Below are 57,671 nucleotides of genomic sequence, written 5' to 3'. Positions count from 1 at the left end.
GGCGGCCGACCGGTTCCGGTCGCATGTGACCTACGGCACCGAGGTCACCGGTCTCCGGCCGGTCACCGAGGACGGCGTGGTCACCTGCGTCGACGTGCTGGCCCGCCCGGCGGCCGGCGGCCCGGAGACCGTCGTCCGTCGTGCACGGAACGTCGTCATCGGCCTGGGGCTGACGCCACGGCTCCCGGAGGGTGTCACGGAGTCCGCACGCGTCTGGCACAGCTCCGGGTTGCTGCACCGGGCCGCCGCCGTCGGCCGCGCCCCGCGCGACATCGTCGTCGTCGGTTCCGGCCAGAGCGCCGCCGAGGCGGCCGACTTCCTGCACCGCACCTTCACCGACGCCACCGTGCACACCGTGCTCTCGCGTTACGGCTACAGCGTCGCCGACGACAGCCCGTTCGCCAACGGGATCTTCGACCCGGAGGCCGTCGACCGGTTCTTCGACGCCCCGGACGACGCCAAACAGCGCCTCCTCGACTACCACGGCAACACCAACTACTCGGTGGTCGACCTGGACCTGTCCCAGGAGCTGTACCGCAGGAGCTACCAGGAGAAGGTCCTCGGCCGGCAGCGGCTGCGGATGCTCAACACCTCGCGCGTCGCCTCCGTCGCCGAACACGCCGACGGCGTACGGGTGGAGGTCGAGTCGACGGTGTCCGGTGAGGTGCGGGTCCTGGAGGCCGACGTGGTCGTCTACGCCACCGGCTACCGGCCCGCGGACCCGGCGCCGCTGCTCGGCGACCTGCTGCCCGAGTGCAAGCGGGACGAGCGGGGGCGGCTCGACGTGGCACGTGACTTCCGCGTGACCACCTCGGACGCGGTGCGCTGCGGGATCTACGTGCACGGCGCGAGCACCGAGCACTCCCACGGCCTCTCGGCCGGCCTCCTGTCCACCACCGCGGTCCGGTCCGGCGAGATCGCCCAGTCCCTTCTCACGAGGTAAACCATGTACGTTCCACCGATCTACGAGGCGGACGACCGGTCGTGGCTCCGCCAGGTCATGGCGCGGTACCCGCTGGCCACCCTGGTCACCAACGGGCCGGAGGAGCCGTACGCCACCCACCTACCGGTGATCTTCAGCCCCGACGCGGCCCCGGAACCGGACGGCCGGACGCCCGGTGGCCCGGAGGGCGCCACCCTGCTCGGCCACATGAACCGGGCCAACCCCCACTGGGACGCGCTGGCCGACGGCACCCGGGCCCGACTGGTCTTCACCGGTCCGAACGGTTACGTCACCCCCGCCGTCTACGGGGTCACACCGGCGGCCCCGACCTGGAATTTCGTCTCGGTGCACCTCCGGGGAACAGTGCGGCCGATCCCGGATTTCGAGGAGACGCTGGAAGTCGTCCGGCTGACGGTGCAGGCGTACGAGAAGGACTTCGGCGACGGATGGGAGCCGGACGGCTCGCTGGACTACTTCCGTCATATCGGCCCCGCCGTGGGGGCCTTCCACTTCGACGTGGAATCGGCGGACGGCATGTTCAAGCTCAGCCAGGAGAAGGACCCGGACATCCGGGAAAAGGTCGCCGCCCGCTTCGCCGCCGGTGACACCGGACGCGGCGGGGATCTCGCCGCGTTCATGCGGGAGTTCCACCACGCGCACCGCGTCGACGTCTGAACCGGCGGAAGCCGAACGGGTGCCGGATTCACGGCACCGCAACCCCCCATGCAGAGGAGCACGCCCGTGCCTGCCACCGATGTGACCCCTGACGCCGGACGGAACGCCCGGCGCCGGACGGCGACCCCGCGCCGTCTCCTGATGTGCCGCCCCAGCCATTACGGCGTCGTCTACTCCATCAATCCGTGGATGGACCCGGAAAAGCCGTGCGACGCCGATCTGGCGCTCGCCCAGTGGGAAAGGCTGCACGACCTCTACCTGTCGCTCGGCCACACCGTGGATGTGATCGACCCGGTACCCGGGCTGCCCGACATGGTGTTCGCCGCCAACGGCGCGACGGTGGTGGACGGAAAGGTGCTCGGGGCGCGGTTCCGGCACGCCGAGCGGACGGCCGAGGGGCCCGCCTACCTTTCCTGGTTCCGGGAGCGGGGTTTCGACGACGCCCTGTGGCCGGAATTCATCAACGAGGGCGAGGGCGATTACCTGCTCGTCGGCCGGCGCCTGCTGGCGGGCACCGGTTTCCGCACCGACCGGCGTTCGCACGCCGAGGCGCAGGAGTTCTTCGGGCTCCCGGTCACCGGTCTCACCCTGGTCGACCCGCGCCATTACCACCTGGACACCGCCCTGGCGGTGCTGTCGGACGACGAGATCATGTACTACCCGGAGGCCTTCTCGCCGGGAAGCCGGTCGGTGCTCCGGGAGATGTTCCCCGACGCGATCCTGGCCTCCCCCGAGGACGCCGCGGTCTTCGGACTCAACGCGTTCAGCGACGGTCTCAACGTGGTTCTCCCCGAGGCGGCCACCGGTCTCGCGGCCCGGTTGGAGGAGCGCGGATTCCGCCCGGTCGGGGTGGACCTCTCCGAACTCCTCAAGGCCGGGGGCAGCGCGAAATGCTGCACCTTGGAACTGCGGACGGACCGGCGGGCGTCCGCCTGACGCTTTCTCAGGGCAGCCGGCGCCTTTTCCGGGCGGTCTGGCGCCTTTCGGGAGCAGTCTGGCGCCTTTCCGGGCGGCCGGTGCTCATCCGGCGGGCCGGTGAACAGCAAGAGCCGCGTGGTGTCCGCGGCCGACAAGGGGGAACGTGTGATGAGTCATTACGACGTCGTGGTGGTGGGCGCGCGCTGTGCGGGCGCGTCGACCGCCCTGCTGCTGGCCCGGCAGGGACGGCGCGTCCTGCTGGTCGACAAGGCGTCCTTCCCGTCGGACACCATGTCCACGCTGTACATCCACCAGCCGGGGGTCGTCCGGCTGGCGCGCTGGGGGGTGCTCGACGACGTCGTCGCCTCCGGCTGCCCGCCCCTGGACACCGTCAGTCACGACATCGACGGCCTCCGACTGTCCGCCCCGGCGCCGGCGATGGACGGGGTGACCGCCACGTATGCCCCGCGGCGTCACGTCCTCGACGGCCTGCTCGTGCGGGCGGCGGTCGCGGCCGGCGCCGAGTTCGCGGACGGCACGCGGCTGGAGGACCTGGTGCGGCGCGACGGCCGGGTCGCCGGGGTCCGGCTGCGTACCGGCGACGCGGTGACGACCGTGTCGGCGGACCTGGTCATCGGGGCGGACGGCATGCGCTCGAAGGTCGCGGAACTGGTCGACGCGCCCGCCGTCCGGTCGGCTCCCCTGGCGACCTGCGTCTACTACACCTTCTGGCACGGCGTGCGCACCGGGTTCGGTTTCCACGAGCGGGCGGGCCGCTGGATCGCCCGCATCCCCACCCACGACGACCTGACGATCGTCGCCGCCTACCTGCCCCAGGGCGAGTTCGCGGCCGCCCGCCGTGACCCCGCGGCGGCGTACCTGTCGGCGGTGGAGTCGACCGCGCCGGAGCTGTACGAGCGGATGATGTCCGGCGAGCGGGCGGACCGGTGGCGGGGAACCGGGGACCAGCGGAACTACTTCCGCGCGGCGCACGGCCCGGGCTGGGCGCTGGTCGGGGACGCGGCGCACCACCTCGACTCGATCAGCGCGCGCGGCATCACCAACGCGCTGATCCAGGCCGATCTGATCGCCGGGGCCCTCGCCGGAGCGGACCTCGCGGACCCGGTGGCCGTCGACGAGGCCACGGCGCGCTTCGCGAAGGACATGGCCGCCGCCCTGGACGAGCCGTACACGAGCACCCTCGAACTCGCCCGCCTGAACCCGACGAAGGCGCGGCTGCGCATGCTGCACGCCATCGCCGGCTCCGCCGAACTGACGGAGCGTTACTTCGCCCTGGTCGGCGGGGTGATCAGGATGCGCCAGTTCATGTCGGCCGACGTGGTGGACCTGTTGTAGGCCCTCGTGGCCCTGTCGTAGACCTCGCGGAACCGCCGGGCGCGCACGCCCGTGCCGGTGGTTCACCCCCCGTACCCCGTGGCCGGTGGCCCGGCCGGGCGCCTCCTCGCCCGCGCCGCGCGGCCCCGCCGCGTCCCGTAGTGCGCCGGCAGCTCTCCGCTGCCCGCCGGAAGTTAGGTTGAGCATTGATCCCGTTGTCCTTCGCGCAGCGCCGGCTGTGGTTCGTCCAGCAGATGGAGGGACGGTCGGCGACGTACAACATCCCCCTGGTGATGCGGCTCACCGGTGAGCTCGACGCCCGGGCGCTGGGTATGGCGGTCGCCGACGTCGTGGACCGGCACGAGAGCCTGCGGACGGTGTTCCCGGCCGTGGACGGCGTCCCCGGGCAGCGTGTCCTCGACGCGGCGGAGGCGGACTTCGGCTGGGAGGTCGTCGACGCGGCCGGCCGGCCGGCGGAGGCCCTGGACGACGCCGTGGGGAAGGTCGCGTGGTACGCGTTCGACCTCGCCGCCGAGGTCCCGTTCCGGGCCCGGCTCTTCCGGCGGGCGGCCGACGAGCACCTGCTCGTGTTCGTGATGCACCACATCGCGTCGGACGGTCTGTCGCTCGCGCCGTTCCTGCGGGACGTCGCGCTGGCGTACGAGGCGCGGCGCGCCGGCCGGGCCCCCGGCTGGGCGCCGCTGCCGCTCCGCTACACCGAGCACGCGCTGCGGCAGCACGAGGCGCTGGGCAGCGCGTCGGACCCGGACAGTGCGCTCGCCCGTCACCTGCGGTTCTGGGAGCGGACGCTCGGCGGCTACGAGGGCCGGCTGGAGCTGCCCACGGACCGGCCCTACCCGGCGGTGGCGGACCACCGGGGCGCCCGGATCACCGTCGAGTGGCCGGCGTCGCTGCAGGATCAGGTGCGGCGGGTGGCCCGGGAGCACCGGGCGACCGGCTTCATGGTGGTCTCGGCGGCGCTTTCGCTCCTGCTGTCGAAGCTCACCGGCAGTGCCGACGTCGCCTTCGGTGTGCCGACCACGGGCCGGCGCGAGGCCGATCTCGCCGATCTGGTGGGGTTCTTCGCCAACACGCTGGTGCTCCGCGCGGACGTCTCGGGGCAGGTGACCTGCGGCGAGCTGCTGCGGCAGGTGCGGGACCGGGTCCTGGACGCGTCGGCGCACCAGGACGCGCCGTTCGACGCGCTGGTCGACCTGGTCAACCCCGCCCGCTCGCAGGCACACCACCCGCTGGTCCAGGTGATGCTCGGGTGGCAGAACCACATCGACGCCGAGCTGGAGCTGCCGGGCGTCCGGGCCGAGCGCGTGCCCCTGGCGTCCCACGCGGCGCGGATGGACCTGACGTTCGCTCTGGGCGAGCGGTACACCGCCGAGGGCGAGCCGGCGGGCATCGGCGGTGTGGTCGAGTACCGCACGGACGTGTACGACGCGGCGACCGTCGAGGCGCTGGTGGTCCGACTGCGGCGGATCGTCGCCGCGATGGTCGCCGACATGGACCGGCCGGCCGTCTCGGTCGACGTGCTGGACGACGACGAGCGCGCCCGGCTCGACGGCCTGGGCCGGCGGGCGGTGCTCGCGGAGCCGACCGGCGGCGCGTCCGTCCCGGAGCTCTTCGCGGCCCGGGCGGCGCGGCGGCCGGACGCGGTGGCCCTGGTCTTCGAGGGGCGTTCGTGGACGTACCGCGAGCTGGACGAGGCGTCCACGCGCCTGGCGCGGCTGCTGGCGGGCCGGGGGGTGGGGGCGGGTGACGCCGTCGCCCTGCTGCTGCCGCGCTCCGCCGAGACGGTGGTGGCGGTCCTGGCGGTGCTGAAGCTGGGCGCGATGTACGTGCCGATCGACGTCAAGCACCCCGATGACCGGGTGGCGTTCGTCCTGGGCGACGCGGCTCCGGCGGCCGTGGTGACCACGGCCCGGTCGGCCGGCCGGCTCGACGGCTTCGACGTGCCGGTGGTGGACGTCCACGACCCCGGCCTGGCCGGTCAGCCGGTCACGGCCCTGCCCTTCCCCGACGCCCGCCGGATCGCCTACATCATCTACACCTCCGGTACCACCGGCGTCCCCAAGGGCGTCGCGATCTCCCAGGCGAGCGTCACCCGCCTCTTCACCTCGACGGCTCCGGGATTCGTGCCGTCGCCGGACCAGGTGTGGTCGCTGTTCCACTCGTACGCGTTCGACGTGTCGGTGTGGGAGATGTGGGGCGCACTGCTGCACGGCGGCCGGCTGGTCGTCGTCCCGGAGGACGTCGTCCAGTCCGCCACCGACCTCCAGGCGCTGCTCGTCGCCGAGAAGGTCTCGGTGCTGAGCCAGACGCCGTCGGCGTTCTACGCCCTGCAGGCGGCCGACCTGCGACGGGAGGACGGCGACCGGCTGGACGCGCTGGAAGCCGTGGTCTTCGCGGGCGAGGCGCTGGAGCCGGCGAAGCTGCGGACGTGGCTGGAGCGGCGCGAGAACCGGCCGCACATGATCAACATGTACGGCACGACGGAGACGACCGTCCACGCGTCGTTCCGCACCATCGTGGCCGCGGACCTGGAGGGCCACGTCAGTCCCGTGGGCGTGCCCCTCGCCGATCTGGCCTTCTTCGTGCTGGACGCGGGGCTGCGCCGGGTGCCGACGGGTGTGGTCGGCGAGCTGTACGTGGCCGGTCCCGGCGTCGGTCTCGGGTACCTGGGCCGTCCCGGGCTGACGGCGTCGCGGTTCGTGGCGTGCCCGTTCGGCCCGGCGGGTTCCCGGATGTACCGCACCGGCGACCTGGTGCGGTGGAACGCCGCGGGCGAGCTGGAGTACGTGGGGCGCTCGGACCAGCAGGTCAAGATCCGCGGCTTCCGGGTGGAGTTGGGCGAGGTCGAGGCCGCGCTGACGGCCGTCACCGGGGTGGAACGAACCGCGGTGCTGGCACGGGAGACCGACACCGGCAAGCAACTGGTGGCCTATGTGGTGCCCGCCGACCCGGCCGCGGGAGTGGACGGCACGGCGGTGCGTGGCGAGATGGCCGCGCACGTGCCGGAGTACATGGTGCCGGCGGTGGTGATGGTCGTCCCGGATCTGCCGCTGACGGTGAACGGGAAGCTGGACAAGCGGGCGCTGCCGGAGCCGGAGTTCACCGGCGGGGTGTACCGCGCGCCGTCCTCGCCGACCGAGGAAATCCTGGCCGGGGTCTTCGCCCGGGTGCTGGACCTGCCGCGCGTCGGGGTGGACGACTCGTTCTTCGACCTCGGCGGCAACTCCCTCTCCGCGATGCGGGTCGTGGCGGCCGTGCGCGAGTCCCTGGACCGCGAGGTCGGGGTGCGGGCGCTGTGGGAGGCGCCGACGGTGGCGGGGCTGGCCCGACTGCTGAACGGGTCCCCGGGGGCGGGCGCCGCCTGGGTCCCGGTGGTGCGTCCGGAGCGGCTGCCGTTGTCGTTCGCGCAGCGCCGGCTGTGGTTCCTCCACCAGGTGGAGGGTGCGTCCGCGACGTACAACATCCCGCTGGTGCTGCGGCTGACCGGTGCGCTGGACGTGCCGGCGCTGGGCGCCGCCTTCGCCGACGTCGTGGGCCGTCACGAGAGCCTGCGCACGGTGTTCCCCGCCGTGGACGGCGTGCCCGAGCAGCGGATCCTCGACGCGGCGGAGGCCGGCTTCGGCTGGGACGTCGTCGACGCCACCGCGTGGTCCGAGGACCGGCTGGCGGAAGCCGTCGCGGCCCGGGGCGGGCACCGCTTCGACCTGGCCGCGGATCTTCCGCTGTGCGCGACGCTCTTCGCCGTGTCGGCCGAGGAGCACCACCTGGTGCTGGTGGTGCACCACATCGCCGCCGACGGCTGGTCGCTGACCCCGCTGCTGCGCGATCTGTGGACCGCCTACGCGGCGCGCGCCGCCGGTACCGCCCCCGGCCTGCCGCCGCTGCCCGTCCAGTACGCCGACTACACCCTGTGGCAGCACGCGCTCCTGGGCGACGAGGCGGACCCGGGCAGTGTGCTCCGCCGGCAGGCGGCCTACTGGGAACGGGAGCTCGCGGAGCTGCCCGGCCGGCTGGAGCTTCCCACGGACCGGCCGTACCCGGCGGAGGCCGACCCGCGCGGCGGCCGGATCACCGTCGATCTGCCGGCCGCGTTCCACGAGCTGGTGCTGCGGGTCGCGCGGGAGCGCGGGGCGACGCCGTTCATGGTGATGTCGGCGGCGCTGTCCGTCCTGCTGTCCCGGCTGAGCGGCAGCACGGACGTCGCCTTCGGCGTCCCCACCGCGGGACGCGGACGCACCGAGTTCGACGACACGGTCGGCTTCTTCGTCAACACCCTCGTCCTGCGCACCCACATCGACGACAACGCCACCTTCACCGACCTCCTCACCCAGGTACGCGAACGCAGCCTCGACGCCTTCGCCCACCAGGACGTCCCCTTCGACGCCCTCGTCGACCGCCTCAACCCCGTCCGCACCCAAGCCCACCACCCACTGGTGCAGGTGTTGTTCGGCTGGCGGAGCGACACGGCGCCGGCCGTGCCGGTGCCGGGGCTGCGTGTGGAGACGGCGTCGGTGGACATCGGGGCCGCCCGGATGGACCTGGCGTTCAGCCTGGGCGAGCGGTTCACGGACGGCGGCCGGCCCGCGGGGATCGGCGGGGTCGTCGAGTACCGGGCCGACCTCTTCGACGCCGGGACCGTCGAGCGGATGGTGGCCCGCTGGCAGCGGCTGCTGACCGCGGTCGCGGCCGCACCGGACCGGCCGCTGGCCGGGTTCGAGGTGCTGGACGAGGACGAGCGCGAGCGGCTCGACGCCTTCGGCCGGCGGCCGGTGCTGTGGGAGCCGGCGTCCGCCGCGTCCGTGCCGGAGCTGTTCGCCGCGCAGGTCTCGCGGGCGCCGGACGCGGTGGCGGTGGTGTTCGAAGGCCGGTCGTGGACGTACCGGGAGGTGGACGAGGCGTCGTCCCGACTGGCGCGGCTGCTGGCCGGCCGCGGGGTGCGCGCCGGCGACGTGGTGGCGCTGCGGCTGCCCCGTTCCGAGCACACGGTGACGGCCGCGCTCGCGGTCCTCAAGCTCGGCGCGGCCTACCTGCCCGTCGATGTCAACACCCCGGACGAACGCGTGGCGTTCGTGCTGGAGGACGCCGCCCCGGCGGCCGTGGTCACCACCGCGGACTTCGCCGGCCGGCTCGACGGCGGCCTGCCGGCGGTCGTGGACGTCGAGGACCCGGAGCTCGCCCGGCGGTCCGCCGCGCCCCTCCCCCACCCCGACCCGGACCGGGTCGCCTACGTCATCTACACCTCGGGGACGACCGGTACGCCCAAGGGCGTCGCGGTCACACACCGCGGTGTCGCCGACCTGATCGCCACGCACCTCCGGCGGCTCGCCGAGGCCGGCGTACCCGAGGCCGCGGCGCGGCCGCACGAGCAGGTGTGGACCCTGTTCCACTCCTACGCGTTCGACTTCGCGGTGTGGGAGATGTGCGGTGCGCTCCTGCATGGCGGACGCCTGGTCGTCGTCCCCGAGGAGACCGTCCACGCGCCCTCCGACTTCCGTGACCTGATCGTCGCCGAGGGCGTCACGGTCCTCACCCAGACGCCGTCCGCGCTGGCCCGGCTGTCCCCGGAGGGGCTGTCGTCGGTCGCGGTCCTGCTGGTCGGCGGCGAGGCGTGCCCGCCCGCGCTGGTGGAGCGCTGGGCCCCCGGCCGGGCCATGATCAACGCCTACGGCCCGACCGAGTGCACGGTTTACGCGTCGATGAGCGCACCGCTGGTCCCCGGCGGGCCGGTGCCGATCGGCGGTGCCGGTTCGGGCACCGCGCTGTTCGTGCTCGACGGCGCGCTGCGCCGGGTGCCGGCCGGCGTCGTCGGCGAGCTGTACGTCGCCGGGCGTGGCCTGGCCCGCGGCTACCTGGGACGTCCCGGCCTGACGGCGTCGCGCTTCGTGGCCTGCCCGTTCGGCCCGGCGGGTACCCGTATGTACCGCACCGGCGACCTCGTCCGCTGGAACCACGACGGCGAACTGGAGTACCTCGGCCGCGCCGACGACCAGGTGAAGATCCGCGGGTACCGGGTCGAACTCGGCGAGATCGAGTCGGTGCTGCGCGCGGCTCCCGGCGTCGCGCAGGCCGTGGTCGTGGTCCGCGAGGACCCGCCCGGGCCCCGGCGGCTGGTCGGCTACGTCGTCCCCGACGGCGAGGGCGGGGACCGGCCTGACGGTGCCGGCCTGCGGCGCCTGGCGGCCGGGCGGCTGCCCGAATACATGGTGCCGGCGGCGGTCGTGGTGCTCGACGCGCTGCCCGTGACCGGCAACGGCAAGCTGGACAAGCGGGCCCTGCCGGCCCCCGTCTACGGGGACGCGGAGGGGTACCGGGCACCGGCCACGCCGGTCGAGGAGACCCTGGCCGGGATCTACGCACGCGTGCTGGGCGTGGCACGGGTCAGCGTCGACACCTCGTTCTTCGACCTGGGCGGCGACAGCATCTCGTCCATGCGGGTGGTGTCCCAGGCCCGGGAGGCCGGCCTGCGCCTCAAGCCCCGCGACATCCTGGTCGAGCGGACCGTGGAGCGCGTGGCCCGCGCCGTCCGGCTCTCCGCCCCGGACGCGCGGCACACCGGACCGGACGACGACCACGGCCCCCTCCCGGCGACGCCGATCATCCGCTGGCTGGGCTCCCTGCGGGCGCCGGCCGACGAGTTCAACCAGACCATGCTGTTCCAGGCGCCGCCGGAGACGGACCACGCGCACGTGGTCGCGCTGCTGCGGGCCCTGCTCGACCGGCACGCGGCGCTCCGGCTGCGCGCGGGTGACAGCGCCCACGGCGCGCTGGACGACCTGGTGATCCCGCCCCCGGGATCGGTGGACGCCGCGGACCTCGTCACCGTCGTCGAAGAACTCACCGACGCCTCGTTCGCCGACGCCCTGCGCCGACTGGACCCGCGTCGCGGTGTCATGGTGCGGGCCGTGTGGGAGGCGCCCGCCCGCAGGCTGCTGCTGGTCGTCCACCACCTCGCGGTCGACGCCGTCTCGTGGGGGATCATCCAGCGGGACCTCGCGACAAGCTGGCGTCACCTCGCCGAGGGGCGGGAGATCACGCCGGCCGCCGGCGGCACCTCGTTCCGGCGCTGGGCCATGACGCTGGCGGAGCACTCCGCTTCCCCCGAGGTCGCCGGACGGCTGCCGGCCTGGCAGCGCATCGAGTCGGCCGCCGCCCTGCTGCCCACGCCGCGTCCCGGGACCGACACCTGGCCGAGCGTGGAGCAGGCGTCCGTCTCGGTCGACGCCGCGCTGACGGACGTGCTGGTGACCCAGGCGACCGCGGCCCTGCGGGTCAACGTCGAGGAGCTGCTGCTCATCGCGCTCGGCACGGCCCTGGCCCAGCAGCACCGGCACTTCGGCGCGCCTTTCCGCATCGACGTGGAGGGCCACGGCCGCCATGAGGAGATCGGCGCCGGCACCGACCTGACCGACACCGTCGGGTGGTTCACCGTGAAGCACCCGGTCGCGCTGACCGCGCCGCCCCTGGACCGGGACACCGTCCTGGCGGGCGGCCCGGCCCTGGGCGCATGGCTCAAGGAGGCCAAGGAACAGCTCCGCGCCGTCCCCGACGGCATCACCTACGGTCTGCTGAAGTACCTCGGCGACGGCGCCGGCCTGCCCGGCGAGGACCCCGCGGTCGGCTTCAACTACCTCGGCCGCCGCAGCGCGCCGCCCAGCGGCGAAGGCGCCGGCGACTGGCGGATCCTGGGACCGCTCGAGTCCCCCGACGCCCGGCGCTTCGGCTCCCGGACGATGCTGCTGCCGCACACCGTGGACGTCAACGCGGTCGTGCTCGACGACGGCACGCGGCCCGAACTCCACGCGACGTGGAGCTGGGCCGGCACGCGGGTCGACCGCGCCTACGTCACCGAGCTGCAAGCGCGCTGGCGGGACGTCCTCACCGGGATCGCCGCGTACGTGACCGGCGGCGGCGGTGGTCTCACGCCGTCCGACGTGCTGCCGGCCGTGGTCACCCAGCGGCACATCGACCGGCTCGCCCGGATCGTGGAGCCCGCCGACATCCTCCCGCTGACCCCGCTGCAGACCGGGCTGCTCTTCCACCGCCGCAGCGACGGTACGGAGCCCGCCGAGCTGTACACCGTGCAGTTGGGCATCGCGATCGACGGCGCGCTGGACGTGCCGCGGCTGCGCGCGGCCGTGGACGCCGTGGTGGCCCGGCACCCCAACCTGGTGGCCCGCTTCGTCCCCGACGCGCTCGCCGACCCGGTACAGATCATTCCGCGGCGGCCCACCGTCCCGTGGACGCACGTCGGCCCCGACGACCGGGACGAGCGGGCGCTGCTCGACGCGGAACTGGCCGCCTGCGGCAGCCTGGAGGACGAGCCGCCGCTGCGCGTCCTGCTCCGCGAGCGGGGACCGGACCGGCACGAACTGGTACTGTCCGCGCACCACATCGTGGTGGACGGCTGGTCGATCCAGATCCTGCTCCGGGAGATCTTCGCGGTCTACCGCGGGGAGTCCCTGGCCCCCGCACCCGCCTTCCGCTCCTACGCCGAATGGCTGGCCGCCCAGGACACGGACGCGGCGCTGCGGCACTGGCGGCGGACGCTGGCCGGCCTGGAGGCGCCGACCCTGGTGGACCCGGCCGACCGGCCCGCCACCGGCGCCCGCGCGCTGCTGCGCGCCGACCTGCCGGCCGACGTGACCCGTGCCGTGGAGCGGCTGGCCCGGGAGCGGAACACGACCGTCAACATCGTGCTGCAAGCCGCCTGGGCCCGTCTGCTGGGCGTGCTGACCGGTGGCCGGGACGTGGTGTTCGGCACCACCGTCGCGGGCCGCCCCGCGGACCTGCCCGGCAGCGAGTCGGCCGTGGGCATGTTCGTCAACACCGTCCCCGTGCGGGCCCGGACCACCGCCGCGACGACCACGGACGAGCTGGTCGACACCCTGCGGGACGCCCACCACGACGGCCTGGACCACCAGTTCCCGGCGCTGGCCGACATCCAGCGCGCCGCCGGCCACCAGCGGCTGTTCGACACCGTCTTCGTGTACGAGAACTATCCGCTGGAGGCGTCCGGCGGCCGGCTCGGCACCGACGGGCTCGACGTCCGGATCGCCTCGAGCCGTGAGTTCACGCACTATCCGCTCGCCGTGCAGGCCTGGCCGGGCCACCGACTGAGGCTTCGCCTCGAGTACCGCACCGACGTCTTCGACGAGCGGTCCGCCCGGCGGATCCTGGCCTGGCTGGAGACGCTGGTGACCGCCATGGCGGCCGACCCCGGCCGGCCGCTCGCGTCGATCGACGTGCCGGACGGGGACGAGACGGCCCGGCTCGACGCGCTGGGCAACCGGCCCGTCCTGGCGGAGCCGGCCACCCCGGTGTCGATACCCGCGCTCTTCGCCGAGCAGGTGCGTCTGCGGCCGGACGCGGTGGCGGTGGTGTTCGAGGGCCGGTCGTGGACATACCGCGAAGTGGACGAGGCCTCGACGGCGCTGGCGCGGCTGCTGGCCGGCCGCGGGGTGCGCGCGGGAGACGTGGTGGCGCTGCTGCTGCCACGCTCGGAGCACACCGTGACGGCCGTGCTCGCGGTGCTGAAACTCGGCGCGGCCTACCTGCCCGTCGATGTCGACACCCCGGACGGACGCGTGGCGTTCGTGCTGGAGGACGCCGCCCCGGCGGCCGTGGTGACGACCTCCGCCCTGGCCGGCCGGCTGCGCGGGCACGACGCGGCCGTGGTGTGCGTCACCGACCCGGCGCCGGCCGGGCGGCCCGCCGACGACCTGCCGGCACCCGACCCGGACCGGATCGCCTACGTCCTCTACACCTCCGGCACCACCGGTACGCCCAAGGGCGTCGCCGTCACCCACGCCAACGTGACGCAGTTGTTCACCACGTCCACGCGGACGGCGGACCTGGCGCCCGGGCAGGTGTGGTCCCTCTTCCACTCCTACGTGTTCGACGTCTCCGTCTGGGAGATGTGGGGCGCGCTGCTGCACGGCGGACGCCTGGTCGTGGCCTCCGAGGACACCGTCCGCTCCGGCGACGACTTCCACGCCCTGCTGGCCGGGGAGGGCGTCACGGTCCTGACCCAGACGCCGTCCGCCCTGGGCCGGATGTCGCCCGAGGGACTGGACGCCGTGCGGACGATCTTCGTGGGCGGCGAGGCGTGCCCGCCCGACCTGGTGCGGCGCTGGGCCGCGGGCCGGGAGATGGTCAACGCCTACGGCCCGACCGAGTGCACGGTCTACGCCTCGATGAGCGCGCCCATGCGGCCCGGCCACGGTGCCCCCATCGGTTCCCCGGTGCCGGGTGACGCGCTGTTCGTGCTGGACGGCGCGCTGCGCCGGGTGCCGGTGGGCGTCGTCGGCGAGCTGTACGTCGCCGGGCGCGGAGTGGCGCGCGGCTACGTCGACCGTCCCGGGCTGACGGCGTCGCGGTTCGTGGCCTGCCCGTTCGGCCCGGCGGGGTCGCGGATGTACCGCACCGGCGACCTCGTCCGCTGGAACCACGACGGCGAACTGGAGTACCTCGGCCGCGCCGACGACCAGGTGAAGATCCGCGGCTTCCGCGTGGAGCCCGGCGAGGTCGAGGCCGCCCTGGCCGCCGTCCCCGGCGTCGGGCGCGCGGTGGTCACCGTCCGCCCCACCGACAGCGGCAAGCAGCTCGTGGGCTATGTGGTGCCCGCGGACGCGACCGCCGGCGTGGACGGCGCGGCGGTGCGCGCGGAGGTGGCCGTACGGCTGCCGGAGTACATGGTCCCGGCCGCGGTCGTGGTCCTGGACGAGCTGCCGCTGACCGTCAACGGCAAGCTGGACAAACGAGCCCTGCCGGAGCCGGAGTTCTCGGGCGGCGAGTACCGCGCGCCCTCCTCCCCCACCGAGGAGATCCTCGCGGCCGTCTTCGCCCGCGTGCTGGACGTCCCCCGGGTCGGCGTCGACGACTCCTTCTTCGACCTCGGCGGCAACTCCCTCTCCGCCATGCGGGTCACCGCGGCCGTCCGGGAGACCTTCGGCACCGAGATCGGCGTCCGCGCCCTGATGGACGCGCCGACGGTGGCGGGCCTGGCCCCTCTGGTGGGCCACCCGGCGGGCGACGGCCAGGCCTGGGTCCCGGTGGTGCGTCCGGAGCGGCTGCCGTTGTCGTTCGCGCAGCGCCGGCTGTGGTTCATCCACCAGTTGGAAGGCGCGTCGGCGACCTACAACATCCCGCTGGTGCTGCGCTTGGCCGGCCGGCTCGACGCCGGTGCGCTGGGCGCCGCCCTCGCCGACGTCGTGGGCCGTCACGAGAGCCTGCGCACGGTGTTCCCCGCCGTGGACGGCGTGCCCGAGCAGCGGATCCTCGACGCGGCGGAGGCCGACTTCGGCTGGGACGTCGTCGACGCCACCGCGTGGTCCGAGGACCGACTGGACGACGCGGTCGGCGCGGTCACCCGGCACGCCTTCGACCTGGCGGCCGAGATCCCGTTCCGTGCCCGGCTGTTCCGGGTGTCGGCCACCGAGCACCGGCTCGCCCTGGTGGTGCACCACATCGCGGCCGACGGCTCGTCGCTGGCACCACTGGTCCGCGACCTGTTCACGGCCTACCGGGCCCGCGAGGCCGGGGCGGAGCCCGCCTGGTCGCCGCTGCCGGTGCAGTACGCCGACTTCACGCTGTGGCAGCACGAGCTCCTCGGCGACGAGGCCGATCCGGACGGCCGGCTCGGCCTCCAGGCCGCCTACTGGGAGCGGGAACTCGACGGCTTCGAAGGGCTGCTGGAGCTGCCGACCGACCGTCCCTACCCGGCCGTCGCGGACCACCGGGGCGGCCAGGTCCTCGTGGAGTGGCCCGCGGACCTCCAGGAACTGGTGCGGCGCACGGCGCGGGAGTACGGCGCGACGCCGTTCATGGTGATGTCGGCGGCGCTGTCCGTCCTGCTGTCCCGGCTGAGCGGCAGCACGGACGTCGCCTTCGGCGTCCCCACCGCGGGACGCGGACGCACCGAGTTCGACGACACGGTCGGCTTCTTCGTCAACACCCTCGTCCTGCGCACCCACATCGACGACAACGCCACCTTCACCGACCTCCTCACCCAGGTACGCGAACGCAGCCTCGACGCCTTCGCCCACCAGGACGTCCCCTTCGACGCCCTCGTCGACCGCCTCAACCCCGTCCGCACCCAAGCCCACCACCCACTGATCCAGACGCTGTTCGCCTGGCAGAACGTCACCCTGCCCGACCTGTCCCTGCCCGGTCTGGAGATCTCCCCGCTGCGCGCGGACACCCTGACCGCCCGGATGGACCTGACCTTCAGCCTCCGCGAGCGGGTGGACGAGGCGGGGCACGCGGCGGGCATCGGCGGCGTGGTCGAGTACCGCACCGACGTCTACGACGCCGGGACCGTCGAACGCCTGGTGGCGCGCTGGCGGCGGCTGCTCGTGACCCTGATCGCGGAGCCGGGGCGGCCGGTGCTCTCCGTCGACCTGCTGGACGGGCGGGAGCGCGAGCGGCTGGACGTCCTGGGCCGCCGCTCGGTGCTGTTCGAGCCGGCGGACGACCCGTCGATTCCGGAGCTGTTCGCCGCGCAGGTGCGGTGCCGCCCCGACGACGCCGCCCTGACGTTCGAGGGCCGGACGTGGTCCTACCGTGAGCTGGACGAGGTCTCCGACGGGCTGGCCCACCTGCTGGCCGGCCGGGGCGTGCGGGCGGGCGTCCTCGTCGCGCTGCTCCTGCCGCGTTCCGCACACACGGTGATCGCGATCCTGGCGCTCCTGAAGCTGGGCGCCGCGTACCTGCCGATCGACGTACAACACCCGGACGAGCGAGTGAAGTTCGTGCTCGGGGACGCCGAGCCCGCCCTGGTCGTGACCACGGCCGGCCTCGCCCACCGCGTCGAGGCGTCCGGGCTGCCGGTGGTGGACGTCGAGGACCCGGAGGCGGCCGTCCGGCCCACCACCGCGCTGCCGCTGCCGGACGCCGGTCTGCTCGCCTACGTCACCTACACCTCCGGGACGACGGGCGTTCCCAAGGGCGTCGGCATCACGCACGCCAACGTGACCCAGATGTACGCCCCCGCGGAACGGTCCTTCGTACCCTCCCCCGACCAGGTGTGGTCGCTGTTCCACTCCTATGTGTTCGACGTGTCGGTGTGGGAGATGTGGGGTGCGCTGCTGCACGGCGGACGCCTGGTCGTCGTCCCCGAGCACGCCGTCCACTCCGCCGACGACTTCCACCGGCTGCTCGTCGCCGAGGGGGTCACCACGGTCAACCAGACGCCGTCGGCGCTGGAGATGCTCTCGCCGGAGGGGCTGGAGCGGGTGCGCACCGTCTTCGTGGGCGGCGAGGCGTGCTCCGCCGCGCTGGTCGAGCGGTGGGCCCCCGGCCGGTCGATGATCAACGGGTACGGGGAGACGGAGACCTTCTACGCCTCGATGAGCGGCCCCATGCGCCCCGGCGCGGGTGCCCCCATCGGTACGCCGGTGCCGGGTGACGCGCTGTTCGTGCTGGACACGGGCTTGCGCCGGGTGCCGGTGGGTGTCGTCGGCGAGCTGTACGTGGCCGGCCGCAGCGTCGGCCGGGGGTACGTCGACCGTCCCGGGCTGACGGCGTCGCGGTTCGTGGCCTGCCCGTTCGGCCCGGCGGGGTCGCGGATGTACCGCACCGGCGACCTCGTGCGCTGGAACCACGACGGTGAGCTCGAATACGTCGGCCGTTCGGACGATCAGGTGAAGATCCGCGGCTTCCGCGTGGAGCCCGGCGAGGTCGAGGCCGCCCTGGCCGCCGTCCCCGGCGTCGAGCGCGCGGTGGTCACCGTCCGCCCCACCGAGGCCGGCAAGCAGCTCGTGGGGTACGTGGTGCCCGAGGGGCCGGCGGCGCTCGACGGCGGCGCGGTCCGCGGCGAGGTGGCCGTCCGGTTGCCCGAGTACATGGTCCCGGCCGCGGTCGTGGTCCTGGACGAGCTGCCGCTGACCGTCAACGGCAAGCTGGACAAACGGGCCTTGCCGGAGCCGGAGTTCTCGGGCGGCGAGTACCGCGCGCCCTCCTCTCCCACCGAGGAGATCCTCGCGGCGATCTTCGCCCGCGTGCTGGACGTCCCCCGGGTCGGCGTCGACGACTCCTTCTTCGACCTCGGCGGCAACTCCCTCTCCGCCATGCGGGTGGTCGCGGCCGTCCGGGAGTCGTTCGACACCGAGATCGGCGTCCGCGCCCTGATGGAGGCGCCGACCGTCCGGGGACTCGGCCGGCAGCTCGCCGTCTGGTCCGCCGCGGACGAGATGCCGCAGGTCGTCACCCTGTGCCAGGGCACCGGGGACCCGCTCTTCTGCATCCATCCCGGCGGCGGCGTGGGCTGGGCCTACCGTGCCCTCGGCGGCATCGTGAAGCGCCCGGTCATCGCCATCCAGCAGACACCCGACGACAGCGAACGCCCGCGCACCGTACGGGAGATGGCGGAACACTACGCCGACCTCGTACGGTCGGTCCGCCCGACGGGCCCCTACGACCTGCTCGGCTGGTCCTTCGGCGGTGTCGTCGCCCACCAGGTGGCCACCGTGCTGGAAGGCAGGGGGGAGCGGGTGCGGCGGCTGGTGCTGCTGGACGCCGCCCTGGTGGAACCCGGCACGACGCGCGCACCGGACGAGGAATTCGACGAGACCGACGTCCTGCGGTACTTCTTCGCCAAGAACGCCGATCTGCCCACTCCGCCCGAGTCGCTCTCCCACGAGCGGCTGGCGGAATGGATCGAAGGCCAGTCGGCTCTAGGCGCCGCCGTTCCGCCGGCCTGGCTGATCGGCCACGTCGTCCGCAACCTCCGGTACAACTCGGAGCTCTGGCACGCCCACACACCGGACGTGTTCGGCGGAACCGCCGTCGTATTCCAGGCCGTCGGGAAGGAACTCGAACCCGGCTATTCGCGCGACTGGACGCGTCACGTCACCGGACCGGTCACCGAATACACGGTCCCCTGTGAGCACAACGACATTCTGAGCACGGACGCGCTGGCCGTCTACGGCGACCGGCTGCACGCGGAACTGGAAGGTGGCGACGGTGAGTAAGCCCGGCGAATTTCCCTATGAGGCCGGAATTCATCCGAAGGGATACACGTCCCGGCCGTGGACGATCAGGCAGTTGGCGGGGCTCGGCGACGGCCTGGACACCAACAAGCGCTTCCGCTACCTCCTCGACCGCGGCGAGACCGGGCTGTCCCTGGCCTTCGACCTGCCCACCCAGCTCGGTCTCGACCCGGACGACCCGACGGCCGTGGGTGAGGTCGGCCGCGCCGGCGTCTCCGTCGCGACCGCCGACGACCTGGCCGCCGTCTTCGACGGGATCCCGCTGGACCAGGTGTCGGTCTCGTTCACCATCAACGCGACCGCGCCCATGATCCTGGCCCTCTGGATCGTGGTCGCCGAGGAGTCGGGCGTCGATCCGGTGCTCCTGCGGGGCACGCTGCAGAACGAGATGCTCAAGGAGCACGCGGCCCGCAAGGCGTTCGTGTTCGACCTGGACGACAGCTTCCGCTTCTCCCTGGACGTCATCGAGTACTGCGTACGCCACCTGCCCAAGGTCAACCCGGTGTCGATCTCGGGCGGACACGCCCGTGAGGCGGGCGCGAACCGGGCCATGGAGGTGGCCCTCGGCATCGCCGACGCGGAGACGTACCTCCAGGGCATGCTGGACCGCGGTTTCACCACCGACGAGGTCGCGCCCCGGCTGAGCTTCATTTTCGGCACGCACATGGAGGTCCTCGCCGAGGCGGCGAAGTTCCGGGTGCTGCGCAGGATGTACGCCACGCGCATGGTGAGGCTGTTCGGCGCCACCGAGGAGAAGTCGACCCGGATGCGCATCCAGGTCAACACCTTCGGCTCCGCGCTGGCCGCCAGCGAGCCGCTCAACAACATCGCGCGTACCACCGTCCAGGCCATGGCGGCCGTTCTCGGCGGAGTGCAGTCGCTGCACGTCTGCGGTTTCGACGAGGCCGCGCAGACGCCGGGACAGTTGTCGGCCCGGGTGGCGCTGCGGGTCCAGCAGATCCTCCTGAAGGAGACCGACCTCGCCCGGCACGTCGACCCGCTCGGCGGCTCCGACGCGATCGCCCGCATCGCCGACGGGATCGAGGCGGAGGCGGCCGGCTGGCTGGACGACATCGCGGCCCGCGGCGGACTGCTGAACTGCCTGCGCAGCGGCTGGCTGGAGGAGCGGATCGACGACATGGCGTACGCCGGCGGCGGTCCGACGGTCGGCGTCGAGGACGCCGAGGAGTCCGAGGAGGAGGACTGGCTCACCGAGCGGCAACTGCGCTCCGGCGTCGTGCCGGGACGCCGCCGCCCCTTCCGGCGGGGCGACTGCGAGGCCGAGCTGCGCGCCCTGACCGAGGACGTCGCGGCGGGCCGCAACGTCATGGAGTCGATGATCGCGGCCGCGCGGGCCCGGGCCAGCATCGGCCAGATGCAGCGCGCCGTGGCGGCCGGACTCGGCGTCCGCTCACCCCAGGCCTGACGGCCGCCCATCCCGGTTTTCCCGAAAACCCGAGTCGATAGCGAAGAGACATGAACAAGCAGCAGTTGACCGACACCATCATCGCGTTCTGGGAGCGGGCCATCGGCGAGGACGGCCTCACTCCGGAGGACAACTTCTTCGACCTGGGTGCCGACTCCCTGGTAGCGGCGAAGATCCTCGCCCTGATCGAGCGCGAATTCGGACTGGAAGCGGAACTGCACCTGATATTCGACAACCCCACCATCGAGGAGTTCGTGGACGCCGTCGACGAGGCCCTGGCCGCGGCGGCACGACCGGGGGCCGGCGCATGACCGCGCCGGAGATGCTGTCGCTGTGGGGCGGCCCGGTGACGCCGGACTGTTTCCTCACGACGTTCGCCCGCCGCGTCGCCGACGACCCGCGACGCGAGGCGGTGGTCGACGCCGGCCGCTCGTACGACTACGCCGGGCTGGCCGCCTGGGCGCAGGCGGTGTCGGACGACCTGGCGGCCGCCGGGGTGCGCACCGGCGACCGGGTCGCCGTCGCGCTGCCGCGCGGCGCGGGTGCCGTCGCCGCACTGCTGGGGGTGATGCTGAGCGGCGCCGCGTATGTGCCGCTGGACCCCGAATACCCCGTCGAGCGGCTCCAGTTCATGATCGACGACTGTGCGCCGCGTGCCGTCATCGCCCCCGAGGACACCCCGGTCCGCTACGACGGACCGCTGGTGCGCCTCCGCCCCGCACCGGACGTCCACGAGCCGCCGGCCCCGCGCGCCGTCGCCTGCGAGCCCGGACTGCCGGTCTACGTGATCTACACCTCCGGATCGACCGGCTGGCCCAAGGGCGTGGCCCTCGGCCACCGGTGCGTCGACGCCATGGCCGACTGGCAGGCGTCCCACTCGCCCCGCCCCGACCTGCGCACCGCCCAGTTCGCCCCGCTGAACTTCGACGTGTCGTTCCAGGAGATCCTCGGCACGCTCTGCGGCGGCGGCACGGTGGTGATCATGCCGGAGGAGCTGCGGCGGGAACCGGCCCGACTGCTGCGCTGGCTGGCCGAACAGCGGGTCGAGCGGCTGTTCGTGCCGTTCGTCGCCCTGCAGATGCTGGCGGTGACGGCACGGCCGGAGGCCCTGGCGGCGCTGCGCCTGGTCGAGGTGAACACCGCGGGCGAGCAGGTCGTCTGCTCGGAGGACATCCGCGCGATGTTCGCCGCCCTGCCCGGCTGCCGGCTGGTGAACCACTACGGCCAGAGCGAGTCCGCCATGGTCACCTCGCACATCCTGGGTCCGGACCCCGCGACGTGGCCGCACCTGCCGCCCATCGGCGTACCCCTGCCCGGGTGCGAGCTGCTCGTCGACCCGGAGGACCCGGAGACGCCGCACATCGGCGAACTCCTGGTGACCGGTCACCCGTTGTCCGAGGGGTACCTGGGGCGGCCGGAGCTGACGGCCGAGCGCTACGTCACCATCCCGCGCTCACCGGCCGGCCACACCCGGGCCTTCCGCACCGGTGACCTCGTGGAGCTCACCGACGAGGGGGTGCGCTTCCTGTCGCGCCTGGACAGCCAGACGAAGATCCGCGGCATCCGGGTGGACCTGCTGGAGGTCGACGCGCGGCTGCTGGCCGACCCCGACATCGCCGCCGCCGCGACGGCCCTGGTGACGACCCGGGCCGGCCACACCAGCCTGCGCGCCGCGGTCGTCCTCCGGGAGGGCTGCGCCGGACCGGTCGAGGCGGCGGCGCTGGCGCGGCTGCGCGCGGTGCTGCCGGAGGTCGCGGTGCCCGTCTCGGTGACGGAACTGCCCGAACTGCCGCGCACGCCCAGCGGGAAGATCGACCGGGAGGCCGTCGTCAAGCTGATCACGGAGGACCTCGGCAGGCGCCGGCGCGAGCGGGGCGGGCGCGCATGACGACCGTCCTGCACGACCGGCTCGCCGACGCGGGCCAGTACGCCCTGTGGGCGGAAGCCACGATCGACCCGTCCATCAGCGGCGGCGGCTATTTCGCGGTGACCTTCCACGGCCCGGTCGACGAGCGCCACCTGCGTGCCGCCGCGCTGGCGGTGCTGCGCCGGCACGAGCCGCTGCGGTCCGTGCTGCGCCTGATGGACGGGCGGCTGCGCCAGTGCGTCCTGCGGGCCGAGGACGCCCGCTCCTTCGCGCGTGCCGACCTGCCCTGTGCGGAGGGCGCCGAGCGGGCGGCCGTCCGGGCCTGGCGCGAGGCACCCGAACGGCACGGTCACTGGGACCTGGCAACCGAGGCGCCCCTCCGCTTCCGGCTCCTCACGCACGCCCCCGACCGCTGCTCGCTCGTCTTCGAGGCCCATCACGCCGGGTTCGACGGGCGCAGCAAGTTCCTGGTGGCCCGCGACTTCTCGCGGTACCTGGCGGACGCCAGGGCGGGCCGGCCGGTGGACCCCGCGCCGCTGGCCGCTCCCGAGACGCCCGTGGCGCCCGCCGAGGTGACCGAGGAGGCGATCGCGTTCTGGCGTACGGCCGTCGACCGGGCCGAGCCGGTGGCGCTGCCCGAAGGCGGCCGCCTGGGGCAGCGGACGATCACCTCCTCGCCGGCCGTCGAACTGGACCCGGGCGCGGTCACCACCCTGCGCACGATGGCCCAGGCGCTGAAGGTGAGCACGTTCACCGTGCTCCTGGCGGCGCTGACGCGACAGTTGGCGGTCTACGGGAACAGCACCCCGCTGCTGGCCCTGGCCTCCGACGTCAGCGACGAGCACACCCGCGGGGTCGCCGGCCTACAGATCAACGTCGTCCCCGTGGCGCCGGAGATCGCCCGGGGGGCGTCGGCCGAGGAGTCCGTGGCCACCGCGCGCCGGGCCCTCGCGCACCTGGCGCGCTACCGTCGCGTGCCGTTCGTCGACCTGGTCGCCGGCGTGCCCGGCAAGCCGCTGGCCCGGCTCGGCACCGAGCTCGGGCTGTCCTTCCCCCGGCCGCCGGCCGGGCTGGACCTGGAGGTTCCGGGGCTGCGGACGGCGTGGGACTTCTTCACGCCGAACACCAACGCCACGCTGGCCAGGACGCTGCAGATCCGGGCGGACTGGCCGCGCTGCCGGGTCCGTCTCGACTACCGCCGGGACCTCATGGGAGCGGCGGAGGCGGAACAGCTCCTGACCGACTTCCGCACCGCCGTCTCGGACCTCGCCGCGGGGCGCACGGCGTCCTCGGTCCGCCCGGCGCGCGCCGACCGGCCGGCACCGGCCGCCGACGGTACGCCGTACCGCTGCGCCGGCGTCCGCGTCGGCACCGTACGCGACGACGACGCCCCCCATCCGCCGCGGCTGGCACCCACGGCGGGCGTCTCGTTCACCGCGCACGCTCCGACGGGCGAACCGCTGCCGCGTTCGGTCACGGGCACGCTCCGCGTCCGGCTGCCCGACGGCCGCGAACTGCCCACCGGCGACTGCGGATACGTGACCGCCGACGGCGAGGTGCGGCTCCTGGGCCCGCGCGACGGCCGGTGGATCCGCACCCGCGGCCTGGTCGACGCCTTCACCGTCGCCCGCGTCGCCCGCACCCACCCCTGGGTCCGGGAGGCGGACGTACGGCTGGAGAAGGGCAGGACCGAGACCGCGGTGCTCACCGTGACCGGCACCGGCCCGGACGCCCCGACCACCCGCGAGTTCCGCGCCCACCTGCGCACCCTGCTGCACGGCGGCGAGCTGCCCGGGCGCATCAGAATCCGTCCCTCCGACACCCCCACCGAAGAAGGATGACCATGGACGAGCTTTCCTCAGCAGTGATCGCGGGCGCCGCCCCCGAGGTACTGGAGCGCCTTCCCGTGCCGAGCGAGTACAACGCGGCGTACCTGCGCGCCGAGGACGTCGGCATGTTCGCCGGCGTGGCCGACAAGGACGTCCGCAAGTCGATCCACCTCGGCCGGGTCCCGATGCCGGAACTGGCCCCCGACGAGGTGCTGATCGCCGTCATGGCCGCGGCGATGAACTACAACACCATCTGGTCCGCGACGTTCGAGCCGCTCCCCACCTTCAGCTTCCTGCGCCACTACGCCAAGCAGGGCGGCTGGGCGGCCCGGCACGACCGGCCTTACCACGTGCTGGGCTCGGACGCCGCGGGAGTGATCGTGCGCGTCGGCGACGGCGTGCGCAACTGGAAGGTCGGCGACCACGTCGCCGTCGGCACGGCCCACGTCGACGACCAGGAGCCACTCACCCACCACGACGGCATGATGGGCGAGGAGCAGCGGGCCTGGGGCTTCGAGACCAACTTCGGCGGGCTCGCCGACTACGCGGTCGTCCGGGCCAGCCAGTTGCTGCCCAAGGCGGCCCACCTGACGTGGGAGGAGGCGGCCAGCAACCCGCTGTGCGCCGGTACGGCCTACCGCATGCTCGTCAGCGAGCGCGGCGCCAACATGCGCCAGGGCGACGTGGTGCTCATCTGGGGCGCGGCGGGCGGCCTGGGCGGGTACGCCGTGCAGTTCGTCCGCAACGGCGGCGGCATCCCGGTCGGCATCGTCAGCTCGGACGAGAAGGCGGCGATCGCCCGCAAGCTCGGCTGCGAACTGGTCATCGACCGGCGGGAGATCGGGGAGATCTCCGACGATCCGGACGCCACCGTGGCGACCGGCAAACGCCTCGGGAAGATCATCAGGCGGGAGGTCGGCGAGGACCCGAACATCGTCTTCGAGCACGTGGGCCGCAAGACCTTCGGCATCTCGGTCTTCGTCGCCCGGCGCGGCGGCACCATCGTGACCTGCGGGTCCAGCACGGGGTACCGGCACACCTTCGACAACCGCTACCTGTGGATGCGGATGAAGAAGATCGTCGGCAGCCACGGGGCGAACCTGTACGAGCAGTGGCAGGCCAACCGCCTCATCCAGCGCGGCCGGGTGTTGCCGATGCTGTCCGAGGTGCATCCCTTCTCCGAGACGGGCGAGGCCGCACGCGTGATCCAGTTGAACGAGCACCTCGGCAAGGTCGGCGTGCTCTGCCTGGCGCCGTCGCCCGGCCTCGGGGTCACCGACGCCACGCTGCGCTCGCGGATCGGCGAGGACCGGGTCGCCCCGCTGATGGCGGCATGACGGCCCCGGGCGCGCACCCGGGCGCGGGAAAGCCGGGAGAACACGTGCGGCGCGTCCGCGTGGTGGTCGCCAAGCCGGGGCTGGACGGCCACGACCGGGGCGCCAAGGTGGTGGCGCGGGCCCTGCGCGACGCCGGCATGGAGGTCGTCTACACCGGACTGCGCCAGACGCCCGAGCAGATCGTGCGCACCGCTCTGGAGGAGGGTGTCGACGCCGTCGGTCTCTCCCTGCTGTCCGGTGCCCACATGGAGCTGGTGCCGCGCGTGCTGAAGCTGCTCGCCGAGCACGACGCGGCGGAGATACCGGTCTTCTGCGGCGGCGTCATCCCGCCGGAGGACGCCCGCCTGCTCGTCGGGATGGGCGTGCTGCGGGTCTTCACCTCGCGGGACACCCTCCCGGAGATCATCGAATGGGCGCACTCCGCCCTGCGCCCCCTCGAGGTGGTGGCATGACCGGGAACGGAACGCCACTGCGCGAGACCCTGGCCTCCGCGCGGGGTGGTGACATCCGGGCACTGGCCCGGCTGTTGGCCCTCGCGGAGAACCACGGCGTCACGGAGGACGACCTCGCCGCGCTCGGAACACCCGAGCGCACGGGCGCGGCGGGCACGGCCGCCGCGGTCATCGGCCTGACCGGCCCGCCGGGCGTCGGCAAGTCGACCCTCGTCTCCTGTCTGACCGCCGAGTACCGGCGGCAGGGGAAGCGGGTGGCGGTGCTCTGCTTCGACCCGTCGTCGCCGCTGACCGGGGGCGCCCTCCTCGGCGACCGCATCCGGATGCAGGAACACGTCGGCGATCCCGGGGTGTTCATCCGCTCGGTGTCCAGCCGGGGCCACCTCGGGGGGCTCTCGGCCACCGCGCGGCCGATGATCGCGGCCCTGGCCGCGGCCGGGTTCGACGTCGTCCTGATCGAGACGGTCGGGGCCGGGCAGTCGGAGGTCGAGATCGCGTCGGTCGCGGACCGGACGATCGTCGTGCTCGCGCCCGGAGCGGGCGACGGCATCCAGATGGCCAAGGCAGGTGTACTGGAGATCGCCGACCTCTACGTGGTGAACAAGGCGGACCAGGACGGGGTCCACACGATGGTCCGCGAACTCCGGTCGATGGTGGCCCTGGGCACCCGCGAGATCCCCGTGGTGACGACGGTCGCGGGCCGGGGCGAAGGGGCCGCGGAGGTCGTCGCGGCCCTGTCCGCCGGAGGCCCGGCGACGGCCACGCCGGAGTGTACGTCGGGTTGACGAACCGTCATCAACCGCTTTGCAAAGAGTGATACTTTGGAAAGCGTTCGGTCAGGCGAGCGGCAGCCGGCCGGGACGACGCTCCCGGCCGGTTCACGCCCATGTGAAAGGCACGGAAACCCATGGCTGTTCGGTCCGGTGACACGTCGCAGGACGTCCGCGTACGCGTACAGGGAGAACCGGTGGACTCCTTCCCGGAGTTCGCTCCCGAGGTCGAGCGGGGCGCGGTGCACCGCATAACCGTCGTCGGAGAGGACGTGCTGCACCGTCGGTGCCGACCGGTCACCGAGTTCGGTACGCCCGAGCTCTCGCGGCTGATCGACGACATGTTCGCCACGAACCAGGTGGCGGAGGGCGCGGGGCTCGCCGCCAACCAGATCGGCGTGGACCTCCAGTTGTTCGTGTGGGACATCATGGACGAGTGGGGGGTGCGCCACGTCGGGCACATCGCCAACCCGGTGCTGGACGAGCTGCCGGCCGAGGAGCGGGTCCTCATCGAGGAGTCCGAGGGGTGCCTGTCCGTTCCCGGCCCCTACCGGGTGGTGCCGCGTCCCGACCGTGCCGTGGTGCGGGGCCTGGACAAGGACGGCAACCCCCTGGTCATCGAGGGCCGGGGCTACTTCGCCCGGTGCCTCCAGCACGAGACGGACCACCTGCACGGCCACCTCTACCTGGACCGGCTGTCCAAGCGGGAGCGGAAGTCGGCCCTCCGTGAGATGGAGGAGTCCAAGGAGAAGATGTTCGCCCGGCGGGCCAGGATGGCGGAGAAGCTGGGGAAGTAGCCCGCGCGACGGCGCCGGCCGCGAGAACGGGCCGCCGTGCCCGCGCCCGTACGCGGGTGCGGGCACGGCGGCCCGCCGTGTGCGCCGGGCCGGTCCGGCGCACCGGCCCCGAGTGCCGGTGTGATCGCGGGCACGTTGCGGGCCGGCGGGGCGTGCGCTGCACTGAGGGCATGCTGACGCGAATCGATCACATCGGGATCGCCTGTTCCGACCTCGAGGAAAGCGTGGAGTTCTACCGCGCCACCTACGGCTTCGAGGTGTTCCACACCGAGGTCAACGAGGAACAGGGCATCCGCGAGGCGATGCTCCGGATCAACGGGACCTCCGACGGCGGCGCGTCCTTCCTCCAGTTGCTGGAGCCGACCCGGGAGGACTCGGTGATCGGCAAGTGGCTGGCGAAGAACGGCGAGGGGGTGCACCACATCGCGTTCGGCACGGCGGACGTGGACGCGGCCGCCGGGGCCGCCCGGGACAAGGGGGTGCGGGTGCTCTTCGACGAGCCGCGACAGGGGTCGATGGGGTCCCGGGTCACCTTCCTGCACCCGAAGGACTGCCACGGCGTGCTGACCGAATTCGTCACCGCCGCCCCGCCGGACGCGGCCGCCCACTGACCTCCCACCCCCTCCGTACGGCGCCCCCCCCGGTCACCGCCCGGGCGCCCCGGAGCCGGCCCGCCCGGTGAGCTCTCGGCCGGTCGCGCACAGGGCGTCGACCGTGGCCCGGACGGACGGCCGCGCGCCCGCGTCGGTGCGCCAGACGGCGAAGACGTGCCGGCACATCGCGTTCCGCACCGGGAGCAGACGCACCCCGTCGGGGACCGGCCCGCGGCCGAGGCGCGGGGAGACGACGACACCGAGGCCGGCGGCGACGAGGACGAGCTGGGTGTGGTGTTCGTCGGCCATGTGCGAGACCCGGGGTTCGACCCCCTGGGCCCGCAGGGTGCCCAGCAGCCAGTCGTGGCAGAACTCGCCCTCGGGCCAGGAGACCCACTCGTCGTCGGCGAAGTCCTCCAGCACGACGTCCCGGCGGTCCGCGAGCGGGTGTCCTGCGGGCACCGCGACGTCCACGGGGTCGTCCAGGAGCATGGCCCTCGACAGCCCGGCGGGCAGGGTGACCGGCCGGTTGGTCCAGTCGAGGAGGACGGCGACGTCGAGTTCGCCCCGGTCGACCCGCCGGACGGCCTCTTCCGGCCGCATCTCCTCGATGCCGACGATCAGTTGCGGGTGGTCGGCGCGGAGCCGGGCGAGGGTGGCGGGCAGCACTCCGCGGACGGCGGTCGGGAAGGCGCCGAGCAGCAGCCGGCCGACGGCCCGGCCCCGCTGCGCCTCCAGGTCCGACCGGGCCAGAGCGACCTGCGCCAGGATCCGCTCGGCATGGGAGGCGAGCAGCCGGCCGGCGTCGGTGAGGCGGATGCCGCGGCCCTGCCGGGTCAGCAGCCGCTCGCCGGTCTCCCGTTCCAGCTTGGCCAACTGCTGGGAGACGGCGGAGGTCGTCACGTGCAGCTCCGCGGCGGCGGCGCTGACGGACCCGCTGCGGGCGACGGCGTCGAGCGTCCGCAGACGCTCCAGGTTCAACATTGCAGCGATGCTACGCGAACTCGCGTACGAGAATTTGCTTGTCCTAAGAGGTCCGGTCGGACATCTTGAGCCGCATGAGCACCGTCACCCCTCGTCCCCCCACGGCTCCGGCCGCCACTGCCCCTGCCGCCGCCCCCGCCACCCCCTCTGCTCCCTCCGTCTCCGCCGTCTCCGCCGCCTCCGCCGCCTCCGCCGCCTCCGCCGTCTCCTCCGTCTCCTCCGTGGACTGGCGCGTCCGGTTCGGCGCGCTGGCCCTCGTCTGGGGCTTCAGCTTCCTCTTCATCCGGCTGGGGACCGACGGCTACGCCCCGCTCTTCGTCTCCCTGGGCCGCATGCTGTTCGGTACGGCGGTGCTCGCCACGGCCCTGCTCGTCAAGCGCCAGCGACTGCCCCGCTCGGTACGCACCTGGGCGCACCTGACGGTGGCGGCGTTCCTGCTCAACGCCCTGCCGTTCTCCCTCTTCGCCTACTCCGAGCTGCGCATCCCGTCTTCCCTGGCCGGCATCTGCAACGCCACCACGCCTCTGTGGGGCATGGCGTTCTCCCTGGTGGCGCTGGCCGAGGACCGCCCGACCCGGCGCCGGTTCGCGGGTCTCGTCCTCGGCTTCGCGGGGGTGCTGGTCGTGCTCGGCGCCTGGAGCGGGTTCTCCGGACAGGACCGGTGGGGTACCGCCATGGCGCTGACGGCGTCGGCCGCTTACGCGATCGGCTGGATCTACGTGCGGCGCACGCTGTCCGGCACGGGCGACTCGCACCTGTCCCTGTCCACCGGCCAGTTGCTGGTCGGCACCGCGCAGCTCGCCGTCGTCGCCCCGCTGGCCGCGCCGCTGCCGTCGGCCGTCCACCCGGTGTCGCTGCTGGCGATCGCCGCGCTGGGGGCGCTGGGCACCGGGATCGCCATGCTCGTCCAGTACGGGCTGGTGGCCGAGGTCGGCCCCACGACGGCGGCGCTGAGCACCTACTTCATCCCCGTGGTGGCCACGGCGGCCGGGGCCACGCTGCTCGGCGAGGATCTGACCTGGAACACACCGGTCGGCGCGCTGATCGTCCTGGCCGGCGCGGCGCTGACCCAGTCCCGGGGCTCCCGGGGCGGCCGGACCGGGCGAGGCGCTCAGGGCGCGCAGGGAACTCGGCAGCTTGCTCAGGACGCTCGGCGAACTCAAGAGCCCCCGGGCGCCGGGGATGCCACGCCGGATGACGCGCACCGAACGCGGACCGGTGTCCGGCGGACGACCACGCGCCGCCCATGACTCCCCGCACCCGCGCCGCCGCCGGTACCGACGGCACCCCCGCTCAGGCGTACCGCCCTGCCGGAGCCGGCCCGGTCGCGGACGCCCACGCGTCCGCGACCGGCTCCATGTCGTCCGGGCCCAGGGCGGACACCGTGATCCGCACGGCCGGCGGTGAGGCGAGCCGGAAGCGGGCACCGGGCGCCACCGCGTAGCCGGCGCGCAGCAGGTGGGCCACGGCCCCCGTCTCGTCCGGCACCGGGAGCCAGACGTTCATCCCACTGCGCCCGCGTGCCGCCAGCCCCCGCTGCCGCAGGGCGCGGACGAGCGCGTCCCGCCGGCGCCCGTACGCGGCGGCCGTCGCCACCGGGTCGACGGCGCCGGTGCGCCACAGGTGCAGCACCGCGTCCTGGAGGACGTGACTGACCCAGCCGGGCCCGAGGCGCTGGCGGCCGCGCACCCGGTCCACGGTCACGCTGTCACCGGTGAGGACGGCGAGCCGCAGGTCGGGGCCGTAGGCCTTGGCGACGGAGCGGACGAACGCCCAGTGCCCGGTGGCCCCGCCGAGCGGCCGCGGGGGCGCGTCGACGATGCCGTGGCCGTGGTCGTCCTCGACGACCAGCACTCCGGGGTGTCCGGCGAGGACGGCCCGCAGCTCGCGGGCGCGGTCCGCGCCGACGAGGGCGCCGGTGGGGTTCTGCGCGCGACTGGTGACGATCAGTGCCCGGGCACCGCCCTCCAGGGCACCGGCGACCGCCGCCGGCTCCGGGCCGTCGTCGTCCACCGCGACCGGGACGGGCCGCAGGCCGAGCGCGGGCACGAGGTCGAGGAGACTGCCCCAGCCCGGATCCTCGACCGCGACGGCGTCGCCCGGACGCAGATGGGCCGTCAGCACCCGTTCCAGCCCGTCGAGCGCGCCGGAGACCACCGCCACCGGCCCGTCGGGCACGCCGTCCGCGTCGAAGGCGGCCCGCGCCATCCGCTCCAGCTCGGTGTCGACCGGGGCGTCGCCGTACAGCACGGGAGCCCGGGCCGCGCGCTCGGCCGCCGCCGCGAGCGCGGCGCCGAGCGGGGGCAGCAGGGCGGCGTCGGGGTTGCCCGTCGCCGCGTCGCACACCCCCTCCGGCACGTCCACGGCGATCAGCTCCCGGGGCGCGCTGGCCGGGCGGGGCCGCACCCGGGTGCCGCGCCGGCCGGCCGTCTCGACGACCCCGCGGTCGCGCAGGATCCGGTAGGCGGCCGCCACCGTGTTGTGGTTGACCCCGAGATCGACGGCCAACTCCCGCAGCGGCGGCAGCAGTTCGCCCGGAGGGAGGCGGCCGTCCCCGACGGCGCGCTCCACGCTCTCCGAGATGTCCGCTGCGCGGCGACCCGTGATCCGATACTCTCCTAGCACAAAGCCGATTATGCACTAGTGCAATGGAGTCCGCAATGTCTTCCCCGGCCCCGACCCCAGCCCCGACCCCGACCCCGGCCCCGTCCTCCCGCCCCGGCGGAACGTACGAGCGCACCCCCCGCACCACCCCCACCCGCTACCGCGACCGCGCCTCCTACGACCGCGAGCTGGTGCACGCCATCCTCGACGACGGCTGCCTGTGCCACCTCGGCTTCGTCCGCGACGGCGCCCCGGTCGTCCTGCCCACGCTGTACGGGCGCGTCGGCGAGCGGCTGTACGTGCACGGCTCCACCGGCTCCGCCCCGCTGCGCGCCGCCGGGGAGGCCGAGGACGGCATACCCGTCTGCGTCACCGTCACCCACCTCGACGGCCTGGTGCTGGCCCGCAGCGCCTTCAACCACTCCGTCAACTACCGCAGCGTCGTGGTGCACGGCACCGCCCGCCGGGTGACCGACCCGGAGGAACTGACCACCGCGCTGGACGCGCTGGTCGACCAGGCGGTGCCCGGACGGGCGGCGGACTCCCGGCCGGCCTCGCCGAAGGAGCTGGCCGCCACGGCGGTGCTGCGCGTCGACCTCGCGGAGGTCTCCGCCAAGGTCCGCGCCGGCGGCCCCGGCGACGATCCGGAGGACCTCGCCCTGCCGTACTGGACGGGCGTCGTCCCCATGACCACCGTGCGCGGGACGCCGGTCCCGGCGGACGACCTCGCCCCCGGCATCCCGCTGCCCGGCTACCTCACGCCCCGCTGACCGGCCGCCCGGCGGCCGCGGCGGCCTCCGGCCCGCCGGCGGCGGTCTCCGCTCCATCGGCAGCGGCGACCGCCACCGGCCGGCCGGGCCGGGCCGCGCCGCGCGTCTCCACCAAGGCCAGCCCCGCCACGGCGGCCATCAGCACCACCGTGCCCAGCACGGTCGCGGCCGTCAGCCGCTCCCCCAGCACCGTCACCGCGATGACCGCGGCGGTGACCGGCTCCAGCAGGGTGATCACGGTGGCCGTGGTGGCGCGCACCACCTGCAGCCCGGTGAAGAACAGCGCGTAGGCCAGCGCCGTCGGCACGGTCACCAGGTACGCCATCAGCGGCAGCGTGCGTCCGAGGCCGTGGGAGCTCGGCAGCGCCCCGCCCGCCACCGCGAACGGCAGCAGGAGCACGGTGCAGACGCCGAACGAGGTCAGGGTCGTGGTGAAGCCGTCCGTCGCCCGGCCGGCCCGGCCGAGATGGCGGGCGTGGACGGCGAACAGGGCGTACCCCGCCGCCGACAGCAGCGCCAGCGCCACCCCGGCGGGCCGGACGGTGGCCGAGCCGCCGCCGAGCACCAGTACGGACAGCCCGGCGAGGGCCCCGATGACGGCGAACCGGCCGCCCGCGCCGAGCCGTTCACCCACCAGCAGCCGGCCGCCGAGCGCCGCCAGCACGGGCGCGGCGCCCAGGGTGACGACGGTGCCGACCGCCGTGCCCGTCGCGTCCACCGCCGCGAAGAAGGCCGCGTTGAACACGGTGAGCCCGGCCCCGTTGACCAGGGCGGCCGTCGCCCGCCGCCGCCACGGCCCGGCCGGCCGCGAACGCCCGGCCGCGCGCCGCGAGGGCACCAGGAACCGCACGGCCAGCAGCAGCGCGAAGCCGCCGACGCAGCGCCAGAAGGTGAGCACGACCGGGTCGAGGCCGCTGCTGTCGATCGCCAGGGTCGCGGTGGCCCCGGTGGTGCCCCAGGTGAGGGCGGTGAAGGTGACGTAGAGCAGACCGCGCCCGGCGGACGGGACACGGACGGCGCCGGAGCGCGCAGAGGAAGGGGACGACACGGAGGTGTCGGACATGGCTGTTCTCCCGCGGAAGACGTGAAAGGTCGCGTGGTCTTCGTGGCGGGCAGCCATCGGCGCCCGGCCGCGCCGCAGGGCGCACCGGGCCGGCGTCCCGGGGGAACGTCCGCGGAAAGAGGCCGCGTCGGACGTCCGGGAGCCCCCGAAGGTGATCGGGTGAGGAAGAAGCCGCCCGCGTCAGGCGGCGGGAGGCGGAAGAACAGCACTCGTAGGCATGATCACATGTTATGACCGCGACGAGCCGCCGGACAACTGCTGTCCGCCGGTCCGGACTTCCGCTTCCCCGGGCCGGGCCTCCACCCGGGGCAGGGCCGGCGCGTCACCCCCCGCCCGCACCCCGGCGTCCCGAGGCGCCGAGCGCTGGGCGACGAAGGCCCCGAGCAGCACGAGGGCACCGCCCACGAGCTGCGGAACGGACAGGCGCTCGCCCAGCAGCACCCAGGCGAGCACGGTGGCGACGACCGCCTCCAGACAGGCCACGACCCCCGCCACCTGCGGGGACAGCAGGCGCACCGAGACCACCCCGGTGAGGTAGGCGGCCACGGTGGCGACCAGCACCAGCCAGGCCAGCAGCACGACGGCCGGCACGTTCCCGCCGCGCAGTACCGCACCGCCGGCGAGCACGCGCGCGTCCATGGTCCAGGGCCGCGCGACCGCGGTGAGGACGAGGGCACCGAGCAGGAAGCCGTACGCGATGACGCCCACGGGGTCGGCGGCCCCGGTGCCATCGTCCCCGTGGTCGGACAGGACGAAGTAGCCGACCTGGCAGACGGCCCCGCCGAGGGCGAGCAGCAGCCCCAACGCGTCGAAGCGCAGCCCGGCCCACACCTCGACCACACAGGCCAGCCCGCCGACCGCCAACAGCACGCCGACCGCGGCGGCCCGCGACACCGCCCGCCTCCGGACGAACCGCACCCACCCCAGCACCAGCGCGGGCGCCAGGTACTCGACGAGCAGGGCGACACCGACCGGGATCCGTGAGATGGCCGCGAAGTAGCAGGCCTGGACGCCCGCGACGGCCAGCAGGCCGAAGCCCACGAGCAACGCGGGGCGGCGCGTCACCAGGGCGCGGTGCCGCCACACGACCGGCAGCAGCACCAGGGCCGCGCCGGCGGCCCGCAGCCAGACGACGTGGAGCGGGGCGAGACCCGCCTCGATCAGCGGCTTGGCCGCGACCCCCGAGCCACCGAACGCGAGCGCGGAGACCAGGGCGAGGGCCGGCCCCCTGCCCCTTCCGCCGGACAGCAGTTCCTTCGGCATCGACGCATCATGTCAGGCCCCGACAGGTCCGTCACCGGCATGGCTCCTGACCCACCGGCCGGCGGACGCACGGGCGCCCAGCCCCTCGGCGTCGACCCCGGCACGTTCCAGCACCTCGACCGCCCGGCAGCGGGGGTCGACGGCGAGGGCGGCCAGCAGGTCGAGCCCCTCGACCGGGCCCGGGCCGCGGGCGGCGGCCCGGGCGTACGCCTCGCCCATGGCGGTGGCCGCGGCGGGCGACCAGCCGGGGACCCCGCCCTCCGGCAGCAGCGGCAGCGCCCGGGAATCCTCGACGGAGCCGCGCCAGCGCAGGCCGTAGCCGATGCTGCGCTGCACCAGGTAGCCCAGCAGCCGGACCACCCGGTCCGGGCCGCCGGGCAGCGCGAGCCGGGTCTCGGGGTCGGCTTCCAGCAGGGAGTGCAGCAGGTGTGCGGTGTCGATCTGCCGGTCACCGTCACGCAGGGCGCGCCTGCGGGCACCGGCGACCGCCGCGGCCACCTCGGTACTCAGCGGCGCCGCGCCCGCCCCGCCGATGTCAGGTGTACGGCTTTGCACCCTCCCACCCCATCAGTCCCAGGCCGTGAGGGCATCCCCGAGCGGAAGCATTCGCGCGTCCCCCTCCGGTCGGGCGCGGACGCCCGTGCGCTCCTCCTTGAGGAGGAGACGCACGGGCCGGACCCCCAGGGGACCGACGGCGCGTCAGTCACCCTCGGCGAGAATCAGATACAGCTTCCGCCGGGTCTCGTTGACGACGGCCAGCGCTTCTTCCCGCTGCTCCGCGCTGCCGGTGCGCCAGACCTGCCCGAACGCCTCCATCAGCGCGAAGCCGGCCTGCCGGATCTCCTGCGCCGTCTCACGCTCGGCGCCGCCCGCCACCTGCTCCCAGGGGGCCGGGGCGCCGGCGTCGGCCTCCGCGCGGCCGGCCTCGGTGAGCGCGAACAGCTTCTTGCCGCCCTGACTCGCGCTGCTGATCAGCCCTTCGTCCTCCAGCAGTTGCAACGTGGGGTACACCGAGCCGGGGCTGGGCCGCCAGACGCCGCCGCTGCGCTCGGCGATCTCGCGGATCATCTCGTAACCGTGCATCGGCCGGTCCGTCAGCAGCGCCAGGATCGACGCCCGCACATCGCCACGCCGCGCCCGGCCACCGGGCCCACCACGCCCCCGCCCACCGAACGGCGGCCCGCCGAACTGCGGCCCAAAGGGCCCGAACGGCCCAAAAGCCCGCCGCCCACCACGCTCGCCGCCACCACGCGGACCGAAGCCGGGGTGCTCGTTTCCATGGGGGTATCGCATATCGCTCCTCCAGTACATCGATCGTTCGCGATGCTTCGACGATATATCGCTAACACTCACACGGCAAGACCCTCGCTCGACTCCGGGGACACGGCGGTATCGGCCGCGCGGAGGCGATCCATCCCGTATCGGCGTTCCAGGCGGCGCGCATGCGCACCTTGCACAGAGCCGGACAGTCAGAGGCCGCTTGAGCCCACGACCACCCCCACCGCGGCACTCGTCAACGAAGCCCCCCTCCACTCCGAACAACGAGCAGCAAGCCCATCTGATTCGGCGGCATACGAGCGAGCCCGGACCGATGGTCCGGGCTCGCAGTCCGAGAAAGCCCGCCAACGCCAACGGGCGGCACCACGTGCCACGCTGTGGACTCGCGCCCCGCCATCACGGACCCCACGAGGAGGGGACGCCTCGGCATGGCTAAGTCCCTGGACCTCCCCCCGCCGATTCCGCCCTACCGGCGCACCGACCCTCTCAAGCGAGCTCCACGCTGACTTGGGATCCCAGCTCCTCGAAGCCCAACGCGGTCGCGACACGCCGGGAGGCGGGAAGGCGCGCGCGCCACTGCGGCAGCAGCCCAGCGGCCAGGGCCCGGGCCACCGCCGCCGAACCCGTCACCCGCGCCAGCCCCCGCCCCCGCGCTCCCGGCGCCGTCAGTACGCCGATGTGGGCCGTCCGTCCCGGCCAGACCCGGTACCCCGAGGCAGCGATCACCCGGCCCTGCTCGCGCACCACGAACGCGGGCGAGGTGATCTCGTCCAGAGCGGCTTCCCCGGCGTCCTCATGACCGGCCGCCCGTTCCAGGGCCCTCACATCCGGATGAGCGGCTGCCAGCCGCTGCACCGTCACGACACGATCGCTCACCGGCCGAAAGCTTTCCGGGGACACATAGGCCAGCGTCGCCGGCCCGAGCACCCGAGCCACCGGAAGGGCGTCCGGCACCCTTGCGCCGTCCGTGACGCCTCGCACCGACGGCCTGCTCAGTGCGTCCCGAACGATCACGGCGGCACTCTCACCCGGCGCGGTCACGATCGCCGATCCGTCCAGAGCCACCACCCCCACCCAGCCGACCGGGCACAGCCCGGACCTCGGGGAGACCACGATCTCCACACTGCCCGGCGGGCCGAACGACACGGGCGCCCGGGCCAGGCCCTCCCAGAGCCCACGGGCTCGCATGACCAGCGGTTCGCACGGCATGGCCGCGATCCTGCCAGTCGCGGAGGGCGCCCGGCTCGCGAACCGGCGGACGCGGTCGGCGGATACGGAACAGTGCCCCTCCGCCGACGTCGTCTCAGGCGCACCCTGATCAACGGGTGTTCACATCCCGGGTTCTGAATAGGGCGGGCGGCCTACCCCGGTGCTGCCTCCAGGGTCGGGGCGAGCCGGGGGCGAATGCCTGCCGGGCGCGCCACGGCTCACCCCGACGTCGCGAAAGCGTGCGCGACGCTCGACTGGATCGAACAAGCCGCCAGCATCGGCACCGTCGCAACCAACCCCGATCGGTTCGGTCGAGCGGCCAGGCGGTCAGGCGGTCAGGCGGTCAGGCGGTCAGGCGGTCAGGCAGCAGCGTCGCGAGTTCCGCGTTGGCGCGCTCGCCGACCAGGGCGAGGATGCGGCCAGCGGCGGCCGGGTCCTCGGCGGGTATCCCGTCCCGAATGCGGCCGGAGACAGGGGCGGTCTCCGCGCCGACGGCCGCCGGCAGCTCGCACCCCGCGTCCGAGGGGCGGAGGTACGCCCCGTCCGCGACGAGCAGATGTTCGGCCGGTAGCTCATCGGGGGTGGCGCGGATGTCGACCGGGTCGGGCTTGAGGAAGCCTTGGACCTGGGCGACGAGATCGCCCGGCGTCCGCGGGGCGTCGGCGGTGACGGCCCCTCCTCCGACGCCCGCCCAACGCGGCCCGCCCGCGCCGCGGCGCGTTCGGGGGCCACCTCCCGGCGATTGGCCGTGTCCCGTGCCGTCCGCGCCCCCTACCGTCCTGTCATGCGAATCAGAATCGTCGACGCGTTCACCGACCGCCCCTTCGCCGGCAACCCGGCCGGCGTCATGCTCTTCGACGGCCCCTTCCCCGACGACGACCGGCTGCAGGCCGTCGCCGCCGAGGTCAACCTTTCCGAGACGGCGTTCGCCCGGCCGCTGGGCGGTACGGGCGAGGGGGAAGGGGAGGGTGAGGCCGACTGGGCGCTGCGCTGGTTCACCCCGTCCACCGAGGTGGACATGTGCGGCCACGCCACCCTGGCCACCGCACACGTCCTGCGCACCACGGGAGCCGCCACCGGGACCGTCCGCTTCGCCGCCCGCTGCGGTGTGCTCACCACGACGGCGCATGACGACGGCTCCCTGACCATGGACTTCCCGACGTCCCCGCTCACCCCGCTGGCCGCCCCGGAGGGGCTGGCCGAGGCGCTCGGCGCCGCCCCGGTGAGCGTGCACGACACCGCCCGGCACATCGGCGACCTGCTGGTCGAACTGTCCGACGAGCGGACCGTGCACGCGCTGAACCCCGACTGGCACGCGCTGGCGGGGCGGTCCCGGCGGGGTGTCATCGTCACCGCGCCGGCCGCGGACCCCTCGCTCGGCTACGACTTCGTGTCCCGCGGCTTCTTCCCCAACGTGGGCATCGACGAGGACCCGGTCACCGGCAGCGCGCACACCGCGCTGGCCCCGTTCTGGGCGGCCCGCCTCGGCCGCGCCGAGCTGACGGGACTTCAGGGCGGTGCCCGGCGGGGGCTTGTCCGGACGACGCTGCGCGGCGACCGCACGCTGCTGACGGGCCACGCCGTGACCGTGATCGACGGCGAGTTCCTCGTGTGAGGGGACCGCGCCGGCGGCTCACGCCGTCGGCAGCCAGCCCACCTTCCCCGCGAGCAGCGCGTATCCCGCGAACGCCACGATGTCGATCAGCGCGTGCGCCGCCACCAGCGGTCCCACCCGGCCCCACCGTCGGTAGAGGAGGACGAAGAGGACGCCCATCGCCATGTTGCCGACGAACCCGCCGACGCCCTGGTAGAGGTGGTAGGACCCGCGCAGCACGGCGCTCGCGGCCAGTGCCGCCGTGGGGCCCCAGCCCGTCTGGCCCAGCCGGCGCAGCAGGTAGCCGACGACCACGACCTCCTCCAACACCGCGTTCTGCACGGCCGAGGCGATCAGTACCGGGAACTTCCACCACACGTCCGGCAGCGATTCCGGCACCACCGTCAGGTTCGATCCGGCGGCCCGGGCTCCCAGGTAGAGCAGCAGTCCGGTGCCGCCCACGACCGCGGCGACGGCGGTGCCGCGCGCCAGGTCGGAGCCGGGGCGGCGGCGGTCGAAGCCGATGGCGCGCAGCCCGGCGCCCTCGCGGGACAGCAGGTGGGCGACGAGGAGGACGGGCACCAGCGAGGTCGCGATGCCGAAGAGCTGCCAGGCCAGGTCGAGCCAGGGCCGGCCGGGCGCGTGGGAGGTGTTGAGCCGGGCCGCCTGGTCCTTGAGCCCGCCCGGCCGGGTGAGCGCCCCGATGAAGCTGATCAGTGCGGAGACCCCACTGGCTCCGAGGGAGAGGGCCAGTACCAGGAGGGTCTCGGTGCCCAGCGTGCGCCGCGACGGTACGGGACCGACGCCCGGCTCCGTCGGAACACCGGGGCGTTCCGCCCCGTCACGGGCGTCCTGTCGCGTCGCTCTGTTCACTCGTGGACCACTCCTGCCTGCGCCCTGCACCGCTCGCCGTCCCGCCCGCGCGTCCTCGCGTACGGCCGGTCCGGGATGTCCGTCCGCGGCGGTGACCGCCGCCGCGTCGTCCCAGCTTGCCCGACGTCCGCCGGACCGGACCACGGAGGGGCCGGTGGTGCGGGGTCAGGCGATCCCGACCGGCCAGGTGTGCACCGGCTCGCCGGTCGCCATCAGCTCGCAGTAGCGCCGCGTGGTGGCGGCCAGCGCGGCGTGCCGGTCCAGGCCCCGGTCCCGTGCCGCGTGGTAGGTGGCGGCCTGCCAGGACGCGCCGTTGGCGCGCAGCCGGCAGCGGCCTTCGATGACGCCGAGGTAGCGGTCGCGGTCGGCGGGTTCGACGCCCCAGGCGTCGAGGCCCGCGGCGGCCAGCGGCAGCAGCTCCTCGCGGACCAGCCGGACCGCGGACACCTCGGCCACTCCTCCGTTGCGCCCCTTGGGCCAGCGCAGCACGGCGTCGATGCCGTGCCGGCAGGCGGCGTCGAAGTTGTCGGCCGCGGCGGCGAACGGCAGCCGCGTCCACACCGGACGCGGTTCCTCCGCGAGGGACCGGACCAGCCCGTAGTAGAACGCGGTGTTGGCGAGCACGTCGGTGACGGTGGGGCCGGCGGGCAGGACGCGGTTCTCCACCCGCAGGTGCGGGACGCCGTCGGCGATCCCGTAGACGGGCCGGTTCCAGCGGTAGACCGTCCCGTTGTGCAGGACGAGTTCCTCCAGTCGCGGCACCCCGCCCGCGTCCAGCACCCGCAGCGGGTCCTCGTCGCCGCTGATGGGCAGCAGCGGGGGGAAGAAGCGCAGGTTCTCCTCGAAGAGTTCGTACGCCGAGCCGATCCACCGCTCCCCGAACCAGGTGCGCGGGCGGACGCCCTGTGCCTGGAGCTCGGGCGGACGGGTGTCGGTGGACTGGACGAACAGCGGCGGGCGGCTCTCGCGCCACAGTTCGCGGCCGAAGAGGAAGGGGGAGTTGGCACCCACGGCGATCTGCGCGGCGGCCACCGCCTGGGCCGCGTTCCAGACGGCGGCGAACCGGCCGGGGGTGACCTGGAGGTGCAGTTGCACCGAGGTGCAGGCGGCCTCCGGGCAGATGGACCGCGCGGTGCAGGTCAGCCGTTCGACTCCGTCGATGTCGATGCTGACGTCCTCCCCGCGGGCCGCCATGACCTGCTCGTTGAGCAGTGCGTAGCGGTCGGCGGCGGAGAAGTTGTCGGGGACGAGGTCGTCCTGGCCGAGCGTCGGCAGAATGCCGATCATCACTATTCCGGAGCCCACTTCCCGGGCTTTCCGGTCGGCGTAGGAGAGGCCGGTGCGGAGCTCCTCGGCGAGTTGGTCGAGAACGCGCCCCGACAAGCGGTGCGGGACGATGTTCACTTCCAGGTTGAATTGACCGAGTTCGGTCTGGAAATCACGGCTCGCGATACGCTCCAGCACCTTGGCATTCATCATGCTCGGCATACCGTCGGAGCCCGCCAGATTCAACTCGATCTCCAGCCCCATAAGGTTCCGGGGCCGGTCGAAACGCTTCTCCTCCAGTAACCTCCCCAGCCCTTCCAGGCACTGCCGGAGCTTGTCCCGGTGGCGCTGGCGGTCGTCCAGGCCGAACTCCACGGCGGCGACCTTCTCACCCATGGACGCGTCCTCCTCCAGCGGTCGCCCTCGGCGCCGGCCCGTTCCCGTCACGGTCGATGATGCCCATGCGAAGCGATCGAAACGCCTCACCCCGTCCCCGTATAACCGGTAGGCTGGCAGCCAAGCGCACTCCGGCACATTCCGATGGCATGACGGCAGCTCATGGCATGTCGCATTGCGCTGGTGATAAACACCGACGAGTTTCGGCCGACCGTTCCCGGGAAAGAAACCGAGGTCAGGCCTGCGCGATCGGGAACGAAAACACCGAAAACGACCCCGCAGGCGGCCCTGATTTCCCCTTGCCGGAAATACCGGCGACAGCTAGCCGAAACATCCTGTGAACATGTGTCGTATAAACTCGGAGTGAGGCAGAGAGTAGGCGCCCCGGCAGTCGGTCCCGGCCCCCCTCTGACCCCGCACACCGACAGCGTCGTCACCTGCCAGCACCTGCGTGTCTCCGAAGTGAGAGGCGACCCATCATGCCGCTGCACATCCCCCCTGCCCCCGCGCCTGCCCTCCGTAGCGTCCGCACCGCCCTCGGCTCCCCCACCGCCGTCCGGGAGACCCGCACCCCGTCCCTCAAGGCCGCCCAGGGAGCGCTCGACTGCGAACTGCCGCTCCCCGTCCACGTTCTGGAGCAGCACACCCCGGCCGGCGGCACCCCCCGCACCCGGCTCACCGGCTGGCGCTTCCTGATCAAGGAGGACGAGCGCGCCATCGCCGCGGGCGAGGCGCGGCCGACCGCCGACGGCTGGACGTTCTCGCACTTCTTCGAGGGACCGTACGTGGTCTCCACCGAACTCGCCCTGCGGCAGGCGGAGTCGCTGTCGACGCCGTACCAGCCGCGACTGCTGACCGTGCCCGGCCTCTACATGCTGACTCTCTGGCTGCACGGCGACATCACGGCCGACGCCGAGTCCGGCCTGCCCGCCCCCGGCGACCTCCTGGTGCCGCTCGCCCCCGCGCCGCCCGGCATCGCCGCCCACCGCCCGCACCGCTTCGCCGACCTGCTTCCGGTGCTCACCCTCCGGCTGGCCCCGGCACCGATGCTGAAGACCGCGTGACGCGTCCCGGCGGCGCCTCGCGACCCCTACGGTCGCGGGGCGCCGCGCCGTTCGCGGCCGGTCCGCGGGCGCCACGTCACCCACACGGCTCACTCCACGGAGGTCGACCCGAACGGACCGAAGGGGCAGACTTGTTGACGGCAACCGTCCGCATGGGTGACGCGTCTTCCTCCACAGCGGACCGCTGCTGCGAAATCCCTGCGGAATCACGCCCGTAGGGCAACACTGGGAACGACAGACCACATCGTCACGGGGGGCGGCATGACCACCGCATCGAGCCGCAGCACAGCGACAGCAGCCACGACATCCCAGCGAAAGAACCCTCCCATGTGCCAGCACCAGCCCGCGTGCCCGTCAGCCGATTCCGCCGACCGGGAAGCCGCCCACCTCGTGGCGCACTTCCCCGAGCAGGGCTGGAGCCTGCTGTGCAACGGCGTCCTCTGCTTCGAGGACACCGGGGAACTGCTGCCTGACGGGCAGATCATCGCCCCGCACCGGCCGCTCGGCGCCGGGCATGTGGTGACGGCGGCCTGACGGCCGGGCCGGCACCGGCGGACGACGCGCGACGAAAGGGCCGGCCCGGCGATCCCGCCGGGCCGGCCCTCCACGTGTGCCGGGCTCAGCCCTCGTACTCGTCCAACGGCGGGCAGGAGCAGACGAGGTTGCGGTCACCGAACGCACCGTCGACCCGGCGCACCGGTGGCCAGTACTTGTCGGCCGCGGAGACGCCGCCCGGGAAGACCGCCTCCTGTCGGCTGTACGGGTGCTCCCAGTCGCCCGCGACGGACGCGGCGGTGTGCGGGGCGTTGCGCAGCGGGTTGTCGGTGGCGTCCCACTCGCCCGAGCCGACCTTCTCGATCTCCGCGCGGATCGCGATCATCGCCGCGCAGAACCGGTCGAGTTCGCCGAGGTCCTCGCTCTCGGTGGGCTCGATCATCAGCGTGCCGGCCACCGGGAACGACATCGTCGGCGCGTGGAAGCCGTAGTCGATCAGACGCTTGGCGACGTCGTCGACGGTGACGCCGGTCGCCTTGGTGAGCGGCCGGAGGTCCACGATGCACTCGTGGGCGACGAGGCCGTTGGGACCGGTGTAGAGCACGGGGTAGTGCGGCTCCAGGCGCTTGGCGATGTAGTTGGCGCTCAGCACCGCGACCTGCGTCGCGGCCTTGAGGCCCTCGCCACCCATCAGCCGGACGTACGCCCAGGAGATCGGCAGGATGCCGGCCGAGCCCCACGGCGCGGCCGAGATCGGACCGACCCCGGTCTCCGGGCCCGCGGCGGGCTGGAGCGGGTGGTTGGGCAGGTACGGCGCGAGGTGGGCGCGGACGCCGACGGGACCGACGCCCGGGCCGCCGCCGCCGTGCGGGATGCAGAAGGTCTTGTGCAGGTTCAGGTGCGAGACGTCGCCTCCGAACTCACCCGGCTTCGCCACCCCCACCAGCGCGTTGAGGTTGGCGCCGTCCACGTACACCTGACCGCCCGCCTCGTGGACGAGGGCGCAGATCTCGCTGATGTGCTCCTCGAACACGCCGTGGGTGGACGGGTAGGTGACCATGAGGACGGCCAGCTCGTCGCGGTGCTTCTCGATCTTGCCGCGCAGGTCGTCGGCGTCGACCTCGCCGTCCTCGCCGGTCTTCACCACGACGACGCGCATGCCGGCCATCACGGCGCTGGCCGCGTTGGTGCCGTGCGCGGAGGACGGGATGAGGCACACGGTCCGCTGCTCGTCGCCGTTGGCGCGGTGGTAGGCGCGGACGGCCAGCAGACCGGCCAGCTCGCCCTGCGACCCCGCGTTGGGCTGGAGCGAGACCTTGTCATAGCCGGTGACCTCGGCCAGCCGCTCCTCCAGCTCGCGGATGAGCGTGAGGTAGCCCTCGGCCTGCTCCGCCGGGGCGAACGGGTGCAGCGCGCCGAACTCGGGCCAGGTGACCGGCTCCATCTCGGTCGTGGCGTTGAGCTTCATGGTGCACGAGCCCAGCGGGATCATGCCCCGGTCCAGCGCGTAGTCCCGGTCGGCGAGGCGGCGCAGGTAGCGCAGCATCGCCGTCTCGGAACGGTGCTGGTGGAAGACCGGGTGGGTGAGGAAGTCGGAGCCGCGCAGCAGCTCCTCGGGAAGCGCGTCGGCGGTGGCGGCGTCCAGCGCCTCGACGTCGGCGTCCACCCCGAACGCGGCCCAGACGGCGGCCAGGTGCTCGCGGGTGGTGGTCTCGTCGCAGGCGATGCCGACGGTGTCGGCGTCCGTCCGGCGCAGGTTGACGCCCCGCTCCAGGGCGGCGGCGACGATCGCGTCCGCCCGGCCCGGCACCCGCGCGGTGACGGTGTCGAAGTACGCGCCGTGCACGACCTCGACGCCACCGGCCCGCAGCCCCTCGGCGAGCAGCGTGGCATACCGGTGGACGCGGCGGGCGATGCCGGTGAGCCCGTCGGGCCCGTGGTAGACGGCGTACATCCCGGCCATGACCGCCAGCAGCACCTGCGCGGTGCAGATGTTGCTGGTGGCCTTCTCGCGCCGGATGTGCTGCTCGCGGGTCTGGAGGGCGAGGCGGTACGCCTTGTCGCCGTCCGCGTCGACGGAGACGCCGACGAGGCGGCCGGGCAGGCTGCGCGCGTACTGCTCACGGACGGCCATGTAGCCGGCGTGGGGTCCGCCGAAGCCCATCGGCACACCGAACCGCTGGCTGGTGCCGACGGCGATGTCCGCGCCCAGCTCGCCGGGCGGGGTGAGCAGCGTCAGGGCCAGCAGGTCGGCGGCGACGGTGACGATCGCGCCCAGCTCGTGCGCCCGCTCGATGACCGGCCGCAGGTCGCGGACGGCACCGGAGGCACCCGGGTACTGGAGCAGCACGCCGAAGACGCCGCGCTCGGCGATCTCGTCCGGAATGCCGGCGGAGAGGTCGGCGACGACGACCTCGACACCGGTGGGTTCGGCGCGCGTCTCGATGACGGCCACGGTCTGCGGCAGGGCGTCGGCGTCGACGAGGAACACCCCGTCCTTGACCTTGCCCACGCGCCGCGAGAGCGCCATCGCCTCCGCCGCGGCCGTGCCCTCGTCCAGCAGGGACGCGCCGGAGGTGGGCAGCCCGGTGAGGTCGGCGACGACGGTCTGGAAGTTGAGCAGGGCCTCCAGGCGGCCCTGGGAGATCTCCGGCTGGTACGGGGTGTAGGCCGTGTACCAGGCGGGGTTCTCCATGACGTTGCGGAGGATCACCGGCGGGGTGAACGTGCCGTGGTAGCCGAGCCCGATCATGGGCACGAGCACCTGGTTGCGGTCCGCGAGACCGCGCAGCTCGGCGATCACCTCGGCTTCGCCGCGGGGCTCGGGGAGCCGGAGCGCCTCGGCGCTCTTGATCACGTCCGGCACGGCGGCGGCGGTGAGTTCGTCCAGCGAGCCGAAGCCGACGTGGGCGAGCATCTTCGCCTGCGCCCCGCTGTCGGGGCCTATGTGGCGGCCGGCGAACGGAGTGCCGCGCTCCAGGTCGGAGAGGGCGATGCGGTGGGCGGTCATCTGCGGGGGCCTCCTGGTCATTGCGACCTGCGAGGGGTACCACGGCGCGGGTACCCGGACGGCCTCCCCCTCTGTCATCTCGACCTGAGAGCTTCACCGGGCCCTTGTGACGCGACCCGGCTTTCACCGTCGGTGAGGAGGGGCTCGGCATGGTGCCCGGTCCGGTGCCCGCCCTGCTTTCCAGAGTGACCTCGTCCGCGCGGTACGTGTGCCTGAGAGATTCCGGGGAGGATTTGCTCCTTCGGCGCCCCCGTCGGACCCGTCGAGGCCAATGCCTGTCCAGGTCCCCGGAGGACTCTCCCGCGCGGGGTCCACAGCCAATCGCCAGCCTACCAGCGGCGATGCCGACGCCGGATCTCCCGGGCCGGTGCATCTCCGCCGACTCCCCCATTACTCCCGCTTGGTGGCTTTTCTTGCGCCCCGAGGGTTTTCCCGGCTTTGCCGACGGCCTCCCGGGGAAACCAGGAGAAAGAGAGGGACGGAAGTGACTCCCGGGAGGACGGATGCAGTCGGATATCGATCCTCGGACCCTGATCGGCCGCAAGGCCTACGACCGGGACGGAGCGAAGATCGGCACCGTGGACGAGGTCTACCTCGACGACGCCACCGGCGAACCCGAGTGGGCGGCCGTCCGCACCGGGCTGTTCGGCCGCGACGCGTTCGTCCCCCTGGAACCGAGCGAGGTCGTGGACGACTCGCTGCGCATCCCCTACGACCGCACGCTCATCAAGGCCGCCCCCGACCTGGGCGTCGGCCGCCACCTCTCCCCCGAGCAGGAGCTCCGCCTCTACCACCACTACCGCATGGCCCTGCCGGGCGGCTCCGACCGCTGAGCCCCGCCTGCCGCGATTCCGCCGCTCGTATCAAGCCCGTCCGGCGTTCGAGGACAACCGCGCGGAGCGCGGTTCCGGGGGTGCGGGGGTGCGGGGGTGCGGGGGTGCGGGGGTGCGGGGGTGCGGGGGTGCGGGGGCTTGCCCCCGCAAGAAACGGCGAAAGTGGGGGTGCCCCCTCTGGGGGAGGGGCAGGGGCACCATCCGCGCCCGCAGGGCGCGCCCTCCCCGCTCACTACGCCGCCGACCCGCTCAGGCCCACGGCCGAATCGTCCCCGCCCCCATCCCGAAACGCCCCGCCCGGTTCCACGAGACGCCCCTCCCCCGAAGGTTGGATCAACGGCACCGGCTCGGCGGGTTCCAGATCCGGATCGTCGACGGCGAAGGTCCGCACCCGGCCGGGAGCCGTCGACCAGGGCTCCTCGAACCGTACGGTGACCCGGCCGAGGCCGCTGCCCTGGATCCAGCCCCGGCCGAGCTCGCGGTGTACCACGTCCAGACCGGGCAGCCACCGCCGTGCGGGCGCGGCGTCGTCGTCCGCCGGCCGGTCCCCCGCCCCGCCGGGAGCCGGGGGCTCGCTCCCACCCCCCTCGGGCCCACCCTCCTTAGGCCCACCCCCCTCAAGCCCCGCCTCGGCGGCCTGCGCGGCAGCGACCCGCGCCTGCGCCTGCGCGAAGAGATCCTCCTGCGTGTAGTCCGCGAGCCCGCTGACCCCGACGCCGAGCAGCCGCACCCCCGCGGTCGTGTCGACGCCCTCAAGCAGCCGGGCGGCCGCCTCCCGCACGACGGCGGGGTCGTCGGTCGGCCCCCGGAGCGTCTCGGAGCGGGTGAGGGTGGAGAAGTCGTACCGCCGCACCTTGATGACGACCGTGCGGCCCGACCGTCCGGCGGCTCTCAGCCGCCGGACGCAGCGGTCGGCGAGCCGGGCGAGCTCCAGTCGGACCCGCGTCCGGTCGGTCAGGTCCTCCGCGAACGTGTCCTCCACGGAGACGGACTTCGCGTCCCGCTCGGCCACGACCGGGCGGTCGTCGTGCCCCGTCGCCAGGGCGTACAGGCCGGCCCCGTGCGCCTTGCCCAGCAGCCGCACCAGCTCCGCCTCGCCCGCCTCGGCGGTCTCGGCGACCGTGTGGATGCCCGCGCGGCGCAGCGTCTCGGCGGTGGCGGGCCCGACGCCGGGGATGGTCCGTACCGGCATGGGCCCGAGCAGCTCCAGCTCGGTACCGGGCTCGATGACGACGAGCCCGTCCGGCTTCGCCTGCTCCGAGGCGATCTTGGCGAGCATCTTGGAGCCGGCGAGGCCCACCGACCCGCCGACCCCCGTCGCCGCGAGGATGTCCCGGCGCAGCCGCTCGCCCACCGCCCGGACGGCCTCCGTGGTCGGCTCGACGCCGCCCGCCTCCAGGTCCACGAACGCCTCGTCGAGGCTCAGCGGCTCCACCAGTGGTGACAGCTCGGCGAGCAGCCCCATGACCACGCCGCTGACCTTCTGGTACAGGCTGAAGCGCGGGGTCAGGTAGGCGGCGTTGGGGCAGAGCCGGCGCGCCTGGGCCGTCGCCATGGCCGAGTGCACACCGAAGACCCGCGCCTCGTACGACGCGGTGGCCACCACGCCCCGCGGGCCGATGCCTCCGACGACGACCGGCTTTCCGCGCAGACTGGGCTTGGCCGCCTGCTCCACCGAGGCGTAGAAGGCGTCCATGTCGAGATGCAGGATCGTCGGTGAACCTCTCACACCACGCATCGTCCCGCATGGCACTGACAATCGCCCTGACGTGCGACGACGAAGCCGCCCGCGCTGCCCCGGCACGGCCCGCTCCGGCCACACGGAAGCGGGCCCGGGGAACACCCCGGACCCGCTTCGCGTCGGAATCTCGCGGCGCGCCGCGCTCAGCCCGCCCGGTTCCGCCGCCGCGCCAGCTCGTCCGCCGGGTTGTGACCGATCAGCGTCTCGCCGGTGTCCACCCGCTCGCCGTGCAACTGGGCGAGCGCGCTCTCGACGTCCCGCCAGACCACGCCGACGGCGATCCCGAAGACGCCCTGGCCACCTTGCAGGAGCCCCACGACCTCGTCGGGGGACGCGCACTCGTAGACCGTGGCGCCGTCGCTCATCAGCGTCATCTGCGCGAGATCGGCCATGCCGCGCGAGCGCAGGTGCTGAACGGCGGTGCGGATGTTCTGCAGGGAGACGCCGGTGTCCAGCAGCCGTTTGACGATCTTGAGGACGACGACGTCCCGGAAGCTGTAGAGCCGCTGGCTTCCCGACCCGTAGGCGGGCCGCACGCTCGGCTCCACCAGCCCCGTGCGCGCCCAGTAGTCGAGCTGCCGGTAGGTGATCCCGGCCGCCGCGCAGGCGGTGGGCCCGCGGTAGCCGATCGTCTCCGTGCCGGCCGCGGCGCTCCCTCCGGTGTCCCCGTCGTCCGAACCGCCCGCCCGGGGACCCCGCTGGGAAGTGACCGCCGCCGGGGGGACCGGAGTGCTTCCCACGCCGCTCAGGCCATGGGTGGGGCCACCTCCCCTGCCGTTCAGGCTGGGGGGGAGGGTCACCGGTTCGACCGATCCCCCGTGCAGCGGATACGGACTGCCGACCGCTGTACCGTCGCCCGTGCTTCTCACGCCGACCTCCGTCCTTGACCTGCCTTCTCGACGGTAGGCAGTCGCTCGGGGTGCGTCAACGATCGCCACACTCGGCACGCCGAGTGATAATCACCCTGAGAGTGGTTTTACGTGTCCCCGCGGGGGAAAGGCTACTCGAATACCCTGCTGCGGCCCCGTTTCGCGGCTCCGGCCACAGCGCTTTCACCGCGGCCCTCCCGAGGGCCTGCGGCCGCGCCTCACTGGCTGTTGGTACCGAAGTCCTCCGGCGAGATCTGGTCGAGGAACTCGCGGAACTTCTCCACCTCGTCCTCCTGCTCGTCGGGGATGGCGATGCCCGCGTCGTCCAGCACGCCGTCACTGCCGTAGATCGGCGTTCCGGTGCGCAGGGCCAGCGCTATGGCGTCGGACGGCCTGGCGCTGACCTCGACTCCGCTGGCGAAGACCAGCTCCGCGTAGAACACGCCTTCGCGCAGGTCCGTGATCCGGACCTCCGCGAGCTGCTGCCCCACCGCGTCCAGCACGTCCTTGAACAGGTCGTGGGTCAGCGGTCGGGCCGGAGCCATCCCCTGCTGTGCGAAGGCGATCGCCGTCGCCTCCCCCGGTCCGATCCAGATCGGGAGGTAGCGGTCGCCTCCCACTTCGCGCAGGAGCACGATCGGTTGGTTGGAGGGCATTTCCACCCGGACACCCACGACATCGAGCTCGTTCACACAGCAACCCTAGGACGTGCTCGGCCGGTTTGGGTAGTCGGGGCCGCTCCCGGTCGCCGTCCGCACGGCCGGAGCCCGCCGTCCACGCGGCCGGAAGCTCACCGTCCGCGGGCCCGGGAGCTCACTGCCCGCGCGGCTGGAGCGCCGAGCGCACCAGGGCCGCGTGCAGCCGGACGGACAGTCCGGCCAGCTCCCGGGCGGTGGCCTCGGCATGGGCCCTGGTCTGCGGGTTGCGGTGCCTGCGCAGGGGTGCGACCACCTGTTCGACCAGGCCCGCCTCGCGGTCGGCCGCGGCCTTCACGGCCCGTAGGTGCCGCGGCTCCAGCCCGAATCGGCCCAGGTCGGCGACGAGCCGGGCGACGGCCACGGCGTCGGCCGCGAATCCGCCGTCCGGGTGGGCGACGACCAGGCCGTACGACTCCCACTCCACGAGCTCGCCCTCGGTCGCCCCGGTGAGCTCCAGCAGCTCGGCGCGGCCGATCCGCCCCTGGGGCCCGGCGGGAACGGCCTCCGGACCGGCCTCCGCCGGCTCCTCGGGCCCTCCGGGCGGCTCCCCGAGGTCGAGGGCGTCCCGGGGCTGCCCCGGGGCGGGCAGCGGGATCCGCTCACCGCGGGCCAGCGCGTCCAGGTGCTCGCGGATGACCTTCAGCGGCAGATAGTGGTCACGCTGCATCCGCAGCACCTGGGCGAGCCGCTCCACGTCCGCCGTGCTGAACTTGCGGTAGCCGGACGGCGTGCGCTGCGGCTCGACCAGGCCCTCCGCCTCCAGGAAACGGATCTTGGAGATGGTGACCTCGGGGAACTCCTCGCGCAGCAGGTTGAGCACCGTTCCGATGCTCACCAGCCGGCCCTCCACACCGGCGGTGCCGGAGGAGCCGGCACCGCCCGACGGTGTCTGCAGCATGGCCTTTCCCTCGGAATCCCTCGGAATCCCCCGGACGCGGTCGACGCGGTCCGGGAGGGGTCAGATGTTCCGCTGGCTGCCGAAGAAGACCAGGCGGTACTTGCCGATCTGCACCTCGTCGCCGTTCGACAGCACCACCGAGTCGATCTGCTCCCGGTTGACGTACGTGCCGTTGAGGCTGCCGACGTCCGTGACGGTGAAGCCACCGTCCGCGTTGCGCCGGAACTCCACGTGCCGGCGGGAGACCGTCACGTCGTCGAGGAAGATGTCGCTCTGCGGGTGCCGGCCCGCCGTGGTCACCTCGCCGTCCAGCAGGAAGCGGCTGCCCGAGTTGGGGCCGCGCCGGACCACCAGCAGCGCCGAGCCCAGCGGCAGCGCCTCCACGGCGGCCTGGGCCTCCGGGGAGAGCGACGGGATGGCCGTCTGGCCCGTGGTCTCGGAGTCGTACGCCTCCAGACCGGAGATGGAGATCGTGGACGTGGTCTCCGAGGCCCGCTCGGCCACGGCACCCGGCCGCAGCGGCGCACCGCAGTTGGAGCAGAACCGGCTGTTCTCGCCGTTCCGGTGACCACACCTCGTACAGACCGGCAAGGCAGCCCCTTCCCCCGCACCCGACATCGGCGTACCGAGACCTATGCGCGCGGTCGCCGTGGGATCGCCGGGAGGGACTCCCTGGCCCCCCTGGGCGACGCCGGGGGCACCCGGCTGGTCGCGGAACAGGGGGCGGCCCTCCTGGCCCCGCTCGTCGCCTTCCACCGGAGCCTGGGCCCGGTGGCGCGCGGAACCGCCGCCGCTCTGGCGGGAGCTCTTGCCGAACAACTTCGCAAACAACTTCACGGGCGATTCCCCTTGACCGAAACAGACCCGCCCGTGGGGCAGGACAAAACCTCGCTGCACACACCGTCCGACCTGGACATCCTTACAACGTCCAGGGCCGACAGACAGTTTCCATCACGCACCCCCGTCTTGGTGCGCCGACCCCCCGCAACTCTCCGCCCTCCCCGCAGAGCCCCTGCGTTCGCCCGCCTCACCGCGATGACGACCGAGCGTAGTCAGGCCGCTTCGCCGGACGCAAGGCGTTGACGACGATCTTCTCAGACCGGGAGATGTCGACCCCGGCCTGCTCCTTCTGCAGAGTCTGCACCACACCACCGGGGATGTTGAGAGCGGGCTTCAGATCGTCGGGCTTGCCGATGACCTTGAACTTGTAAGGCTGCGACACCTTCTTGCCGTCGATCTCCACCTTCCCCGCGGTGCCGGAGAAATATGTGTCGGCGGCCACGCGGACCTCGTTGAGCTGGATCGCCTCGGCGCCGGCCGCCCGCAGCTCCTGGACGGCGTCCAGCAGCATGTCCGGCTCCACCGACCCCTTGCCGTCGCTCACCGTGAGGACGATGCCGGGCCCCTGGGCGGCCACCGTGCCCGCCAGGATGCCGAGCTGCTGCTCCTTCTGCGCCGTCTGCTTACGGGCCTCCGCGGCCTGGTTGGAGCTGCTCTCCAGCTCCGTCCGCTGGCCCTCCAGCTTCCGCTTCTCGTCCTCGAGCCGTTTGGTGCGGTTGTCGAGTTCGTCCAGGATCCGCACCAGGTCCTCCTGGCGCGCACCGCGCAGCACACTGCTCTCGCTGTTCGACCGGACCTGGATCGCCAGCCCCAGACCAAGCACGCACAGCAGCAGGGCGACGGTGAACTGGGCCCGGGTGAACCGGGGCGGCCAGAGGCCCTTCACCAGCCGCTGACGCCCGGTCAGGGGCGGCTCCGGGGCGGGCCCGGAGGCGTCCTTCCCCGGCTCGCGTCCGGGCGCCGGCGGTTCGGTCCCGGCGGCCGGGGGCGGAGAGCCGGCGTCCGCCGGGCCCTCCGGTTTCCCCGGAGTCCCCGGACCCTCCTCGGACCCCTTGGGCTCCTTGGATCCCTTCGGCTCCTCGGGCGTGTCGTCGCTGCTCATCGGCCTCACGCCCGGAAGACGTGCCGCCGGATGGCGGCGGCGTTGGAGAAGATGCGGATGCCCAGGACGACCACCACACCGGTCGACAACTGCGCGCCGACGCCCAGTTTGTCGCCGAGGAAGACGATGAGGGCCGCGACGACCACGTTCGACAGGAACGACACGACGAAGACCTTGTCGTCGAAGATGCCGTCCAGCATCGCCCGCAGCCCGCCGAACACCGCGTCCAGGGCCGCGACGACGGCGATGGGGAGGTAGGGCTCGACCGCCGTCGGCACCACGGGGCGGACGACCAGTCCGACCACGACTCCCACGATGAGGCCCAATACGGCGATCACGATGTGCCCTTCCCTGTGTCGGCGGCGCGGCCGGCCGCGCCGCCCCCCTGCGGCCGTGCGGTTCGTACGGTCAGACTCGGCGCGGCCGGCAGCCGGATGTCGCCCTCGACGGAGACGCTCGCCCTGACCCCGTAGTTCTGCTGGAGGACGTGCAGGTACTGGCCGTCGACGCTGTCCTGGAACGAGGTGCTCATCCGCCGGCCGTCGCCGATCGCCAGCACCGTGTACGGCGGCGCCAGCGGCTTGTTGTCCACCAGTATGGCGTCCCCGGCCGCCCTGATCGCCGACAACGAGGTCAGTCGCTGGTCGTTGATCGCCACGGCCTCCGCACCGGCCTGCCACAGGCCGTTGACGACGCGTTGCATGTCGCGGTCGCGCACCCGGCCGGTGTCGGTGAAGCCACTGCTCTCCCGGGGGCCGCCGCCCCCGCTCTTGGCCTGCTTGGCGTCGTCGACGACCACCTTGACCCCGGGGCCGCGCACCTCCGTGGCCCCGGCGAGGAGGGACACCAACTCGGCCTTGTCCCCGCCGTGTTCCTCCAGGGCCTCGCGCTGCCGGTCCCCGACGGTCTCCCGCAGCCCGTTGACGTTCTTCTGCAGCGCGTCCGCGGCCGCGGTCTCCTTCTCGATGCGGCCGATGAGCTGTTCGCGCTCCTTGGCCAGCGTGGGTGCCGATATGCGCGCCTGCGCGGCTCCCAGCGTCACCACGACGGCGGCCAGCAGCAGCGCCCCGGCCAGCCCCAGCTTCGCCCTGAGCTTGCCCGGCAGCCCCGCGCCGCCCTCGGCCCGCCGGGCCGCCGCCTCCGCGTAACCGTCGTCCAGGCTGTGGTCCATCACATTGGTCAGCAGCGACATGGAGGCGTCGGGGCGCGACGGCGGTGCGGAGGTCCTCCGAACGGGGGGCTGCTGCGACATGCCGCACATCGTCGCACGTCGGGGGCGCCGTCTCCCAATGGCCCCACCGGCGTGCCGGAACGGGACCGGGAAGACGGCGCCCCGGTGCCGGTCGTCCGGTGTCCGCGGCACCGGGTGGTGCCGCGGACACCGCCGACGCTAGCGGCCCGCGCCGTCGACCACGGCGGACCACTCGTCCAGCAGCGCCTGGGCGGAGGCGTCGTCAGGCCCCTCGGCCCACAGGTGCGTCACGGCCTCGGCCGGGTCGGGCAGCACCATCACCCACCGCCCGTCCGCCTCCACGACGCGGACGCCGTCGGTCGTGTCGACCGAGCGGTCGCCGGCCGCCTCGACCACCTGACGCATCACCAGGCCCTTGACCGCCCACGGCGTGGCCAGGTCCCGCCGCAGGACGTGCGCCCGCGGGATCCGCGCGTCGATCTGACTCAGCGTGAGCTGGGTGCGGGCCACCAGGCCCACCAGCCGGACGAAGGCCGCCGTGCCGTCGAACACGCTGCTGGACTCCGGCACGATGAAACCGCCGCGCCCGTCCCCGCCGAAGATGGTCGACTCCGCCCGGCCGACCCGGGTGAGGTCGTCCGGCGAGGTCGTCGTCCACTCCACCTGCGTACCGTGGTAGGCGGCCACCTGCTCCGCGATCCGGGTCGTGGTCACCGGCAGTGCCACGCGTCCGGACCGCCGCTCGGCGGCGACCAGGTCGAGCATGACCAGCAGGGCGCGGTCGTCCTCGACGATCCGCCCGCGCTCGTCCACCAGCGAGATCCGCTCGCCCACGGGGTCGAACCGCACGCCGAACGCGGCCCGCGCGGACGAGACGATCTCCCCGAGCCGGACCAGACCGGACCGCCGGGCGTCGGCGGTCTCGGTGGGCCGCGCCTCGTCCAGGCCTGAGTTGATGGTCAGCGCCTCCACCCCGAGCCGGCCGAGGAGGCTGGGGAGGACGAGACCCGCACTGCCGTTGGACGCGTCCACGACGACCTTGAGCCCGGCCTCGGCGACGCCGGAGGTGTCGACGGACCGCAGCAGGGAGCCCGTGTACGAGTCGTAGACGCTCGACGGGAAGGACAGGTCGCCGATCTCCCCGGGGAACGCGCGCCGGTACTCCTGGCGGGCGAACACCCGGTCCAGCTTCCGCTGCCCCGCCTGCGACAGGTCGGCGCCGCGCTCGTCGAAGAACATGATGTCGACGGAGTCCGGCACCCCGGGCGTCGTACGGATCATGATGCCGCCGGCGCTGCCCCGCGCGGTCTGCTGCCGTGCCACCGGCAGCGGCACGTTCTCCAGGTCCCGCACCTCGATGGCGCTGGCCTGGAGGGCGGAGATGACGGCCCGCTTCAGGGCGCGGGCACCTCGTGAGTGATCACGAGCCGTGGTGACCGTGGCGCCCTTCTTGAGCGTCGTGGCATACGCCCCGGCCAGCCGGACGGCCAGCTCCGGGGTGATCTCGACGTTGAGGATGCCGGACACCCCGCGCGCCCCGAACAGGTGCGCCTGTCCGCGGGACTCCCAGATGACCGAGGTGTTGACGAACGCGCCGGCCTCGATCGTCTTGAAGGGGTAGACGCGGACGTTCCCCTGGATGATCGATTCCTCGCCGACGAGGCACTCGTCGCCGATGACGGCGCCGTCCTCGATCCGGGACGCCCGCATGATGTCGGTGTTCTTGCCGACGACGCAGCCGCGCAGGTTGCTCTGCTGCCCGATGTAGACGTTGTCGTGGACGACGGCCTTGTGCAGGAACGCGCCGCTCTTCACCACGACGTTGGACCCGACGACGGTGTGTTCGCGGAGCTCGGCGCCGGCCTCGACCTTGGCGTAGTCGCCGATGTAGAGGGGCCCGCGCAGTTCGGCGTCGGGGTGGACCTCGGCGCCCTCGGCGACCCAGACGCCGGGGGAGATCTCGAAGCCGTCTATGTCGACGTCCACCTTGCGCTCGAGGACGTCGGCCTGGGCCTTGACGTAGCTCTCGTGGGTGCCGACGTCCTCCCAGTAGCCCTCGGCGACGTAGCCGTAGATGGGCTTGCCTTCCTTCATCAACTGGGGGAAGACGTCACCCGACCAGTCGACCGGGACGTCCGGCGCCACGTAGTCGAAGACCTCGGGCTCCATGACGTAGATGCCGGTGTTCACCGTGTCGGAGAAGACCTGGCCCCAGGTCGGCTTCTCGAGGAAGCGCTCGACCTTTCCGGCCTCGTCCACGATGGTGATGCCGAATTCGAGCGGGTTGGGCACCCGGGTGAGGCAGACGGTGACCAGGGCGCCCTTTTCCTTGTGGAACCGGATGAGGTCCGTCAGGTCGAAATCGGTGAGGGCGTCGCCCGAGATGACGAGGAAGGTGTCGTCCTTGAGGGCCTCTTCCGCATTCTTGACGCTGCCCGCCGTGCCGAGGGGCTTCTCCTCGTTGGCGTAGGTGAGCTCCATTCCGAGCTCTTCGCCGTCGCCGAAATAGTTCTTCACCAGTGAGGCGAGGAACTGGACGGTCACCACCGTCTCCGTGAGCCCGTGCCGCTTGAGGAGCCGGAGCACGTGCTCCATGATCGGGCGGTTGGCCACCGGCAGAAGCGGTTTGGGCATGCTTGAGGTCATGGGGCGAAGACGAGTGCCTTCGCCACCGGCCATCACGACGGCCTTCATGTCGGAAGCGTCCTCCTTGAGAGATGACGGACCACCAACCAATTCCCCCGCAGCCCTTCCGGCGAACGTACGCGGGAACGTACGGCTACGACGGGACTACGTCGGGTTCAGTCGGCTGTGGTATCCGCCTTGACCAGTCGGCGGACTTGAACCACATACAGGATTCCTGCCCACCAATAGAGGGTTGTACCCCATCCTGCGAACGCCCATCCGAAAATAGTTGCGGGGAGCTTCAGCCAGCCGTCATTGTCACTGAGAAGCAGCAGCGGGAACGCGTACATCAAGTTGAAGGTCGCGGCCTTGCCCAGGAAGTTCACCTGCGGCGGCGGGTATCCGTGCCGCCTCAGGATCCACACCATGACCGCCAGCATCGCCTCACGGGCCAGCAGGGCCGCGGTGAGCCAGAGCGGAAGGATCTCCCGCCAGGTCAGGCCGACCAGGGTGGAGAGGATGTACAGCCGGTCGGCGGCGGGGTCGAGCAGCCGGCCGAGGCTGCTGATCTGGTTCCAGCGCCGTGCGAGCTTCCCGTCGAGGTAGTCGCTGACACCGCTCAGCGCCAGCACCAGCAGCGCCCATCCGTCGCACTGAGGCCCGTCGAAGACGGGCTGGAGGATCAGCCACAGGAAGAGGGGGACGCCGGCGAGGCGAGCCATGCTGAGGATGTTGGGGATGGTGAGGACGCGGTCGGTCTGGACGCGCGTCTCCTGGACCTCCACCCGGGGGCCTCCTGTGGGACGGTTCCTGTTGATTTCTTCTTGACCTTACCGGTAGCCGGGGCGACCGGTACGCACGGGTGGCCTCGGTTTACGGGCCCTCGGCATACGCGGGGCGTGCCGTAAACGCAAATAAGCCCTGGCGGGGAGCGATGCTCCCTACCAGGGCTTACCTGTAATTTTAGTTCGGCGGCGTCCTACTCTCCCACACGGTCCCCCATGCAGTACCATCGGCGCTGAAAGGCTTAGCTTCCGGGTTCGGAATGTAACCG

At 73.3% G+C, this 57,671-nt stretch carries 38 protein-coding genes, 1 rRNA gene, 2 pseudogenes and 1 riboswitch (1 of these 42 running past the window's edge); of the genes and pseudogenes, 20 read left to right on the top strand and 21 right to left on the bottom strand.

The genetic code is table 11. The annotated features are described in order from the left end of the window. The 14 genes and pseudogenes from ACZ6X9_RS31105 to mce form a co-directional block, all read left to right on the top strand. Positions 1-943: the 3' portion of a lysine N(6)-hydroxylase/L-ornithine N(5)-oxygenase family protein gene (locus ACZ6X9_RS31105; RefSeq protein ID WP_469781364.1), read on the top strand. 350 nt of this gene lie to the left of the window's left edge; the window shows 943 of its 1,293 coding nt (coding positions 351-1,293); the start codon falls outside the window, past its left edge; the stop codon is at positions 941-943. Positions 944-946: 3 nt separating this feature from the next. Further along, the gene (locus ACZ6X9_RS31100; RefSeq protein ID WP_469781363.1) at positions 947-1,618 is read left to right on the top strand and encodes an FMN-binding negative transcriptional regulator; all 672 of its coding nucleotides are present in this window, start codon (positions 947-949) and stop codon (positions 1,616-1,618) included. A 141-nt stretch (positions 1,619-1,759) separates the two neighbouring features. Then, on the top strand, positions 1,760-2,554 hold the full coding sequence (ddaH, locus tag ACZ6X9_RS31095; protein ID WP_469781430.1) for a dimethylargininase: 795 nt from the start codon (positions 1,760-1,762) through the stop codon (positions 2,552-2,554). A 150-nt stretch (positions 2,555-2,704) separates the two neighbouring features. Next, a complete protein-coding gene (locus tag ACZ6X9_RS31090; protein ID WP_469781362.1) occupies positions 2,705-3,892 on the top strand; it encodes an FAD-dependent oxidoreductase in 1,188 nt (395 codons plus the stop codon). 188 nt (positions 3,893-4,080) lie between these two features. Continuing rightward, positions 4,081-18,861: pseudogene (locus ACZ6X9_RS31085) on the top strand (non-ribosomal peptide synthetase); the annotation flags it as partial. Beyond that, the gene (locus ACZ6X9_RS31080) at positions 18,854-20,305 is read left to right on the top strand and encodes a methylmalonyl-CoA mutase family protein (RefSeq protein WP_469781361.1); all 1,452 of its coding nucleotides are present in this window, start codon (positions 18,854-18,856) and stop codon (positions 20,303-20,305) included. The pseudogene ACZ6X9_RS31085 and the gene ACZ6X9_RS31080, both read left to right, overlap by 8 nt. Before the next feature lie 50 nt (positions 20,306-20,355). Continuing rightward, a complete protein-coding gene (locus ACZ6X9_RS31075; protein ID WP_469781360.1) occupies positions 20,356-20,616 on the top strand; it encodes an acyl carrier protein in 261 nt (86 codons plus the stop codon). After that, entirely contained in the window at positions 20,613-22,193 is a 1,581-nt protein-coding gene (locus tag ACZ6X9_RS31070) for an AMP-binding protein (protein WP_469781359.1), read from the top strand. Before ACZ6X9_RS31075 ends, ACZ6X9_RS31070 begins: the two co-directional genes overlap by 4 nt. Further along, on the top strand, positions 22,190-24,013 hold the full coding sequence (locus ACZ6X9_RS31065) for a condensation domain-containing protein (RefSeq protein ID WP_469781358.1): 1,824 nt from the start codon (positions 22,190-22,192) through the stop codon (positions 24,011-24,013). Before ACZ6X9_RS31070 ends, ACZ6X9_RS31065 begins: the two co-directional genes overlap by 4 nt. Before the next feature lie 2 nt (positions 24,014-24,015). Beyond that, entirely contained in the window at positions 24,016-25,338 is a 1,323-nt protein-coding gene (ccrA, locus tag ACZ6X9_RS31060) for a crotonyl-CoA carboxylase/reductase (RefSeq protein WP_469781357.1), read from the top strand. Beyond that, positions 25,335-25,790 carry a cobalamin B12-binding domain-containing protein gene (locus ACZ6X9_RS31055; protein ID WP_469781356.1) on the top strand — a complete coding sequence of 152 codons (456 nt, stop codon included), beginning with the start codon at positions 25,335-25,337 and terminating at the stop codon, positions 25,788-25,790. The genes ccrA and ACZ6X9_RS31055 overlap by 4 nt, the downstream gene beginning before the upstream one ends. Beyond that, positions 25,787-26,527 (top strand): annotated as a pseudogene (meaB, locus tag ACZ6X9_RS31050) (methylmalonyl Co-A mutase-associated GTPase MeaB); the annotation flags it as partial. The gene ACZ6X9_RS31055 and the pseudogene meaB, both read left to right, overlap by 4 nt. A 170-nt stretch (positions 26,528-26,697) precedes the next feature. Continuing rightward, on the top strand, positions 26,698-27,357 hold the full coding sequence (def, locus tag ACZ6X9_RS31045; protein ID WP_469781355.1) for a peptide deformylase: 660 nt from the start codon (positions 26,698-26,700) through the stop codon (positions 27,355-27,357). Between the two features lie 170 nt (positions 27,358-27,527). Continuing rightward, positions 27,528-27,968, top strand: coding sequence for a methylmalonyl-CoA epimerase (mce, locus tag ACZ6X9_RS31040; RefSeq protein ID WP_469781354.1), 441 nt, complete (start codon positions 27,528-27,530; stop codon positions 27,966-27,968). 33 nt (positions 27,969-28,001) lie between these two features. Here mce and ACZ6X9_RS31035 read toward each other — a convergent pair whose 3' ends face one another. Beyond that, positions 28,002-28,934, bottom strand: a complete 933-nt coding sequence (locus tag ACZ6X9_RS31035; protein WP_469781353.1) for a LysR family transcriptional regulator — start codon at positions 28,932-28,934, stop codon at positions 28,002-28,004. A 74-nt stretch (positions 28,935-29,008) separates the two neighbouring features. Between ACZ6X9_RS31035 and ACZ6X9_RS31030 the strand changes: the two genes are divergently transcribed. Next, positions 29,009-30,184 (top strand): DMT family transporter, encoded by a 1,176-nt coding sequence (locus tag ACZ6X9_RS31030; protein ID WP_469781352.1) that lies wholly within the window; start codon positions 29,009-29,011, stop codon positions 30,182-30,184. A 43-nt stretch (positions 30,185-30,227) separates the two neighbouring features. On the opposite strand, the gene ACZ6X9_RS31025 is transcribed toward ACZ6X9_RS31030, so the two are convergent. Next, entirely contained in the window at positions 30,228-31,559 is a 1,332-nt protein-coding gene (locus ACZ6X9_RS31025; protein WP_469781351.1) for an aminotransferase class I/II-fold pyridoxal phosphate-dependent enzyme, read from the bottom strand. Between the two features lie 35 nt (positions 31,560-31,594). On the opposite strand from ACZ6X9_RS31025, the gene ACZ6X9_RS31020 reads away from it, so the two are divergent. After that, positions 31,595-32,308: a pyridoxamine 5'-phosphate oxidase family protein gene (locus ACZ6X9_RS31020; protein WP_469781350.1), complete on the top strand. Its 714-nt coding sequence runs from the start codon at positions 31,595-31,597 to the stop codon at positions 32,306-32,308. On the opposite strand, the gene ACZ6X9_RS31015 is transcribed toward ACZ6X9_RS31020, so the two are convergent. The 5 genes from ACZ6X9_RS31015 to ACZ6X9_RS30995 all read right to left on the bottom strand — a co-directional run bounded on the left by ACZ6X9_RS31015 (position 32,295) and on the right by ACZ6X9_RS30995 (position 37,121). Continuing rightward, positions 32,295-33,371 carry a DMT family transporter gene (locus tag ACZ6X9_RS31015; RefSeq protein ID WP_469781349.1) on the bottom strand — a complete coding sequence of 359 codons (1,077 nt, stop codon included), beginning with the start codon at positions 33,369-33,371 and terminating at the stop codon, positions 32,295-32,297. The genes ACZ6X9_RS31020 and ACZ6X9_RS31015 overlap by 14 nt on opposite strands. 228 nt (positions 33,372-33,599) lie before the next feature. Then, positions 33,600-34,634, bottom strand: a complete 1,035-nt coding sequence (locus ACZ6X9_RS31010) for an EamA family transporter (protein WP_469781348.1) — start codon at positions 34,632-34,634, stop codon at positions 33,600-33,602. Positions 34,635-34,646: 12 nt separating this feature from the next. After that, a complete protein-coding gene (locus tag ACZ6X9_RS31005) occupies positions 34,647-35,189 on the bottom strand; it encodes a Clp protease N-terminal domain-containing protein (protein WP_469781347.1) in 543 nt (180 codons plus the stop codon). A gap of 144 nt (positions 35,190-35,333) precedes the next feature. Then, the gene (locus ACZ6X9_RS31000; RefSeq protein ID WP_469781346.1) at positions 35,334-35,927 is read right to left on the bottom strand and encodes a PadR family transcriptional regulator; all 594 of its coding nucleotides are present in this window, start codon (positions 35,925-35,927) and stop codon (positions 35,334-35,336) included. Between the two features lie 471 nt (positions 35,928-36,398). Further along, positions 36,399-37,121, bottom strand: a complete 723-nt coding sequence (locus ACZ6X9_RS30995; protein ID WP_469781345.1) for a GNAT family N-acetyltransferase — start codon at positions 37,119-37,121, stop codon at positions 36,399-36,401. Positions 37,122-37,905: 784 nt separating this feature from the next. On the opposite strand from ACZ6X9_RS30995, the gene ACZ6X9_RS30990 reads away from it, so the two are divergent. Continuing rightward, entirely contained in the window at positions 37,906-38,736 is an 831-nt protein-coding gene (locus ACZ6X9_RS30990) for a PhzF family phenazine biosynthesis protein (protein ID WP_469781344.1), read from the top strand. 18 nt (positions 38,737-38,754) lie between these two features. Here the strand turns inward: ACZ6X9_RS30990 and ACZ6X9_RS30985 are convergent, their stop codons facing one another. Continuing rightward, positions 38,755-39,588: a CPBP family intramembrane glutamic endopeptidase gene (locus ACZ6X9_RS30985; RefSeq protein ID WP_469781343.1), complete on the bottom strand. Its 834-nt coding sequence runs from the start codon at positions 39,586-39,588 to the stop codon at positions 38,755-38,757. A gap of 165 nt (positions 39,589-39,753) precedes the next feature. Then, positions 39,754-41,250 (bottom strand): glutamate-cysteine ligase family protein, encoded by a 1,497-nt coding sequence (locus ACZ6X9_RS30980; protein WP_469781342.1) that lies wholly within the window; start codon positions 41,248-41,250, stop codon positions 39,754-39,756. 479 nt (positions 41,251-41,729) lie between these two features. Between ACZ6X9_RS30980 and ACZ6X9_RS30975 the strand changes: the two genes are divergently transcribed. Next, positions 41,730-42,314: a hypothetical protein gene (locus tag ACZ6X9_RS30975; protein ID WP_469781341.1), complete on the top strand. Its 585-nt coding sequence runs from the start codon at positions 41,730-41,732 to the stop codon at positions 42,312-42,314. A 327-nt stretch (positions 42,315-42,641) separates the two neighbouring features. Next, positions 42,642-42,848: a DUF5999 family protein gene (locus tag ACZ6X9_RS30970; protein ID WP_469781340.1), complete on the top strand. Its 207-nt coding sequence runs from the start codon at positions 42,642-42,644 to the stop codon at positions 42,846-42,848. 85 nt (positions 42,849-42,933) lie between these two features. Here ACZ6X9_RS30970 and gcvP read toward each other — a convergent pair whose 3' ends face one another. Beyond that, positions 42,934-45,819 carry an aminomethyl-transferring glycine dehydrogenase gene (gene gcvP, locus ACZ6X9_RS30965; protein WP_469781339.1) on the bottom strand — a complete coding sequence of 962 codons (2,886 nt, stop codon included), beginning with the start codon at positions 45,817-45,819 and terminating at the stop codon, positions 42,934-42,936. A gap of 190 nt (positions 45,820-46,009) precedes the next feature. Beyond that, a riboswitch (glycine riboswitch) is annotated at positions 46,010-46,132 on the bottom strand. A gap of 190 nt (positions 46,133-46,322) precedes the next feature. Between gcvP and ACZ6X9_RS30960 the strand changes: the two genes are divergently transcribed. Further along, positions 46,323-46,652, top strand: a complete 330-nt coding sequence (locus tag ACZ6X9_RS30960; RefSeq protein WP_469781338.1) for a PRC-barrel domain-containing protein — start codon at positions 46,323-46,325, stop codon at positions 46,650-46,652. 232 nt (positions 46,653-46,884) lie between these two features. Here ACZ6X9_RS30960 and ACZ6X9_RS30955 read toward each other — a convergent pair whose 3' ends face one another. From ACZ6X9_RS30955 to rrf, 11 genes are all read right to left on the bottom strand, one after another. Next, on the bottom strand, positions 46,885-48,381 hold the full coding sequence (locus tag ACZ6X9_RS30955; RefSeq protein WP_469781337.1) for a DNA polymerase IV: 1,497 nt from the start codon (positions 48,379-48,381) through the stop codon (positions 46,885-46,887). Positions 48,382-48,536: 155 nt separating this feature from the next. Further along, complete coding sequence (locus ACZ6X9_RS30950) at positions 48,537-49,262, bottom strand: MerR family transcriptional regulator (RefSeq protein ID WP_469781336.1); 726 nt, start codon at positions 49,260-49,262, stop codon at positions 48,537-48,539. A 218-nt stretch (positions 49,263-49,480) separates the two neighbouring features. Continuing rightward, positions 49,481-49,954 carry a bifunctional nuclease family protein gene (locus tag ACZ6X9_RS30945; protein ID WP_469781335.1) on the bottom strand — a complete coding sequence of 158 codons (474 nt, stop codon included), beginning with the start codon at positions 49,952-49,954 and terminating at the stop codon, positions 49,481-49,483. 121 nt (positions 49,955-50,075) lie between these two features. Further along, positions 50,076-50,858: a transcriptional regulator FtsR gene (gene ftsR, locus ACZ6X9_RS30940; RefSeq protein WP_469781334.1), complete on the bottom strand. Its 783-nt coding sequence runs from the start codon at positions 50,856-50,858 to the stop codon at positions 50,076-50,078. 60 nt (positions 50,859-50,918) lie between these two features. After that, a complete protein-coding gene (locus tag ACZ6X9_RS30935) occupies positions 50,919-51,755 on the bottom strand; it encodes an FHA domain-containing protein (RefSeq protein ID WP_469781333.1) in 837 nt (278 codons plus the stop codon). Positions 51,756-51,885: 130 nt separating this feature from the next. Beyond that, positions 51,886-52,800, bottom strand: coding sequence for a DUF881 domain-containing protein (locus tag ACZ6X9_RS30930; RefSeq protein ID WP_469781332.1), 915 nt, complete (start codon positions 52,798-52,800; stop codon positions 51,886-51,888). Between the two features lie 5 nt (positions 52,801-52,805). Continuing rightward, positions 52,806-53,138 (bottom strand): small basic family protein, encoded by a 333-nt coding sequence (locus ACZ6X9_RS30925; protein ID WP_004947174.1) that lies wholly within the window; start codon positions 53,136-53,138, stop codon positions 52,806-52,808. Next, on the bottom strand, positions 53,135-54,052 hold the full coding sequence (locus tag ACZ6X9_RS30920) for a DUF881 domain-containing protein (RefSeq protein ID WP_469781331.1): 918 nt from the start codon (positions 54,050-54,052) through the stop codon (positions 53,135-53,137). Before ACZ6X9_RS30920 ends, ACZ6X9_RS30925 begins: the two co-directional genes overlap by 4 nt. Before the next feature lie 138 nt (positions 54,053-54,190). Continuing rightward, a complete protein-coding gene (locus ACZ6X9_RS30915; protein WP_469781330.1) occupies positions 54,191-56,686 on the bottom strand; it encodes a sugar phosphate nucleotidyltransferase in 2,496 nt (831 codons plus the stop codon). 107 nt (positions 56,687-56,793) lie between these two features. Continuing rightward, entirely contained in the window at positions 56,794-57,402 is a 609-nt protein-coding gene (locus tag ACZ6X9_RS30910; protein ID WP_469781329.1) for a CDP-alcohol phosphatidyltransferase family protein, read from the bottom strand. A gap of 181 nt (positions 57,403-57,583) precedes the next feature. Beyond that, positions 57,584-57,671: ribosomal RNA gene (gene rrf, locus ACZ6X9_RS30905) — 5S ribosomal RNA — on the bottom strand; the annotation flags it as partial.

This window comes from Streptomyces sp. NPDC052910, assembly GCF_055585605.1.
This window is presented reverse-complemented; position numbering and strand designations above follow the sequence as displayed.

Bases quoted from the DNA above. Each gene is read 5' to 3' on its own strand.
- ACZ6X9_RS31000 (WP_469781346.1), bottom strand. From the start codon at position 35,927: ATGCGATACCCCCATGGAAACGAGCACCCCGGCTTCGGTCCGCGTGGT.
- ccrA (WP_469781357.1), top strand. From the start codon at position 24,016: ATGGACGAGCTTTCCTCAGCAGTGATCGCGGGCGCCGCCCCCGAGGTA.
- ACZ6X9_RS31070 (WP_469781359.1), top strand. From the start codon at position 20,613: ATGACCGCGCCGGAGATGCTGTCGCTGTGGGGCGGCCCGGTGACGCCG.
- ACZ6X9_RS31020 (WP_469781350.1), top strand. From the start codon at position 31,595: ATGTCTTCCCCGGCCCCGACCCCAGCCCCGACCCCGACCCCGGCCCCG.
- ACZ6X9_RS31035 (WP_469781353.1), bottom strand. From the start codon at position 28,934: ATGTTGAACCTGGAGCGTCTGCGGACGCTCGACGCCGTCGCCCGCAGC.
- ACZ6X9_RS31090 (WP_469781362.1), top strand. From the start codon at position 2,705: ATGAGTCATTACGACGTCGTGGTGGTGGGCGCGCGCTGTGCGGGCGCG.
- ACZ6X9_RS31065 (WP_469781358.1), top strand. From the start codon at position 22,190: ATGACGACCGTCCTGCACGACCGGCTCGCCGACGCGGGCCAGTACGCC.
- ACZ6X9_RS30930 (WP_469781332.1), bottom strand. From the start codon at position 52,800: ATGAGCAGCGACGACACGCCCGAGGAGCCGAAGGGATCCAAGGAGCCC.
- ACZ6X9_RS31030 (WP_469781352.1), top strand. From the start codon at position 29,009: ATGAGCACCGTCACCCCTCGTCCCCCCACGGCTCCGGCCGCCACTGCC.
- ACZ6X9_RS30960 (WP_469781338.1), top strand. From the start codon at position 46,323: ATGCAGTCGGATATCGATCCTCGGACCCTGATCGGCCGCAAGGCCTAC.
- ACZ6X9_RS30980 (WP_469781342.1), bottom strand. From the start codon at position 41,250: ATGGGTGAGAAGGTCGCCGCCGTGGAGTTCGGCCTGGACGACCGCCAG.
- ACZ6X9_RS31075 (WP_469781360.1), top strand. From the start codon at position 20,356: ATGAACAAGCAGCAGTTGACCGACACCATCATCGCGTTCTGGGAGCGG.
- mce (WP_469781354.1), top strand. From the start codon at position 27,528: ATGCTGACGCGAATCGATCACATCGGGATCGCCTGTTCCGACCTCGAG.
- gcvP (WP_469781339.1), bottom strand. From the start codon at position 45,819: ATGACCGCCCACCGCATCGCCCTCTCCGACCTGGAGCGCGGCACTCCG.
- ACZ6X9_RS30975 (WP_469781341.1), top strand. From the start codon at position 41,730: ATGCCGCTGCACATCCCCCCTGCCCCCGCGCCTGCCCTCCGTAGCGTC.
- ddaH (WP_469781430.1), top strand. From the start codon at position 1,760: ATGTGCCGCCCCAGCCATTACGGCGTCGTCTACTCCATCAATCCGTGG.
- ACZ6X9_RS31015 (WP_469781349.1), bottom strand. From the start codon at position 33,371: ATGTCCGACACCTCCGTGTCGTCCCCTTCCTCTGCGCGCTCCGGCGCC.
- ACZ6X9_RS30970 (WP_469781340.1), top strand. From the start codon at position 42,642: ATGTGCCAGCACCAGCCCGCGTGCCCGTCAGCCGATTCCGCCGACCGG.
- ACZ6X9_RS31010 (WP_469781348.1), bottom strand. From the start codon at position 34,634: ATGCCGAAGGAACTGCTGTCCGGCGGAAGGGGCAGGGGGCCGGCCCTC.
- ACZ6X9_RS31055 (WP_469781356.1), top strand. From the start codon at position 25,335: ATGACGGCCCCGGGCGCGCACCCGGGCGCGGGAAAGCCGGGAGAACAC.
- ACZ6X9_RS30995 (WP_469781345.1), bottom strand. From the start codon at position 37,121: ATGCCGTGCGAACCGCTGGTCATGCGAGCCCGTGGGCTCTGGGAGGGC.
- ACZ6X9_RS31100 (WP_469781363.1), top strand. From the start codon at position 947: ATGTACGTTCCACCGATCTACGAGGCGGACGACCGGTCGTGGCTCCGC.
- ftsR (WP_469781334.1), bottom strand. From the start codon at position 50,858: ATGCTGCAGACACCGTCGGGCGGTGCCGGCTCCTCCGGCACCGCCGGT.
- ACZ6X9_RS30915 (WP_469781330.1), bottom strand. From the start codon at position 56,686: ATGAAGGCCGTCGTGATGGCCGGTGGCGAAGGCACTCGTCTTCGCCCC.
- ACZ6X9_RS30920 (WP_469781331.1), bottom strand. From the start codon at position 54,052: ATGTCGCAGCAGCCCCCCGTTCGGAGGACCTCCGCACCGCCGTCGCGC.
- def (WP_469781355.1), top strand. From the start codon at position 26,698: ATGGCTGTTCGGTCCGGTGACACGTCGCAGGACGTCCGCGTACGCGTA.
- ACZ6X9_RS30990 (WP_469781344.1), top strand. From the start codon at position 37,906: ATGCGAATCAGAATCGTCGACGCGTTCACCGACCGCCCCTTCGCCGGC.